Annotated in this window: 38 protein-coding genes and 1 pseudogene (1 of these 39 running past the window's edge); 23 read left to right on the top strand and 16 right to left on the bottom strand. The window is 66.2% G+C overall.

Translation table 11 applies throughout. The features are described 5' to 3' along the window. Both G3N64_RS06935 and G3N64_RS06940 read left to right on the top strand, forming a co-directional pair. Positions 1 to 2896: DUF2339 domain-containing protein (locus tag G3N64_RS06935; protein WP_205783046.1), on the top strand; the 2896-nt coding region annotated here is incomplete at its 5' end. Further along, on the top strand, positions 2893 to 4239 hold the full coding sequence (locus G3N64_RS06940) for a DUF3999 domain-containing protein (RefSeq protein WP_205783048.1): 1347 nt from the start codon (positions 2893 to 2895) through the stop codon (positions 4237 to 4239). The genes G3N64_RS06935 and G3N64_RS06940, both read left to right, overlap by 4 nt. A 265-nt stretch (positions 4240 to 4504) precedes the next feature. Here G3N64_RS06940 and G3N64_RS06945 read toward each other — a convergent pair whose 3' ends face one another. Further along, positions 4505 to 5302 (bottom strand): GNAT family N-acetyltransferase, encoded by a 798-nt coding sequence (locus G3N64_RS06945; protein ID WP_205783050.1) that lies wholly within the window; start codon positions 5300 to 5302, stop codon positions 4505 to 4507. A gap of 281 nt (positions 5303 to 5583) precedes the next feature. Between G3N64_RS06945 and G3N64_RS06950 the strand changes: the two genes are divergently transcribed. The 9 genes from G3N64_RS06950 to G3N64_RS06990 all read left to right on the top strand — a co-directional run bounded on the left by G3N64_RS06950 (position 5584) and on the right by G3N64_RS06990 (position 24157). After that, positions 5584 to 5889 (top strand): NIPSNAP family protein, encoded by a 306-nt coding sequence (locus tag G3N64_RS06950; RefSeq protein ID WP_021157098.1) that lies wholly within the window; start codon positions 5584 to 5586, stop codon positions 5887 to 5889. A gap of 310 nt (positions 5890 to 6199) precedes the next feature. Next, a complete protein-coding gene (locus G3N64_RS06955) occupies positions 6200 to 6850 on the top strand; it encodes an NAD(P)H-dependent oxidoreductase (protein ID WP_205783052.1) in 651 nt (216 codons plus the stop codon). A gap of 237 nt (positions 6851 to 7087) precedes the next feature. Further along, entirely contained in the window at positions 7088 to 7306 is a 219-nt protein-coding gene (locus G3N64_RS06960) for a hypothetical protein (protein ID WP_006480563.1), read from the top strand. 94 nt (positions 7307 to 7400) lie between these two features. Then, positions 7401 to 8303, top strand: coding sequence for a ferritin-like domain-containing protein (locus G3N64_RS06965; protein WP_205783054.1), 903 nt, complete (start codon positions 7401 to 7403; stop codon positions 8301 to 8303). 1238 nt (positions 8304 to 9541) lie between these two features. After that, complete coding sequence (locus tag G3N64_RS06970) at positions 9542 to 19366, top strand: ESPR-type extended signal peptide-containing protein (RefSeq protein WP_205783160.1); 9825 nt, start codon at positions 9542 to 9544, stop codon at positions 19364 to 19366. A gap of 125 nt (positions 19367 to 19491) precedes the next feature. Further along, entirely contained in the window at positions 19492 to 20154 is a 663-nt protein-coding gene (locus G3N64_RS06975; protein ID WP_205783056.1) for an OmpA family protein, read from the top strand. Between the two features lie 403 nt (positions 20155 to 20557). Next, positions 20558 to 21703 carry a DUF2827 domain-containing protein gene (locus G3N64_RS06980; RefSeq protein ID WP_205783058.1) on the top strand — a complete coding sequence of 382 codons (1146 nt, stop codon included), beginning with the start codon at positions 20558 to 20560 and terminating at the stop codon, positions 21701 to 21703. 14 nt (positions 21704 to 21717) lie between these two features. Beyond that, the gene (locus G3N64_RS06985) at positions 21718 to 22872 is read left to right on the top strand and encodes a DUF2827 domain-containing protein (RefSeq protein WP_205783059.1); all 1155 of its coding nucleotides are present in this window, start codon (positions 21718 to 21720) and stop codon (positions 22870 to 22872) included. 148 nt (positions 22873 to 23020) lie between these two features. After that, the gene (locus G3N64_RS06990; RefSeq protein WP_205783060.1) at positions 23021 to 24157 is read left to right on the top strand and encodes a DUF2827 family protein; all 1137 of its coding nucleotides are present in this window, start codon (positions 23021 to 23023) and stop codon (positions 24155 to 24157) included. Positions 24158 to 24417: 260 nt separating this feature from the next. Here G3N64_RS06990 and G3N64_RS06995 read toward each other — a convergent pair whose 3' ends face one another. From G3N64_RS06995 to G3N64_RS07005, 3 genes are all read right to left on the bottom strand, one after another. Next, positions 24418 to 24840, bottom strand: a complete 423-nt coding sequence (locus G3N64_RS06995) for a hypothetical protein (RefSeq protein WP_205783061.1) — start codon at positions 24838 to 24840, stop codon at positions 24418 to 24420. An 87-nt stretch (positions 24841 to 24927) separates the two neighbouring features. Then, a complete protein-coding gene (locus G3N64_RS07000) occupies positions 24928 to 25731 on the bottom strand; it encodes an EAL domain-containing protein (protein WP_205783062.1) in 804 nt (267 codons plus the stop codon). 761 nt (positions 25732 to 26492) lie between these two features. After that, a complete protein-coding gene (locus tag G3N64_RS07005) occupies positions 26493 to 27635 on the bottom strand; it encodes a DUF2827 domain-containing protein (RefSeq protein WP_205783063.1) in 1143 nt (380 codons plus the stop codon). Positions 27636 to 28079: 444 nt separating this feature from the next. Between G3N64_RS07005 and G3N64_RS07010 the strand changes: the two genes are divergently transcribed. Further along, complete coding sequence (locus tag G3N64_RS07010) at positions 28080 to 29402, top strand: galactosyl transferase GMA12/MNN10 domain protein (protein WP_205783064.1); 1323 nt, start codon at positions 28080 to 28082, stop codon at positions 29400 to 29402. A 226-nt stretch (positions 29403 to 29628) separates the two neighbouring features. Next, positions 29629 to 30327: a class I SAM-dependent methyltransferase gene (locus G3N64_RS07015; RefSeq protein ID WP_205783065.1), complete on the top strand. Its 699-nt coding sequence runs from the start codon at positions 29629 to 29631 to the stop codon at positions 30325 to 30327. Between the two features lie 175 nt (positions 30328 to 30502). Here G3N64_RS07015 and G3N64_RS07020 read toward each other — a convergent pair whose 3' ends face one another. The 6 genes from G3N64_RS07020 to G3N64_RS07045 form a co-directional block, all read right to left on the bottom strand. Next, complete coding sequence (locus tag G3N64_RS07020; RefSeq protein ID WP_205783070.1) at positions 30503 to 32617, bottom strand: phospholipase C, phosphocholine-specific; 2115 nt, start codon at positions 32615 to 32617, stop codon at positions 30503 to 30505. A 42-nt stretch (positions 32618 to 32659) separates the two neighbouring features. Beyond that, positions 32660 to 32863, bottom strand: a complete 204-nt coding sequence (locus G3N64_RS07025; RefSeq protein ID WP_205783072.1) for a hypothetical protein — start codon at positions 32861 to 32863, stop codon at positions 32660 to 32662. 669 nt (positions 32864 to 33532) lie between these two features. Beyond that, positions 33533 to 35530 carry an acetyl/propionyl/methylcrotonyl-CoA carboxylase subunit alpha gene (locus tag G3N64_RS07030; protein ID WP_205783078.1) on the bottom strand — a complete coding sequence of 666 codons (1998 nt, stop codon included), beginning with the start codon at positions 35528 to 35530 and terminating at the stop codon, positions 33533 to 33535. A gap of 45 nt (positions 35531 to 35575) precedes the next feature. After that, positions 35576 to 36361 (bottom strand): enoyl-CoA hydratase/isomerase family protein, encoded by a 786-nt coding sequence (locus G3N64_RS07035; protein ID WP_205783079.1) that lies wholly within the window; start codon positions 36359 to 36361, stop codon positions 35576 to 35578. A gap of 19 nt (positions 36362 to 36380) precedes the next feature. Beyond that, on the bottom strand, positions 36381 to 37988 hold the full coding sequence (locus G3N64_RS07040; protein ID WP_205783080.1) for a carboxyl transferase domain-containing protein: 1608 nt from the start codon (positions 37986 to 37988) through the stop codon (positions 36381 to 36383). A 31-nt stretch (positions 37989 to 38019) separates the two neighbouring features. Continuing rightward, entirely contained in the window at positions 38020 to 39201 is a 1182-nt protein-coding gene (locus G3N64_RS07045) for an isovaleryl-CoA dehydrogenase (protein ID WP_205783081.1), read from the bottom strand. Positions 39202 to 39371: 170 nt separating this feature from the next. Between G3N64_RS07045 and G3N64_RS07050 the strand changes: the two genes are divergently transcribed. Beyond that, a complete protein-coding gene (locus G3N64_RS07050) occupies positions 39372 to 40118 on the top strand; it encodes a TetR/AcrR family transcriptional regulator (protein ID WP_205783082.1) in 747 nt (248 codons plus the stop codon). 66 nt (positions 40119 to 40184) lie between these two features. On the opposite strand, the gene G3N64_RS07055 is transcribed toward G3N64_RS07050, so the two are convergent. After that, positions 40185 to 40673, bottom strand: coding sequence for a MarR family winged helix-turn-helix transcriptional regulator (locus G3N64_RS07055; protein WP_205783084.1), 489 nt, complete (start codon positions 40671 to 40673; stop codon positions 40185 to 40187). Between the two features lie 199 nt (positions 40674 to 40872). Here G3N64_RS07055 and G3N64_RS07060 point away from each other — a divergent pair, with 199 nt between their 5' ends. The 5 genes from G3N64_RS07060 (at position 40873) to G3N64_RS07080 (ending at position 46720) form a co-directional block, all read left to right on the top strand. Continuing rightward, positions 40873 to 41952, top strand: coding sequence for an aromatic ring-hydroxylating dioxygenase subunit alpha (locus G3N64_RS07060; RefSeq protein ID WP_205783161.1), 1080 nt, complete (start codon positions 40873 to 40875; stop codon positions 41950 to 41952). Continuing rightward, positions 41949 to 42914: a PDR/VanB family oxidoreductase gene (locus G3N64_RS07065; protein WP_205783086.1), complete on the top strand. Its 966-nt coding sequence runs from the start codon at positions 41949 to 41951 to the stop codon at positions 42912 to 42914. Before G3N64_RS07060 ends, G3N64_RS07065 begins: the two co-directional genes overlap by 4 nt. Before the next feature lie 48 nt (positions 42915 to 42962). Beyond that, a complete protein-coding gene (locus tag G3N64_RS07070; protein WP_205783088.1) occupies positions 42963 to 44024 on the top strand; it encodes an aromatic ring-hydroxylating dioxygenase subunit alpha in 1062 nt (353 codons plus the stop codon). Positions 44025 to 44180: 156 nt separating this feature from the next. Further along, positions 44181 to 45524, top strand: coding sequence for an MFS transporter (locus G3N64_RS07075; RefSeq protein ID WP_205783090.1), 1344 nt, complete (start codon positions 44181 to 44183; stop codon positions 45522 to 45524). 101 nt (positions 45525 to 45625) lie between these two features. Further along, complete coding sequence (locus G3N64_RS07080) at positions 45626 to 46720, top strand: porin (RefSeq protein ID WP_205783092.1); 1095 nt, start codon at positions 45626 to 45628, stop codon at positions 46718 to 46720. Between the two features lie 25 nt (positions 46721 to 46745). Here G3N64_RS07080 and G3N64_RS07085 read toward each other — a convergent pair whose 3' ends face one another. Further along, positions 46746 to 47192 carry a hypothetical protein gene (locus G3N64_RS07085; protein ID WP_205783094.1) on the bottom strand — a complete coding sequence of 149 codons (447 nt, stop codon included), beginning with the start codon at positions 47190 to 47192 and terminating at the stop codon, positions 46746 to 46748. A 416-nt stretch (positions 47193 to 47608) separates the two neighbouring features. On the opposite strand from G3N64_RS07085, the gene G3N64_RS07090 reads away from it, so the two are divergent. Together G3N64_RS07090 and G3N64_RS07095 are read left to right on the top strand one after the other, a co-directional pair. Next, complete coding sequence (locus G3N64_RS07090) at positions 47609 to 49792, top strand: TonB-dependent siderophore receptor (RefSeq protein ID WP_205783096.1); 2184 nt, start codon at positions 47609 to 47611, stop codon at positions 49790 to 49792. Between the two features lie 479 nt (positions 49793 to 50271). After that, a complete protein-coding gene (locus G3N64_RS07095; protein WP_241020825.1) occupies positions 50272 to 51546 on the top strand; it encodes a multidrug effflux MFS transporter in 1275 nt (424 codons plus the stop codon). Here G3N64_RS07095 and G3N64_RS07100 read toward each other — a convergent pair. Further along, complete coding sequence (locus tag G3N64_RS07100) at positions 51506 to 52381, bottom strand: LysR family transcriptional regulator (RefSeq protein WP_205783100.1); 876 nt, start codon at positions 52379 to 52381, stop codon at positions 51506 to 51508. The two genes, G3N64_RS07095 and G3N64_RS07100, sit on opposite strands and share 41 nt — an antisense overlap. Positions 52382 to 52553: 172 nt before the next feature. Between G3N64_RS07100 and G3N64_RS39660 the strand changes: the two are divergent. Continuing rightward, positions 52554 to 52676 (top strand): annotated as a pseudogene (locus tag G3N64_RS39660) (cytochrome C); the annotation flags it as partial. A 52-nt stretch (positions 52677 to 52728) separates the two neighbouring features. Here the strand turns inward: G3N64_RS39660 and G3N64_RS07105 are convergent. From G3N64_RS07105 to G3N64_RS07115, 3 genes are all read right to left on the bottom strand, one after another. Next, positions 52729 to 54651: an SMP-30/gluconolactonase/LRE family protein gene (locus tag G3N64_RS07105; protein WP_205783101.1), complete on the bottom strand. Its 1923-nt coding sequence runs from the start codon at positions 54649 to 54651 to the stop codon at positions 52729 to 52731. Positions 54652 to 55115: 464 nt separating this feature from the next. After that, a complete protein-coding gene (locus G3N64_RS07110) occupies positions 55116 to 55547 on the bottom strand; it encodes a GFA family protein (protein WP_205783107.1) in 432 nt (143 codons plus the stop codon). Between the two features lie 100 nt (positions 55548 to 55647). Next, positions 55648 to 56841 (bottom strand): porin, encoded by a 1194-nt coding sequence (locus tag G3N64_RS07115; RefSeq protein WP_205783108.1) that lies wholly within the window; start codon positions 56839 to 56841, stop codon positions 55648 to 55650. Positions 56842 to 57145: 304 nt separating this feature from the next. Between G3N64_RS07115 and G3N64_RS07120 the strand changes: the two genes are divergently transcribed. Continuing rightward, positions 57146 to 57671: the 5' portion of a LysE family translocator gene (locus G3N64_RS07120; RefSeq protein WP_205783112.1), read on the top strand. The gene runs 107 nt beyond the window's last position; 526 of the gene's 633 nt are visible here — the first part of the coding sequence; it begins with the start codon at positions 57146 to 57148; the stop codon falls past the right edge of the window.

Genomic DNA, 57671 nt, shown 5'->3' on the forward strand with positions numbered 1-57671 from the left:
CCCCCGCACGAGCGAAACGCCTGCCGCTCCGGCCCCCGCGCCGTCGATCCCCCCCGCACCGCCCAAACCGCGCGAGCCCGGCATCGCCGAGCGTGCATTCCGCGCCGCACGCGACTGGCTGCTCGGTGGCAACACGGTCGTGCGCGTCGGGATCATCGTGCTGTTCTTCGGTGTCGCGTTCCTGCTCAAGTACGCGGCCGACAACAGCATGTTGCCGATCGAATTCCGCCTCGCGGGCACCGCGCTCGCCGCGGCCGCGCTGCTCGCAATCGGCTGGCGCGTGCGTGCGCGCCGCGCGACATACGGGCTCGTGCTCCAGGGCGGTGGCGTCGGCATCCTGTACCTGACGATCTTCGCCGCGACCAAGCTTTACGCGCTGCTGCCCGTCGGCGCCGCGTTCCCGCTGATGGTCGCGGTATGCGCGCTGAGCGCGTTCCTCGCGGTGCGGCAGAACGCATTGCCGCTCGCGTTCATGGGCAGCGCGGGCGGCTTTCTCGCGCCGGTGCTGCTGTCGACCGGCCAGGGCAACCATGTCGCGCTGTTCAGCTACTACGCACTACTGAACGCAGGCATCTTCGCGATCGCATGGTTCAAGGCCTGGCGTCCGCTGAACCTGCTCGGCTTCGTGTTCACGTTCACGATCGGCTCGGCGTGGGGCGTCACGGCCTACCGCCCGGCGCTGTTCGCGAGCACCGAGCCGTTCCTCATCCTGTTCTTCCTGATGTATGTCGGCATCGCGCTGCTGTATGCGGTGAAACGCGAGCTCGCGCTGCGGCACTACGTGGACGGCACGCTCGTGTTCGGCACGCCGATCGTCGCGACCGCGCTGCAGGCATCGCTCGTGAAGGACATGCCGTTCGGGCTCGCGTGGAGCGCCGTCGCGCTGTCGGCGTTCTACGTCGCGGTCACCGCGTGGCTCGCGCGGCGCCGCGACCGCCTCGCGCTGCTGTTCGAATCCACGCTTGCGCTCGCGGTGATCTTCGCGACGCTGGCGGTACCGCTCGCGTTCTCGGGCCCGACGACCAGCGCCGCGTGGGCGATCGAAGGCGCGGCCGTCGTCTGGCTCGGCGTGCGCGAGAAGCGCATGCTGCGGTTCGGCTTCGGGCTGCTGATGCAGGTTGCCGCGGCCGGCGCGTTCTTCACGAGCCTGCTCGGGCCGGCCGACGCCACCGCGCTGCCCGTGCTCAACGGCCCGACCATCGCGATGCTGCTGATCGCGCTCGCCGGCCTGTTCACCGGCTGGTGGCTGCACGGGCGCGGCGAAGCGCGCGCCTGGCACGCGTGGATGCCCGAGATCGGTGCCGCGGCAGCCGCGTGGGGGCTGCTGTGGTGGGTCAGCGGCGGGCTGCACGAGATCCTCGTCTACGCGAGCCGTCACGTCGACCTGCATGCCGACCGCTTCGTCGTCGATACGACCGCGCTGTTCGCAGCCGGCACCGCGTGGCTCGCGCATGTCGCGCGCCGCCGCCTTGCATGGCCGCTCGCCGAATGGCCCGCGCTCGCATTGACGCCTGTGCTGGCGCTGCTCGCGCTGCGTGCGTTCGATGCGCACGAAGCGCCGCTGTCGGGGATGGGCGCGTTCGCGTGGCCCGTCGCCGTCGGCGCAGGCCTTGCGCTGCTGTGGCGCCAGTCGCGCGGCGCGGCAGGCGTCGAGCCCGCGAACGGCCCAGCGCCCGGCCTCGTGCAAGCCATCGCCGCAGGTATCGTCGCGCCGCTGCATACGCTGATGTTCTGGACCCTGTGCGGGCTGCTGTCGCTCGAAGGCTTCTGGCGCCTGCGCGCGTTCGTGCCCGAAGGCGCGTGGAGCTGGAGCGCATGGGCCTATGGTTTCGGCGCTCTGCTCCTGCTGGTGTCGGGCCCCGGTTCGCGCCTGCGCTGGCCCGTCGCGGCATTCCCGCGTGCGTACCAGGTGTGGGGCGCGGCGCCGCTCGCCGCGCTGCTGTGGCTGTGGAGCATCGCCAGCGTGATCAGCGACGGCAACGCGGCGCCGCTCTTCTGGCTGCCGCTGCTCAACCCGCTCGACGTCGCACAGTTCCTGGTGTTCGTTGCGTTCGCCGTGTGGCTGCGCCGACTGCGGACGCTCGGCGTCGCGTGGCATCCGCGCGTCGCCGACTACGTGGCCATCGCAACCGTGTTCCTGTGGTTCAACGCGCTGATGCTGCGCACGCTGCATCAACGCTTCCACATGGCGTACGACATCGACACCGTGCTGTCGTCGTTCGGCATCCAGCAGGTGTTCATGGTCGGCTGGAGCCTGTTCGCGTTCGCCGGAATGTGGCTGACGCGCCGCGACGGCATCGCCCGCGTGTGCGCGTTCGCGTCGCTGCCGCTGATCGTCGCGATGTGGGTGTGGACCTTCTACGCGAACTTCACGCAGGACGGCGGAAGCTGGGCGCGCGTGCCGCTCCTCAACCCGCTCGACCTCGTGCTCGCGGTCGTCTATGCGCTCGCCGCGTCGTGGTTCGTGCGTGCACGCAAGCTCGGCTGGGCGTTCGGCACCTATCGCGTCGAGCTGCTGAGTGCGGCCGGTGCGACCGCGTTCCTGTGGCTGAACGCGATCCTGCTGCGCACGCTGCATCACTGGGCCGGCGTGCCGTACGCACTCGGCGCGATGGCGGAATCGACGCTCGTGCAGGCGTCGGTGTCCGTGTACTGGACGCTCTGCGCGCTCGCGATCACGATCTGGGCCACGCGCCGCGGGCTGCGTCCGCTGTGGTTCGTCGGCGCCGCGCTGCTCGCGCTCACGGTCGTCAAGCTGTTCCTGTTCGACCTGTCGCACGTGACCGGCATCGAGCGCATCGTGTCGTTCATCGGCATCGGCGTGCTGCTGCTGTTGATCGGCTATTTCTCGCCGCTGCCGCCGAAGGCCGCCACGCAACAGGACGACCAGCCATGAAACGACTCGCCGCCCTGCTCGGACTGAGCCTGCTCGCGTCGTTCGCGGCGGCCGACGGCACGCCGGGTGCCGGGCGCGTCGCGCAGCGCTTCTCGCTCGACCTGGACGGCGCCGCCGCGTATTACCAGCTCACCGTGCCGCAGCCCGTCTATGCGGCGAGCCGGCGCGACGATCTCGGCGACGTGCGGATCTTCAACGGCGCGGGCGAGCCGGTGCCGTATTCGCTCGACGCGCCCGCCGCGGCCGCCGTACCGCCAGAGCGCACGCCGGTGCACTGGTTTCCGCTGCCGCCCGCCCGCGCCGACAACGGCAACGCGCCGCTCGGCGTGACGGTCGGCCCGGACGGCACGCTGCGCGCGGGCGTCGCCGCACCGGTGCGCGCGAAGCACGGCGCGGATCTCGTCGACCTGTCGCATGCGGACGGCGACATCGACGCGTTGCTCGTACACGTCGGCGACGACAGCTACCAGGGGCGTGTCGCCGTCGAAGCCAGCGACGACCTGCGCAGCTGGCGGCTGCTCGGCAGCACACAGTTGCTGAAGGTCGGCCACGGCGACGACATGCTGGTGCAGGAACGCATCGCGCTCGAAGGCGCCGCGCCGCGCTACCTGCGGCTCGACTGGCTCGACGGCACACCCGCGATCGCGTCGATCGATGTCGAGACGCATCCGCGCAACGCACGCGGGACCGACACCGCGTCCGTGCCGCGCCAATGGCGCGACGCCGTGCGCGTGCGGGCCGGCGGCACGCCCGGCGAGTATCTGTTCGACACCGACGGCACGTATCCGGTCGACCGCGTACGCATCGACCTGCCACAGCCGAACACCGTCGCGCGTGCGGCGTTGCAGAGCCGCGCCGACGCGCAGGCGCCGTGGCGCGACGTCGCGGGCGCCGTGCTGTTCCGGCTGCAGGGCAAGGCCGGCGAGCAGCGCAATCCGCCGCTCGAGTTCGCGGCGAACACGGATCGCGCGTGGCGGATCGTCGTCGACATGCGCAACGGCGGATTCGGTGGGGGCCAGCCGGCCGTCGCGATCGGCTGGCATCCGGCCGCACTGACGTTCGTCGCGCGCGGCACGCCGCCGTTTACGCTCGGTGTCGGCGACGCATCGCTCGTGTCGTCGGCCGTGAACCGCGACACATTGCTGGTCGGCATGGCGCCCGAAGTGCGGCCTGCGCGCGTCGGCGCAGCGTTGCCGGTATCGGCGGTCGCGCCGGCCGCCGATACGGACGCGACACGCCGCTACGTGCTGTGGGGCGCGCTGGTCGTCGCGGTCGGCATGCTCGGCACGATTGCATGGCGCCTCGCGAAAGGCAGCGGCGATACGCGCGGCCGCGACGATTAACGCCGCGCGGGCGCTTCGACCTGGCCGCGCAGCGCGGCGATCCACTGGATCGTGGCATGCGGCTTCCGTTTCCACGCAACGATCTTATGAAGGTTCGCGTGAAGATCGCGGCAAACGATCGCGTCGGGGCATAAAAAGCGCGTAAACGTCGGTTTCGCCGCAGCGCGGCGGGGGTGTCTCAAGGGCCGTACACGAGCGGGAGCGCCACACTCCGCTCACATGGCGTTTACGCGGCAAAACAGGAAAAGCAACTTGGGCGCGGCGTTCAGCCGAACGTGTAGCGCCCGTGCTGACGCGGGCGCCACGGCGACGAGCGACAGCTCGCGGCGCCAGCCGCGCGTCGCGCCGCCCAACCTGCGCCACGTCGCACACGCAGGTCGCACAGGTCGCGCCGGGCCAGCGTGGCCACGCGCGACGGCAACGCATGAGCAAGACGCCGCACTGCCGCCACGCGCGCGGCCATGCGCGACGCAGGCGACACGCGGCGCGCGACCTGCGCGACGGGCCGCTTGCAGAGGATCGCGCTGTCGTAGCGCTTGCCGTCGAAGCGCATCACGTCGACGACGTCGAAACCCTGCGCGCCGTAGAACGCCAACAGGTGCGAAGCGGGATGCGGCGTATCGAGTGCGAGCAGCGTATAGCCGCGCGACGCGGCCCACTGCTCGGCGAACGACAGCAACAGCGCGCCGATCCCGCGGCTCTGGCAATCCGGGTCCACCGCCACCTGCCGCACGCTCGCGACACCTTCGCGCCGGTACAGCGAGCACGCCGACGACGGATCGGTCGCATACAGCGTGGCCGTGCCGATCACGCGCCCGCCGCATACGGCGACGTAGCACTCGCCCGCTTCCGCGCGGCGGCGCGTGACGTCCTCGCTCTGGTCGACGCACGTGCAGTTGAGTCCCATCGCACCGAGCCGCGCGAACGCGCGATGCAGCATCGGCGTGAGTTGCGCATAGCTGTCGAAGGCCGGATCGAAACGCCGCACGATCACCCGATCGGCGCACACGACGGGCGGCGCGGCAGGCGTGTGTTCGGCGATCGCGTTCCAGGGTATCGACATTGCCATGCTCCGTGGTTGGGATGCCCGAAGTCTATGAGCGCGCCGGTAGCCCTCGCAAGAAAAAATGTCGTAAAAGTTTGGGGGAAACGCGTGTGGAGAGACGGCGACACCGATGCGTGCCGCGGCTCTGTTTACGTCGTTACCGATGCGTGAAACCGGGCCGATCGTTGTGCGCGCAAGCAATGCCGTTCGCGACGGTATCGCATGCCGACACGCGTGTCGTTGACACATGCGGCGACGCCCTCCAGACTCGCCGGATCCTCCCCGCACCGAGCGCGCTCATGATCACCTGCTTCCTTCGCTACGTCATCGATCCGTACAAGCTCGACCAGTTCGAAACCTACGGCAAGATGTGGATTCCGCTCGTCGAACAGTTCGGCGGCACGCATCACGGCTACTTCCTGCCGTCCGAAGGGGCGAACAACATCGCGCTTGCGATGTTCTCGTTCCCGAGCCTCGCCGAATACGAGCGCTACCGCGAACGCTCGATGGACGATCCGGCCTGCCAGGCCGCGTTCCGCTATGCCGAGGAAACGCGCTGCATCGTCAGCTACGAGCGCAGCTTCTTCCGGCCGGTGTTCGAGTAACGGGCAAGGCCCGGCGCATCGCGCCCCTTTTTTCCGACCGGGACGAAAAAAAGCCCCGCCTGCATCCGCGCGGCGGGGCCAACCCATGTCAGTAGAGACATCAAGGAGGAGACGGGCCCATCTTATCGACCACGGCCCGCCGTCCCAACCAAGCATTTCTGCTATCGATCTGGGCGGCCGCGCACACGATTGCCCCTGCCGCGCGGCATATCGATAGAACGAAAAGTCGTTTTCAGAGTGGCGGCGGGGTCGTTACCATCTGGTTTTAAGCCTGTGCTTAGCCGGGCAAGCCATCCCCAAGGAGCGCCCCTTGACTGCATTCGATCAACACCGCCGCCCGTTCGTCGTCGGCATTGGCGGTACCACCCGGGCAGCGTCGTCGACCGAACGCGCGCTGTCGTTCGCGTTGCGCGGTGCGCAGGCGGCCGGCGCACGCACGCGCCTGTTCGACGGCCCGTTCCTGCATACGCTGCCGCACTACGCGCCCGAACACAAAACGCTCACCGACGCGCAGCGCGAACTGATCGACGCCGTGCGCCAGGCCGACGCAATCATCATCGCGACGCCCGGCTATCACGGCGGCGTCTCCGGCCTCGTGAAGAACGCGCTCGACACGCTCGAGGAACTGCGCGCGGACGATCGCCCGTATCTCGACGGGCGTGCGGTCGGCCTGATCGTCACCGCCTACGGCTGGCAGGCGGCCGGCACCGTGCTGACGTCGCTGCGTTCGATCGTGCATGCGCTGCGCGGCTGGCCGACGCCGTTCGGCGCGACCGTGAATACGCTCGAAACGCGCTTCGAGAGCGCCGACAGCTGCTCGGATCCGAAGGTCGTCGCCCAGCTCGAGACGGTCGGCACGCAAGCGGCCGAGTTCGCGCTCGCGTTCGCATCGCACCGTGCGACCTCGCATGCGGCATCGGTCGACGCGCTCGCGCCCGTGCTGAAGATCGCCAACCAGTAATCTCCCCGCCTTCCGCCGCCCGCGCCCGGCCGACCCTGTTCGCCGGCGCGGGCGGCGCACATTCGGACGAGCGGCCACGCGCCGTGCACGCCGATCCCTCTTCCCGGTTGCCGCTTCCCCGCCTCCCCGCGCCGATAACGATTCGGCCCGCCGCGTGATTTGCATTGGCCGAAAGATTGGTTCACGTAACCGGCAGGTTTTCGTACGCTGAAAGTCCGAACTTTCTCCGTGCACGCCATGAACCGTACGATCCGCTACAAGGGCTATGAAGTCGCTCCCGCCGCCGCCCGGTTGCCGAACGGGCTGTTCGCCGCCAACCTGACGATCGAACGGGCGAGCGGCGGGCCGTCGCCGCGCTCCGTGTCGTTCGACGCGATCGACTTCTTCTTCGAGGAAGAGCACGCGCTTGCCTACGCGTCGCGCTGGGGCCGCCTCTGGGTCGACACGAACGCGTGACCCCACCTGGCCGGCGCGCCCATGGCCGCTTGAAAATACGCGATTACGGAAGCTATGCAAGAATCTTTCGATCCGCAATCGCATAACAACAGCCATGAGTGACACGCTGCAGGAAGAGCACGCAGCCGCAGATCACGCAATGCGCAACTGGACCTTCGAGACGCAAGGTCCGGTCCGGATCGGTTCCGATGCGCACAAGCAGATGTTCTGTCGCATGCTGCTCGACACACACAACCCGTACAAGCCGGCCGTGATCGACTGGCCCGCCCTCAAGCCCGCCGAACTCAAACGGCTCACGTCGCTGCCGATCTGGGACATCGCGGTGCAGACCGAAGGCCGCGCATCGATCCGCGTGGCAACCTATGCGGCGACGATCGGCGATCCGCTGCTGCGCAGCGCGCTCGAGATGGACGGCGGCGAGGAAGCGCGCCACAAGGTCGTGCTGTCGAAGCTCGTCGAGGCATACGGCATCCGGCTCGCCCCCGAGCCGCCCTACCCCGCGCCGAAAGATCCCGAGTGGTCATGGATGGTCACGGGCTTCAGCGAATGCATCGACAGCTTCTTCGCGTTCGGCCTGTTCCGTTCCGCGCAGCGCTCCGGCTACTTCCCGCCCGAACTCGTCGACACCTTCGAGCCCGTGATCCAGGAAGAAGGCCGTCATATCCTGTTCTTCGTGAACTGGTACGCGTGGTACTGGCGCAGTCTGCCGTGGTGGCGCCGGCCCTGGTTCTTCGCGCGGGTCGCGGCCGTGTGGGTGCATCTGATCCGGGAACGCATCGGCATCGCGCGCGGCATCGACTCCGACGGCGTCGCGCGTGACGCGAACTTCCCCGCGACCGGCACCGCCGACATCGGCGACGCACTGAACCCGCGCGAACTGATCGAACTGTGTCTCGCCGAGAACGATCGGCGGATGGCCGGCTACGACACGCGCCTGCTGCGCCCGATGTTCGTGCCGCGCATGGCGCGGCTCGCGCTGCGGTTTCTCAAGAAATAAGGAAGCCGTTCCGGGTAAAGGCCCGGTTGCCCGGTTGTCACGTCGGGCGACCGGGCATTGCCCCTCGACGATCGAAACGCCAGGGGAAGCCGAATTCCGCCCGGATCCGGCCGCGGGCAATCACATCGTCCGCATCCGGGTGCGCAGCAGCGCGATACGCAGCGATCGACGCATCCGTTCCGTACCGCGCGCCCCGTGCCCCGCGTCCCGCGTCCCGTTCGAACCTCGATGCGCGTTCGTCGCACTTGCACGGCGAACCGCATCACTTGGACAGTCCTGCCCACCGCCCGCTCGAAGTCGCCCGTTCGCATACGGTGAGGGACCTCACCGACCCGCATCCGCCTGCCGGATGTGGCGCATCCGACACATTTATTCCCGCCCTTTTTTCTTCGGCGCTTCGGCACGTGCGGACAAATTGTCACACCCAGGATTTGACGATTCATGAACGTCGCCGCCGACGTCCGCCGGCCTCTTCAACAACCTGTCGCCAGCAGACGTGCAGGTGAAGCAGGTCACGCCTCCCTGACGGATTCGCCCCTCTTCGAATCTCGCTCTATTGTCACAATTAACGAAATAGTCAATAGGACAAATTCGAAAGAAGAATGATGACGGCCCAGCCCACCGCCCCGTAGCACTTTTTTACAAATTCGACGAGCCAACCGGCCCGGAACGCCCGTCGCGCGGGCCCTCGCAGCGAACGAGATGCGCAAATCAGCATAGCCCGATGTTCGTAATTTCAAATTAAATCGACTTTAAGATAATCAAACAAAAAAGCACAAAATCCAAATACAAATCATGAATTAACAAGTTAACAAGATAGTGACCATATTATCAATCAGCGCACCAAAAATCATTACATAATTGTAAGAAACACTCATCTCGCAAACGTTTGCTATTTCATTTGTCTTACCATTTGGCCACTTTCGTGTGTAATCCTCCGCACAAAACAAACGCAGCTCGTTGATTTTTATACACAAAATAGCCAATCAACACGCAGGCCGGAATCATACATTAAGCATTCTTTCACCTTTCAAACATATTCTTATTCGACGCGTCAAAACACCATCCATTAACCATCCTTTAACTTTACAAACCCGCTATTTATCACTTTTTGTCAATCTAGAAAATCCCCCTCCAATAAACTCCGCCCATCAATTTTGAGATTCGCGCGAGCGCACGGAGTATTCCTCTAACAAAAGAGACCGGTGTGTGGCGTGCACATTTGGAGGCAGTAGGACATGAATCGCACATACCGCTCGATCTGGAACGAAGCCCTTGGCGCGTGGGTCGCCGCGTCGGAACACGATTCGGCACGGGGCAAGCCGAACAAGTCGGCTGTCGTGGTCGCCGTCGCCGCGGCGCTGGCGGTCGCGATGCCTTCGCTCGCGAGCGCGGCGACCTACATACCCGGAACCGTCAACGGGTTCGGGCAATTCTCGGTGTCTAGCTGCACGTCCGTGAGCGGCAGTACCGCTGCCGGTCGAACGACGATGGGCGATACGAACGCCTATCCCACCGACGGTTCAGGCACGTGGTCGACCGTGACGGGCTGTAACGCGTCCGGCGGCAACAACCTCGCCGCGACGGTTTACGGCACGTACGCTCAGGTAACCGGCAAGGGCGGCACCGCTCAGGGCTTCCTCAGCTCAGCCGCCATGTGGGGCACCGCCGCAGGCCTCGAAACGACCGCGAGCGGTATCGGCTCGACTGCGCTGGGCTTCGGCTCAACCGCAAACGCACTGAATTCCGTCGCGATCGGTGGCGCTGGCGGCAACGGCACGACACCGCTGTCGTATGCGAATTCCACCATTGCATCCGGAGCGGGCTCGGTCGCAATCGGCAGCAATGCAACGAAGGGCGCGCAGTCGGCTGCGTCGGACGGCATCGCCATCGGCGGGCAGTCGTCCGTCGCATCGAGCGCCACGTCGGGGATCGCAGTCGGCCGCGGCGCGACCGTCAATGGCGCGTACGGCATCGCGCAAGGCGACGGTGTCACCTCCGGCGCGACGGGCCAGAACGTGGCAATCGGTTCGTCCGGCACCACCGCGAACAGCGCCACGGCAGGCGGCGGCGCGGTCGCTATCGGCCGAGGCCAGGTGGCAAACGGCGACGGCGCCGTTGCGATCGGCGATCCGAACAGCGCAACCGGCACGGGTGCGCTGGCGATCGGTGCAAACAACACGTCGAGCGGTTCCGGCGCCCTCGCGCTCGGCAACGGCAACTCGGCAACCGGTACGGGCTCCGTCGCACTGGGCAACAGCAGCACGGCGACCAACAGCTCGGTTGCAATCGGCAGCTCCGCAAACGCGACCGGCACGAACGGCGCGGTTGCAATCGGCAACTCGGCAACCGCGACGGGCATTGGCGCGATTGCGCTCGGCACCGTCGGCAGCTTCGCCGCCACCACGCGGGCGACAGGCGCGGACGCGATCGCGCTTGGCAACGGCTCGACGGCCAGCGGCGCCTCCGGTTCGGTCGCCGTCGGCTCCGCCGCCGTGGCCTCGAACAACTATGCGACGGCCTTCGGCTCGAACTCGACTGCGTCGGGTTCCGGCTCGGTCGCGTTCGCACAGAACGCCAATGCGTCGGCCTCGAATGCCATCGCCATCGGCGTCGGCTCGACCGCGAACGTCGCGAATTCGATCGCCCTCGGCAGCAGCTCGGTGACGAACAGCACCGCGTCGGCGACGACTGCCGGCAACACCGCCGTCAGCAGCACCACGATCGGTGGCCAGACGTTCGGCACCTACCAGGCCGCGACGCCGACGGGCGGCATTGTCAGCGTCGGCCAGCCGAATGCGGAACGCCGCATTCAGAACGTCGCGGCAGGCCTCGTCAGCGGGACCAGCACCGACGCCATCAACGGCAGCCAGCTCTACGCGGTTGCAAGCACGACGACGTCGAGCATCACGAGCCTGTCGACGTCGACGTCGACGGGGCTGTCGTCGGCTAACAGCTCGATCGCGTCGCTGTCCACGTCGACTTCGACCGGTATCAACTCGCTGTCCACCGGCATCAGTTCGGCCAACAGCTCGGTTGCTTCGCTCTCGACTTCCACGTCGACGGGGTTGTCGTCGGCTAATAGCTCGATCACGTCGCTGTCCACGTCGACTTCGACCGGTATCAACTCGCTGTCCACCGGCATCAGCTCGGCTAACAGCTCGGTTGCTTCGCTGTCGACTTCCACGTCGACGGGGTTGTCGTCGGCTAATAGCTCGATCACTTCGCTGTCCACGTCGACCTCGACCGGCATCAACTCGCTGTCCACTGGTATCAGTTCGGCCAACAGCTCGGTTGCTTCGCTGTCGACTTCCACGTCGACGGGGTTGTCGTCGGCTAATAGCTCGATCACGTCGTTGTCGACCTCGACCTCGACCGGCATCAATTCGCTGTCCACTGGCATCAGCTCGGCCAACAGCTCGGTTGCCTCGCTCTCGACTTCCACGTCGACGGGCCTGTCGTCGGCTAACAGCTCGATCACGTCGTTGTCCACGTCGACCTCAACCGGCATCAACTCGCTGTCCACTGGTATCAGCTCAGCCAACAGCTCGGTTGCTTCGCTCTCGACTTCCACGTCGACCGGTCTGTCGTCCGCCAATAGCTCGATCACGTCGCTGTCCACGTCGACCTCGACCGGCATCAACTCGCTGTCCACCGGCATCAGTTCGGCCAACAGCTCGGTCCTGTCGCTGTCCACGTCGACCTCGACCGGCCTCTCGTCGGCAAACAGCTCGATCGGCTCGCTGTCCACCGGCCTGAGCACGGTCACGGTCAAGACGGACAACCTCGGCACCAGCACGGCGTCGGCGCTCGGCGGCGGTTCCACGTACGATCCGACGACGGGCAAAGTCTCGGCGCCGGCGTACACCACGTACAACTCGAACGGCACGACGTCGACCGCCAACAGCGTCGGCTCGGCGATCGACAACATCAACAGCCAGGGCATCAAGTACTTCCACGCGAACTCGACCGGCGCCGACAGCACCGCGACCGGCACCGACGCCGTCGCCATCGGCATGGGCGCCATCGCCGGCACCAATAATTCCGTTGCACTCGGCGCCGGCTCGCAGACGGCCCCGGCCGTTGCCACGAGCAGCGCGACCGTCGGCGGCGTCACGTTCGGCGGATTTGCCGGCACGTCACCGGTCGGCACCGTTAGCGTCGGTAGCCACAACAACGAGCGACAAATCACCAATGTCGCCGCCGGTCAGGTAACGTCGACCAGCACCGACGCGATCAACGGCAGCCAGCTCTATTCGGTCGCCGAACAGGTTAATACAGCGACCAGCGCCATTTCGTCGCTGTCCACTTCGACGTCGACGGGCCTGTCGACGGCCAACAGCTCGATCACGTCGCTGTCGACCTCGACCTCGACCGGCCTGTCGTCGGCAAACAGCTCGATCACGTCGTTGTCCACGTCGACCTCGACCGGCCTCTCGTCCGCGAACAGCTCGATCACGTCGTTGTCGACTTCGAGCTCGACGGGTCTGTCGTCGGCTAACAGCTCGATCACGTCGTTGTCGACCTCGACGTCGACGGGCCTGTCGTCGGCAAACAGCTCGATCACGTCGTTGTCGACCTCGACCTCGACGGGCCTGTCGTCGGCAAACAGCTCGATCACGTCGTTGTCGACCTCGACGTCGACGGGTCTGTCGTCTGCGAACAGCTCGATCACGTCGTTGTCGACCTCGACGTCGACGGGTCTGTCGTCTGCGAACAGCTCGATCACGTCGTTGTCGACCTCGACGTCGACGGGTCTGTCGTCCGCGAACAGCTCGATCACGTCGCTGTCCACCTCGACCTCGACGGGCCTCTCGTCGGCGAACAGCTCGATCACCTCGTTGTCGACTTCGACTTCGACGGGCCTGTCGACGGCCAACAGCTCGATCACGTCGTTGTCGACTTCGACCTCGACGGGCCTGTCGTCGGCAAACAGCTCGATCACGTCGTTGTCGACCTCGACGTCGACCGGCCTGTCGACGGCCAACAGCTCGATCACGTCGCTGTCGACCTCAACCTCGACGGGCCTCTCTTCGGCGAACAGCTCGATCACGTCGCTGTCCACGTCGACCTCGACGGGCCTCTCGTCGGCGAACAGCTCGATCACCTCGTTGTCGACTTCGACTTCGACGGGCCTGTCGACGGCCAACAGCTCGATCACGTCGTTGTCGACTTCGACCTCGACGGGCCTGTCGTCCGCGAACAGCTCGATCACCTCGTTGTCGACTTCGACTTCGACGGGCCTGTCGACGGCCAACAGCTCGATCACGTCGCTGTCGACCTCCACGTCGACCGGCCTGTCGTCGGCCAACAGCTCGATCACCTCGTTGTCGACTTCGACCTCGACGGGTCTGTCGTCGGCCAACAGCTCGATCACGTCGCTGTCGACCTCGACGTCGACGGGTCTGTCGTCCGCAAACAGCTCGATCACATCGCTCTCGACCTCCACCTCGACGGGCCTGTCGACGGCCAACAGCTCGATCACGTCGTTGTCGACTTCGACTTCGACGGGCCTGTCGTCCGCGAACAGTTCCATCACGTCGTTGTCGACTTCGACCTCGACGGGCCTGTCGTCGGCAAACAGCTCGATCACCTCGTTGTCGACCTCGACCTCGACCGGCCTGTCGTCGGCAAACAGCTCGATCACGTCGCTGTCGACCTCGACGTCGACGGGTCTGTCGTCCGCAAACAGCTCGATCACCTCGTTGTCGACCTCGACCTCGACCGGCCTGTCCTCGGCTAACAGCTCGATTGGTTCGCTGTCGACCTCGACGTCGACCGGCATCAATTCGCTGTCCACCGGCATCAGCTCGGCCAACAGCTCGGTTGCTTCGCTCTCGACTTCCACGTCGACCGGCCTGTCGTCGGCCAATAGCTCGATCACGTCGCTGTCCACGTCGACCTCGACCGGCATCAACTCGCTGTCCACCGGTATCAGTTCGGCCAACAGCTCGGTTGCTTCGCTCTCGACCTCCACGTCGACCGGTCTGTCCTCGGCGAATAGCTCGATCACCTCGCTGTCGACTTCAACCTCGACCGGCATCAGCTCACTGTCCACCGGACTGAGCACCACGAACAGCTCGGTGACATCGCTGTCCACGTCGACCTCCACCGCGATCAACGCCGCGAAGACGCACTACTACAGCGTCAACGACAACGGCGTGCAGCAAGGCAACTACAACAACGACGGCGCAACCGGCCGCAACTCGCTCGCGGCAGGCACCAACGCAAGCGCGGGTGGCGCCCAAAGCATCGCCATCGGCGATAAGGCCACGGCCGCGACGGATGCCTCCATCAGCATCGGCGCGGCGGCCGGCCAGGGAAGCAGCGGCTCGTACAACGTCGCCGTTGGCGCGGCCACCGGTCAGAACACGGCCGGCACCGGCAACACGGCCGTCGGCAACACGGCTGGCATCTCGGTAACCGGCGATTACAACGCGGGCCTGGGCGTTGGCGCTGGCACCTATGTCAACGGTTCCTACAACACCTCGGCGGGTTACTACGCCGGAACCTCGACGACCGGCACCGGTAACTCGGCGTTCGGCACCTACGCGGGTGCGGGCACCACCGGGAACAACAACGTCGCGATGGGCAATCAGGCCGGCGCGGGAATCTCGGCCAACGATACGGTCAGCATCGGCAGCAGCGCCGTAGCGGGTGCGCAAAGCGGCGACGTCGCGCTGGGTAGCAACTCGGTCACGAAAACGGTGGTAGGCACTGCCGGTGCGACCATCAATGGCACGGCCTACAGCTTCGCGGGTACGTCGCCGACCAGCACCGTCAGCGTAGGCAACGCGGGCGCCGAGCGGACGATCACCAACGTCGCGGCAGGCCGCATCAGCGGAAGCAGCACGGACGCCATCAACGGCTCCCAGCTCTACGCGACCAATCAGGCAATCGAGGCTACCGGCTCGGGACTCGCAAGCCTGTCCACGTCCACGTCCACGGGTTTGTCGTCCGCCAACAGCTCGATCACGTCGCTGTCCACCTCGACCTCCACGGGTCTGTCGTCGGCCAACAGCTCGATCGATTCGCTCTCGACCTCGACCTCGACGGGTCTGTCGTCGGCCAATAGCTCGATCACCTCGCTGTCGACTTCGACGTCGACGGGGCTGTCGTCCGCGAATAGCTCGATCACGTCACTGTCGACCTCGACGTCGACGGGCCTCTCGTCGGCCAACAGCTCGATCACGTCGCTGTCGACCTCGACCTCGACGGGGCTGTCGTCGGCGAACAGCTCGATCACGTCGTTGTCGACTTCCACCTCGACGGGTCTGTCGTCGGCAAACAGCTCGATCGATTCGCTGTCGACCTCGACGTCGACCGGTCTCTCGTCGGCCAACAGCTCGATCACGTCGCTCTCGACCTCGACCTCGACCGGTCTGTCCTCGGCTAACAGCTCGATCACCTCGCTCTCGACCTCGACGTCGACCGGTCTGTCCTCGGCCAACAGCTCGATCACCTCGCTGTCGACTTCGACGTCGACGGGTCTGTCGTCCGCGAATAGCTCGATCACGTCACTGTCGACCTCGACGTCGACGGGGCTGTCGTCGGCGAACAGCTCGATCACCTCGCTGTCGACTTCCACCTCGACCGGCCTGTCGTCGGCCAACAGCTCGATCACCTCGCTGTCGACTTCCACCTCGACCGGCCTGTCGTCGGCCAATAGCTCGATCACGTCGCTCTCGACTTCGACGTCGACGGGTCTGTCGTCGGCCAATAGCTCGATCACCTCGCTGTCGACTTCGACATCGACGGGTCTGTCGTCCGCGAATAGCTCGATCACGTCGCTCTCGACCTCGACCTCGACCGGCCTGTCCTCGGCTAATAGCTCGATTACGTCGCTGTCCACCTCGACCTCGACCGGTCTGTCCTCGGCGAACAGCTCGATCACGTCGCTCTCGACTTCGACGTCGACGGGGCTGTCGACGGCCAACAGCTCGATCACCTCGCTCTCGACCTCGACGTCGACGGGTCTCTCGTCGGCCAATAGCTCGATCGATTCGCTGTCGACTTCGACGTCGACGGGGCTGTCGACGGCCAACAGCTCGATCACCTCGCTCTCGACCTCGACGTCGACGGGTCTCTCGTCGGCCAATAGCTCGATCGATTCGCTGTCGACTTCGACGTCGACGGGGCTGTCGTCGGCGAACAGCTCGATCACCTCGCTGTCGACTTCCACGTCGACGGGTCTGTCGTCCGCGAATAGCTCGATCACGTCGCTGTCGACTTCGACGTCGACGGGCCTCTCGTCGGCCAACAGCTCGATCACCTCGCTCTCGACCTCGACCTCGACGGGCCTGTCGTCAGCCAATAGCTCGATCACGTCGCTGTCGACTTCGACGTCGACGGGGCTGTCGTCGGCGAACAGCTCGATCACCTCGCTGTCGACTTCCACGTCGACGGGTCTGTCGTCCGCGAATAGCTCGATCACGTCACTGTCGACCTCGACGTCGACGGGGCTGTCGTCGGCGAATAGCTCGATCACCTCGCTGTCGACTTCCACCTCGACCGGCCTGTCGTCGGCCAACAGCTCGATCACCTCGCTCTCGACTTCGACGTCGACGGGTCTGTCGTCCGCGAATAGCTCGATCACGTCGCTGTCGACCTCGACCTCGACGGGGCTGTCGTCGGCCAATAGCTCGATCACCTCGCTCTCGACTTCGACGTCGACGGGTCTGTCGTCCGCGAACAGCTCGATCGATTCGCTGTCGACCTCGACGTCGACCGGTCTGTCCTCGGCCAACAGCTCAATCACCTCGCTCTCGACTTCGACGTCGACGGGTCTGTCCTCGGCCAACAGCTCGATCACCTCGCTGTCGACTTCGACCTCGACCGGTCTGTCCTCGGCCAACAGCTCGATCACCTCGCTCTCGACCTCGACGTCGACCGGTCTGTCGACGGCCAACAGCTCGATCACGTCGCTGTCGACCTCGACCTCGACTGGGCTGTCGTCGGCCAACAGCTCGATCACGTCGCTGTCGACCTCGACCTCCACGGGCCTCTCGTCGGCCAACAGCTCGATCACGTCGCTGTCGACTTCGACGTCGACGGGGCTGTCGACGGCCAACAGCTCGATCACGTCGCTGTCGACCTCGACCTCCACGGGCCTGTCGTCCGCAAACAGCTCGATCACGTCGTTGTCGACCTCGACGTCGACCGGTCTGTCGACGGCCAACAGCTCGATCGATTCGCTGTCGACCTCGACGTCGACCGGTCTGTCCTCGGCCAACAGCTCGATCACCTCGCTGTCGACTTCGACCTCGACTGGCATCGGCTCACTGTCCACCGGCCTGAGCAGCACGAACAGCACGATCCTGTCGCTGTCCACGTCGACGTCGACCGGCATCGGCTCGCTGTCCACCGGCCTGAGCAGCACGAACAGCTCGGTGACGTCGCTGTCGACCTCGACCTCGACCGCGATCAACGCCGCGAAGACGCACTACTACAGCGTCAACGACAACGGCGTGCAGCAAAGCAACTACGCCAACGACGGCGCAACGGGCACCAACGCCCTCGCGGCCGGCGTGAACGCCAGCGCAGCCGGCGCGAGCAGCGTCGCAGTCGGCGACGGCTCGAACGCGCAGTCGGCAGGCGCGGTCGCGATCGGCCAGAACGCATCGGCAACGGGCGGCAAGGCCGTGTCGATCGGCTCCGGCAACACGGCTAGCGGCGACGGCGCGGTGGCGATCGGCGACCCGAGCATCGCAACGGGTACCGGCGCGGTGGCGATGGGCGCGAACGACACGGCGACCGGCAACGGCGCAGTGGCGCTCGGCAACGCGAACACGGCAAACGGCGCCAGCGCGCTCGCCCTCGGCAGCTCGAACCAGGCCACCGCGGACAACACGATCGCGCTCGGCAACCAGGCCACGGCAAGCGCCACCGGCGCGCAAGCCTACGGCTCGGCTGCCAAGGCCACGGCCGCCGACGCGCTCGCCTTCGGCACGAACGCGCAAGCGAACGTCGCGAACTCGATCGCACTCGGCGCCAACTCGGTCACCGCCGCGGCAGTCGGCACCTCGAGCGCCACGATCGGCGGCGTCACGTACCCCTTCGCAGGCAACGCGCCGGTTGGCGTGGTCAGCGTCGGCGCACCGGGCCAGGAACGCCAGATCACGAACGTCGCCGCCGGCCGGATCTCGGCCAGCAGCACGGACGCGATCAACGGCAGCCAGTTGAACGCGACGAACAACGCGATCAACACCCTGTCGACGTCGACCGCGTCGAACGTCGCATCGCTGTCGACGGGCATCAACTCGCTGTCCACCGGCCTGAGCAGCACGAACAGCTCGGTGACGTCGCTGTCCACGTCGACCTCGACCGCGATCAACTCGCTGTCGACGGGCCTGAGCACGACGAACAGCAACGTCAACTCGCTGTCGACGTCGACGTCGACCGGTATCGGCTCGCTGTCCACCGGCCTGAGCACGACGAACAGCAACGTGGCCTCGCTGTCAACCGGCGTGAACAACATCAACAACACGTTGAACTCGCTGTCGACGACGATCAACAACAACACGACGCGCGCCGTCAACAACAACGGCGTCGCCGCCGACCTGAACGGCAAGGGCAACGATCTTCCGATCGTCACCGCAGGTTCGAACTCGGTGGCGATCGGCGCAGGCTCCAACGACGGCGGCCGCTCGAACGTGGTGTCGGTCGGCAGCGACCAGCAGCAGCGCCAGATCACGAACGTCGCGCCGGGTACGCAAGGCACCGACGCGGTGAACGTGAACCAGCTGACGCAGGTGCAGACGACGCTGTCGACGGCACTGTCGGGCCAGCAGGCGCAGATCAACTCGCTGGGCTCGCAGTTGCAGCAGACCGACCAGATGGCGAAGCAGGGTATTGCGGCCGTCGGCGCGATGGCGTCGATCCCGCAGCTCGATCGCGACGCCAACTTCGGGATGGGTATCGGCACGTCGACCTTCCTCGGCCAGAAGGCGATGGCGGTCAACATGCAGGCCCGCATCACGGAGAACCTGAAGGCGTCGATCAACGGCGGCTTCAGCGGCGGTCAGAAGGTGATCGGCGCCGGCATGCTGTACCAGTGGAAGTAACGCGTCGCGCCGCCAGCGCCGCCCGGCTCGCCAGCCGGACGGCCCGCGGCGGCCCCGACGGCCGGACGAGCCCGCCGCGCCACCCGTGGCGGGCTTCAGTCAACCCAAGCTTTGAGGATGTAACCGTGAACAAACTCGCTCTTGCGCTCGCGCTTTCCGCAACGGCTCTCGCCGCGTGCTCGACCGCATCCGGCCCGACCTTCAGCGCCTCCGAACTGCAGCCGCGCGACGGCGTGCGCACCTTCCAGGTGGACTGCCACGGCCTGCTGTCGGGCCCGCAGACCTGCATGAAGGCCGCCCGCAAGATTTGCGGCGAAGCGCCCGTGCGCGCCGTCGACTCGGCCCGCGCGCTGCGCGACAAATCCGATCCCGCGACGCTCGTGTTCCAGTGCGGCGCCGCACCGGCCGAAGCAGCGTCGGCCGAAGCGCCGGCGGCGGCCGTCGTCGAACAGGTGAACCTGTCGGGCGACGCGCTGTTCGCGACCGACCACGCGACGCTCGCCCCGACCGCGCGCGAATCGCTCGACCGGTTGCTGAGCGAGCGCGCAGACCACGCGTACTCGCAGGTGAGCGTCACCGGCTTTACGGATTCGGTGGGCAGCGACGACTACAACCTCGCGCTGTCGAAGCGCCGCGCCGAATCCGTCGCGGCGTACCTGAAGGCGCACGGCCTGAAGACCGACTCGCTGACGGTCACGGGCCGCGGCAAGGCCGATCCGGTCGCGTCCAACGCAACGCCCGAAGGCCGCGCCAGCAACCGCCGCGTCGAAATCCGCCTGCAGCACTGAGCGGGCCGCCGCCGCGCGCGGCGCCCCGATCCGGCAGGCCGCCAGCGCCGCGCCGAGCCCGCACCCGACCTCCGCCGGACAACCCGGGCGCCGCTTCGCCGGCGCCCCGCTCACGTTGGCCGGTGGCTATGTCAAAGTTCGTCACGTCCCGCCAAAACCGGCGGTTTCCATGCCACAATCGCCGCAGACAGTCGCCGGGGCAACCTGCCCGCATCGCGCGCCGTGCCAGGCGTGCCCGATGACATGCCGGAAACCGGCCGCCGCCCTCGCGAACCAGGCCGCCCGATTCGCCCGCCGCGGCGCACCGGCGCAACTGCAACCATGACAATCCACGGCGCGCCGCTTCCAGGCCCGACGCTCGACGCGATGCCCGGACGCACGACGCCGCAGAGGAAACCAACCGGTGACGGACATCAATGAAGCCGCCTCGGGCGGCACCCGCAAGCAACGGCCGGCTGTCGGCATCTCGCTGTTTGCGCGCGACGGCCAGGCGATCTGGGAAAACGGCATACACCAGAACATCGCGTTCCTCGCGATGATGCTCAAGCGCTCGGATCGCGTCGGCCCCGTCTACTTCCTGAACGGCGGCGACGCCAACGCACTGCCGGCCGGCCTCGAACTCGACGGCCTCGACATCCCGCTCGTGAAGCCCGCCGACGTCACGCACGAACTCGACGTCGTGATCGAAATGGGCGCGCAGCTGCCGGTGGAATGGCTCAGGCACATGAAGGCGCTCGGCAAGAAAATCGCCGCGTTCTTCTGCGGGCACGTATATGCCGGCCTGTGCGAAACCCCGATCTTCGGCAAACCGTCGGGGCACGTCTTCAACGGCGCGCCGTTCGACGAAGTGTGGCTGCTGCCGCAATACGACAAGACCGCGGCACCGATGCTGCAGACCATCCTGCGCGCGCCGGTACACCTGATGCCGCACATCTGGTCGCCGTACTTCCTCGAGCGCCGCATCGCCGCGCTCGCAGGAGAAGGCGCATCGTTCGGCTATCGGCCAGGCCAGCGCCCGTGGCGCCTCGCGATGCTCGAACCGAACATCTCGGTCGCCAAGTCCTGCCACTACCCGATGCTCGCGTGCGACGCGTTCTACCGTGCGCGCCCGGACGCGGTGCAACACATGTTCGTCGTGAACGCGTTGCACATGAAGGAGCATCCGACCTTCGTGCACTTCGCGAACAGCCTCGATCTCGTGCGCCAGCACAAGGCGACCTTCGAGCCGCGCCTCGACCTGCCGGGCTTCATGGCGCGCCACGCGGATGCGGTCGTATCGCACCACTGGGAAAACGGGCAGAACTACCTGTATTACGACGTGCTGTACGGCGGCTATCCGCTGATCCACAACTCGACGCTGATCGGCGACGCCGGCTATTACTACCCGGACTTCGATTCCGCCGCGGGCGGCCGCGCGCTGCTCGAAGCGTGGCTGCACCACGACGAACGCCTCGACGACTACCGCGCGAAGGCCGGCCGGCTGCTGCAGTCGGTCTCGATCGACAACCCCGCGAACCTCGACGCGTTCATCTCGCGTCTGGTCGCCTGAACCGGAGCATACGCATGTCGGACTCCAATGCCCGTCAAGCGCCCGGCGAGGGCAAGCGTCTCGTCGTCGGCGTATCGCTGTTCGTGCGCGGCGCCGGCCAGTCGCTGTGGGAAAACGGCATCTTCCAGAACTGCCTGCTGCTGATCCTGCTGCTGCGCCAGTCGCCGCTCGTCGCGGAAGCCGTGATGGTGAACGGCGGCGAACAGGTCGCCGATCCGCAGATGATGCTCGGCGAATGGGATGTGCCGCTGCTGTCGATGGACGAAGCGCTGCAGCGCTGCGACGTGCTGATCGAAATGAGCGCGCAGTTCGGCGCGGACTACCTGCATGCGTTCCGCGAGCGCGGCGGCAAGGTCGTCACGATGCGGGTCGGCAACGACTACGTGATCGACATCGAACGCGCGATGTTCAACAAGCCATCGGGTTTCCTGTTCTCGGGCGCGCCGTACGATGCCGTATGGACGATCCCCGAATTCGAGCGCTCGTGCCTGCACTATTACCAGACGGGCCTGCGCGCGCCCGTCACGATCGTCCCGCACATCTGGCATCCGATGCTGTTCGACAAGGCGCGTGCGACGCTCGGCGCCGGGCTGTCGTTCGGCTATGAGCCCGGCAAGCCGCGCTGGCGCGTGACGATGTTCGAACCGAACATCTGCATGGTGAAGACGAGCGTCATCCCGATGCTGGTGGCCGAGGAAGCGTATCGGGCCAAGCCTGATTTCCTCGAGTTCGTGCGCGTGTGCAACACGCTGCACCTGAAGGAACATGCGACGTTCGTCCATTTCGCGAAGAGCCTCGACATCGTGAACCACGGGATCACGACGTTCGAGAGCCGCTATGCGGTGTACGAGTTCATGGCCGCGTACGGCGATGCGGTGGTGTCGCACACGTGGGAAAACGCGCAGAACTACCTGTACTACGAGCTGCTGTACGGCGACTACCCGCTGATCCACAACTCGCCGTTCCTCGGCAAGGCCGGTTATTTCTATCCGGACTTCGACTGCCAGGCCGGCGGCCGCGCGCTGCTGCAGGCGTTCGCCGAGCACGACGCGAACCTGGAAGCGTACCGCGAGCAGTCGAAGCACGTGCTCAGCTCCGTGAGCATCTACAACCCCGAGAACGTCGCCGCCTATACGGACGCGATCGCCACCCTCTATCGCGACGCGTGACGCGCCGCCCGCCCCGGAACCCGACGACATGAGTGCAACACTCGCCCCTCGGCCGCGCAACCCGTGGCGCCTGACCGGCTATGTGCCGCGCCAGTCGCAAAACTACGCGCGGTAAGCCGCGCGTCGCCCGCCCCTTCCCGGAGCCGCCATGAAACTCAATGTCGCGATAACGATGAACGTGCAGCGCGACGCGACGCAGTCGATCTGGTACAACGGCGCGAACCAGCACTGCGTATACCTGTACATGCTGCTGAAGCAGTCGCCGCTGATCGGCGAAGTCTGGCTCGCGCACGACGACGGCATCACCGACTATCCGCAGGCGCTGATGATGGACGCGTTCGGCGACGCGCTGCGGCCGCTGTCGGCCGTCGTCCACCAGACCGACCTGCTGATCGAGATGAACGCGTTCATCGATCCGACCCACACGGAGGCCGTGCGCCGGCGCGGCGGCAAGTGCGTGTCGTACCGCTTCGGCAACGACTACGTGATCGCCGTCGAGACGATCAACTTCGAGAAGAACCCGTGGCGGCCGAACCCGAACCGCGTGCAGTTCGACGAGATCTGGACCAATCCGCAGCACATGCACACGTGCGCCGCGTATTTCCAGGCCGTCTATCGCGCACCGGTGATCGAGCTGCCGCACATCTGGTCGCCGTATTTCATCGAGCGCAGCCTCGACGCCGATCCTGAACTGAAAGCGCGCTTCGGCTATCGCAACCACGGCACCGCGAAGCGCATCGCGTTTTTCGAGCCGAACCTGAACGTCGTGAAAAGTTCGATCGTGCCGATGCTCGCCGCGAACGCGTGCTACGTCGAGCATCCGGAGCTCGTCGAGCACGTGTACATGACCAACACGTTCGACAAGAAGGAAAACGTCGCCTTCAAGCATCTCGCGCTCGGGCTCGAGATGGTGCGCGACGGCAAGGCAACCGCCGACGTGCGCGCGCCATTTGTCGCGTGGGCCGCGCACCACACCGACATCGTCGTGTCCCACCACTGGGAAAACGGCCTCAACTATCTGCTGTACGACGCGCTGTACGGCAACTACCCGCTCGTGCACAACTCGCCGTTCCTGCGCGACGTCGGCTACTACTACCCGGACTTCGAGATCTTCGACGCGGCGCGCGCGATCGCGACCGCAGCGCAAACGCACGACGGGCGGCTCGACGATTACGCAGTCGCGGCCCGCCGCTGCCTGCACCAGGTCGACACGCTCGCCGACCACAACGTGCACGCGTATTCCGCGCAGATCCGGCAGCTGTTCGCCGACCGTACGCTCGGCTGACCGCATTCAGCTCACGCCACCGCCGATGAATCGAACCGTCCGCCATTTCGTCGTGATCGATTCGATCCACGGTCCGTTCGTCATCAACCGGCGCTGCGCGTCATGGAACGACGCAGTCGTCCGCGCGATGGCGTTCGTGCTCGGCGGATTCGGGAAGGATCGATCGATTTGCCGCGGTCGGGGCCGCTGCGCGCGGATGATGTCGACGCGGCCCGCGCGCCTCGCTCCGCGCCAGGGCTCGCTACCGGCGCGAACAGGCGCTAGACCAGCACCCGATCGCCGCTCTGTGCGGCGAACACACGGCCATGCCGCCGCCCCGTGCGCGCGAGCACGGCAAAGCAACGCGCCGCCGGCCGGCTGGCGCCGCCGGATTGCTTGACGAGGCTGTCGGATACGCCACGTGCGATCGCCGAATCGTCGCCGCACGCGCCCGCGATGACACCCGCGTAATAGTGCCGCGCTGCCAGCTCACGGCTGCCGGCGTCGAGCGAGCTCATCCGCTGAATGCGACGCGCAATCGCCTTCAGGCCGTCGAGATACGGCGCGACGTCGATCGGCACATCGGTCGATTCGGCGCCCAGCTGCCACAGCATGTCGGCCAGCTCGGCGATCGCGACGAGGTCGCGCGCACCGGCCGCCTGCGTGCCCGTTCCGCTTCCGGCCTTCGTCTCCGCCATGCCCATGCCCCTTTGCGTTTCGTCCCGGCCACGCGCCGGCCACGCCCTACACCGGCGTGCATCATGCACGCCACTTCGCCTGTTCCCGCGCCGTCACGCGGCGGCCGGCGACCGCCATGAAAAACGGATGCCCTGCGCCCAGGTAACGCCGGCATCCACGATGATCTGCCGGTCGACCTCGCTCTCCACGCCTTCGACGACGACGTGCCGCGCACCTTCATGCGCGAACGCGATCAGCCGGCGGAACTGGTAACGCCCGATCGCGTTGCGCTTGATCATCGACAGAACCGACCGGTCGAGCTTCACGATATCGGGATTGCCGACCACCAGGTTGTTCAATGCGCTGAAGCCGACACCGAAATCGTCGATCGCGATGCGGCACCCGGCCTGCCGGAAGCGGTTCACGAACGAACGACCCGCGACGGGATTCAGCGGCCCCGTCTCCGTAATCTCGACCACCAGCCGCGCCGCGACCGACGGCTCGCGCTCGAGCCGCCTGAAGATGGCGAGCCACGCGTCGTCGACCACCGCGCTCGCTGCCGCGACATTGCAACCGTAGACGGCAACCGGATCGGCGCGCAGCGCGTCGATCATCCGGCCGACCACGAGCCGGTCGAACCACCGCATCAGCCCGAGCGCCTCGAGGCGAGGCAGGAACGCGACCGGCGGCAGCACATCGCGCTCGCCCCACCGCAATCGCGCCAGGCATTCCCGGTACAGCACACCGCCCGACAGGTCGGCCCGGCACACGGGCTCTTGCGCGAACCCGAGCCGGCTTTCCACGAAACTGCGTACCGACGCGAGGTCGGGATGATCGTCGGGGGCGCCGAACACGAAATCGATTTCGTCGCGATTCGCTTCCCGATTCGCCTCCAGGCGAGCTTCGACCGCATTCATCCGGCGCTCCGGCAAATGGCGAGCCGCCGATCGCGGCTCGACCTCAAGAAACATGCGGAGCAAGCCGACCCTGACGCGCTCCGCCGCCTACCCGGCCTATCCTGTTATGTCGATCTTTTCCGGGAGCGTACTTTTCGCTTCGGCGCGCCGTCAAATTCGATATTTTTCAACGATATTCGATTACTTGAAATACACCACGCATGCACGATACCGACTGTGCGGCAGGTCACACTAACGCAAATTGCGATACCCCGATCCGGATGCCGTTTATTCTTCTCATCCAGACAACCTTGCCCGAATCAATTTTCCCGAAACTTGCGTGCCTCGCAAATCAGGAGTTTCTTCAATTGATCAGATAAATACCGGCCCATGAAGCATCGCCCTCGGTCGCTGCCGCTGCCAAGCCCGCCGCAGCGCGGACGTCGTCCGTCATTCGATCATCGCAGCATCCAATTTTTCCGTTTCAAACAAATTATTAAATTTATAAACGGAATCAAACTACCTTGAACCAATAATATCAAGTTAAATCATATGATGATTATCGATTGAACTATGTTTAACAATCTTAAAGACTTGTTAACCTCTAAAATAATTTCTGACGGACTTCCCTCGGAGCCGTCAAATTCGTGCCTTCAAAAACCGTCGAGCCGATCAGGTTCGGCGGTTTCTTTTTTAACGGCGTTATTTCGTCAGACATTAGAGCGGGACAATCCCGATGGCGGGCCGCGGCGCAACGGTGTTCACCGCGCGAAAATCGGGCCTTAAGCGGCCGATGCGCCGACCAGGTTCGCGAGCAGCGCGTCGTATTCAGCGACGAGCGCCGGATTCGCCGACGTATAGCGGCCGAGGATCTCGCGCTGGCGCCGCGTGTACGCTTCCCAGTCGTCATCGTGCGTATGCAGCGCGCGCAACAGCGCATCGGCGCCCTGCTGCACGTCGTTGTCCGGGTAGTAGTAGCCGAGATCGGGGGCGAGGCTCGCGTTGTGCACGAGCGGATAGCCCTGCCAGCACACGTCGAAATAGAAATAGTTGAGCGGGTTCGACCACTGGTGCGACACGACGATATCGGTCAGGTCGGCCAGGAACAGCGGCGTATCGAAGCGCCCGACGAAGCTCGCCTTGCCTGCCTGCACGATATCCAGGTAGTTCATCAGCATCACGAATTCGGGGCTGTCGTGCGCGAGACGGTCCGCGTTCGTCACGTGCGTGAAGCAGATCGCGTCGGGGTCGCGGCGATACGCTTCATCGATGATCAGCATCGGATACACGCAGAACTTCACGACGTTGTGATTCGGCTCCATCACGGTCAGACGCTTGCCGGGCTCGCTGCGCGGCCGGTATTCGCCGTGCCCGGGCAGCGACGCGGCGCGCGCGCTCAGGAACATCGGATCCCACACGAACGGCACGACCCGCCCCGGGCAGCGGCGCAGCGACTGCAGGAACGGCAGCGACGACGGCGCGATCTGCGGAATCGCCCACACCTCGTCGTAGCCGCGGTTGATGAACAGCGAATCCCACAGCCGGCGGCCGAACAGCATCGATTCCATCGCGTTGATGTACTCGACGCCGCAGCAGTAGCTGACGAGCTTCGCGCCGCGCGCCTTCAGGTAGGCCGTCTGCTCGCCGTCGACCTGCCCGCCGAGCTCGATCACCACGTCGAGCGAATCCTTCATGTCGGCGAACGCGCGCGTGTCGTACACGTTGCGGTCCCACGGCAGCGCGTCGGTGAGCGGTACATCGGTGGTGTTGACCAGCGTCACGCGGTAGCCGTGCGGCGACGCCATCAGCAGCTTCGCGAGAAACAGCGCGTTCTGCTTGATGCCGTTGATCCACAGGCTTTCGTCGGGGGCACGCAGGCCGATCGTGATACCGATGCGCAGGCCGTTCAGGACAGGGGACGTCATCGTCGGCGGGATGGAAGGTTGGATGGGGGTGGAATGGACGCAGTGTAGCGCGCGAAGCGCCGCTCGCGTCAAGCGGCGCACGCCGGCGGCAACCCGGCATTCTAGCGGAGCGCCGGCCGCATACTGTCAGGGATGGTCAGCGCGCGGCCCGCGCATGCAAATCCGCGAGACGGTTGTGCGATACTCCGGCGACCAGCCGCGCTACCGGGTTGCCGGGGAGGGCCGGGCGGTATCGGCATCCAGCGCGGGCAGAACACGACCTCGCAGCAACGCTGCTGAAAAAATGGCTGACAGAATGGAACGCGACGCCGCGCAAGTCTTCCGGGCAATCCATCACGAACAGGGGTGGCACGCGCGGCAAAGCGTGCCCGGCCGCGATGCCGCACCGGAACTCGCCGCGCCGGCCACCCGCCGTCACCCGCTGCGCGGCCTTCGGAGCGCGCGATGATCGTCCTCAGCCATTTCAGTCACGATGCGCCCGCCAGCCTCGAGAATCACCGGCTGTATGCGCAAGCGCACGGGTATCGCCACGAAATCGTCGACGCGTCCGCGATGCCGCAGGCGCTGCCGTTGCGGCCGCTGTATCGCTACGAATCGCTGCTCCATGTGCTGCGCGGCGCGCAGCCCGACGAACTCGTGCTGCTGCTCAGCGAAGACGCGGCGATCATCGAGCCCGTCGCACTCGATCGCCTGATGAGCGGCCGCGACATGCTGTTCGTCGACGCGTTCGCGCCCCCGCTGCCGCAGGTCGACGTGCAGATCTGGCGCAACACGGCGGCCGTGCGGGCGATCGTGATGCGGCTCGTGCAGCGCTGCAAGCTCGGCAGCGAGCCGCGGCTGACATCGGAGGCCGCGCTGTTCACGGAGCTCGACACGCATCCCTACATGACGCCGATCGACGGGCTGTATCCGGTCATGCCGACCAGCCCCGACCTCGATCCGATGTGGAGCCGCGAACCGACGTTCGCGATCAGCATCGACGACACGCCGCACGATCCCGAACGGAAAGGCACGACGGCCCGCTTCCGCGACACGCTCGTCGCGTATGTGAATCGATCCCGTGCCGCCGGCCGGCCGATGTTCTCGTTCGCTCACGACGCCGCCAACACGCCGGACGAAGCCGCCGAGCGCAGCACCTACAATCCGGGCCGCCCGATTGCGTTGATGACGCTCTACACGCCGAACATCGGCAGCTATGCACGCGTCGCCGAACGGAATTTCCGGCGCTACTGCGACGCACACGGCTACACGCTCTACGTGCATCGCGACATTCCCGCCGAGATCGGCCTGAACGCGACCGGCAACTGGTTCAAGCCGTGGCTGCTGCATGCGTACCTGCAGCATCATGAATGGGTCGTGTGGCTCGATGCCGATGTGCTGATCGCCGACCAGCAGAAGGCGCTGGCGCCGTTGCTCGAAGGCCGCGACTGGCTGCTCGCGCACGACATCGGCCAGTGGGCGTTCAACTCGGGCGTGATGGCGTTCCGGCGCACCGGGCGCAACGACGCGATGCTGCACGACATGATGGCGACGATCGCCGCGCTGCACGACCGGTCGAGCGTCTACGCGAGCGACGGCGACCAGTTGCATTTCATTCGCGCGATGGAGCACGACGGGCAATTGCACGGCGAAGGCGTGGCCGATCTCGTCAGCGTCAACACGCCCTGGCTGTTTCGCCGCGCGGACAGCTACATCGTGCATTACTACGGGATGTGGTCCGCGATGCGGGCGCTGATGATGGCGCATGACGACGGCGTGCTGCGCTGATGCCCTCGTCGGGCGCGGCCGACCCTGCTGGACGATTGTTCTGCCCGGCCGTACGGTTCGCGGGATGTCGGGACGACAGGCAAGCGATGCGTTGTAATGGGTCCTCGAGCCGTTGATCGCGGCGTCTGCGCCGTCACCCTTCAAGTGCGGGCGACGACGCACGAATGCGGGAATCCGTTACCTAACTACGATCAATTTCTCAAACCAGCCTTGACGGGAGGTCAAATTGGAACAGATCGGGTATTCGTGGCCAACGTTTGATCAACTCACTCAGCATCTGGTCAAGTCGATCAACCCGAACAGAATCCTGGATATCGGGGCCGGGGGCGGGAAATACGGGCGCTTGCTCAAGAAGGTCGTGCCGGATTGCCGATTTACGGCACTGGAATGCGACGAGGAGACCCATCCGTTCCTGATCGAGAACGGGTACGACGACATCATTTCCGGCGTCAGCGACACGCTTTATGAACGATCCGGCGACTCGTACGACACGGTCATTCTGGGCGATGTCATTGAACACATGCGCCACTCTCACGGTCGCGATTTACTGGAATTCCTCAACTATCGGTCGCGATACATCATCATCTCGACCCCCGAGTGCATGCCGATGAGCGGCGCCTCGTACTTCGAGAGCCACAACTCCGTCTGGCGGCCCGATTCGTTCACGTGGCATGACTTCTGGGCGCACCAGCAATGCGGGATCATGCACTTTTACCTGCTCAGAGGGCACCTCGACTGGAACGCGATGCGTCTCGATTCTCTCGTGAACTCGGCAAACGGTTCGAATCTGTTCAATACGCGCGCCAACAGCGAACCGGAGGCCGCCAACGAAAAGTTGCTTCAGCCAGTCAACCTGACGCTCCATGACTCCCGGTACATGGAAAAAATCGATGGCGACCAATATGCCGTATTTCGCCCGATCTGATTTCGCGGGCGTGATTGGATCCCCAGTCCATGCATCCTGCTTGCGCGATGAATGAAAAAGGCGCAATGTGGCGCCTTTTTCACGATCGACGAACGCTCGCGGAGCCGGAAGCCGGCGCGGCCCCGCGAAGGCCCTCGTCGCTTGCCGGCGCATGGCCGGCTCACACGGATGACCGTCAGATCGCCGCGATCGTCGGCGCCACGGCGGCCGGGTCGGTGAGGCTGGGCTTGCCGGTTTCGACGTGCCCCGCGATGCGGCGCATCCAGCCCGCGTTCCCCGCCACCGCGAACTGCAGGTCGTACCAGTGGCTGCTGCACGACAGATCCCAGTGCGCTTCCACGCGCTGCCCCGCCGGAACCGTGAGCGTGCGCGCTGCCCCGCCGTACGCGACATCGGTTGCCGTGACCGTGAGCGCGCCGGTGCCCGCGTTGGCGATCGTCACGTACACGTCGCCGTTGGCGGTGTCGTAGCACGGCGTGATTTCGGGCTTCGCGCCGGCATCCGCAGCGGCCGATCCCGCGAAGCGCCGGAAATAGCCGTTCGGCCCCCACACGCTCACCAGGTAGTTGCCGTTCGCATCGAGCGCCCATGTATCGGTCAGCTGCTTGCCCGCTTCGACCGTGTAGCGGCGCGGCATCGCGGTCGCGTCGCCCGTATAGACCCAGAAGTGCGCGCCCTGCGTACCGGTGTTCGCGAACGTCAGCGCATAACCTTGCGCCTGGAGCTGGCCGGTCACATGCAGTTCGTACGGCAGCGCGCGCGCCGGCCGCGTGCCGGGCTCCTGCGCGGTCACGACCTGCTGCGCGGTGCTGGCCGGCGCAGTCTGCGACGACGCGCGCGAGCACTGCAGGTCCGCCTGCGCGACATACGCCTGCGTGCTCGGCAGGGTCGGCAGCGTGGCATCCGATTTCGAGAAGTCGAGCGCCGACGTCAGGTCGCCGCAGATCGCGCGGCGCCACGGCGAGATGTTCGTTTCCATCACGCCGAAACGCGCCTCGATGAATTGCAGCACCGACGTGTGATCGAAGACCTGCGAGCAGACGAAGCCGCCCTTCGACCACGGCGAGACCACGAACATCGGCACGCGCGGGCCGAGGCCGTACGGCAGGTTGTCGGCCGTATACGTGCCGGTCTGCGTCGACGTCACGACGTTGTGCCGCTCGAGCGAGACATCCACGGTGCTCATGCCGGAGCCCGGCAGCGTCGGTGCCGACGGCGGCACGACGTGATCGAAGAAGCCGTCGTTCTCGTCGTACATGACGAGCAGGACGGTCTTGCTCCATACCTCCGGATTCGACGTCAGCGCATCGAGGATCGTCGACAGGTAGTACGCGCCGTACAGCGGCGTGAACTTCGGATGCTCCGAATACGCGGCGGGCGGCAGCAGCCACGACACCTGCGGCAGCGCGTTCGCCTGCACGTCGGCCTTCAGCTGCGTGATCGGGCGCGTGCTCATCCCGCGCGTCTGCAGCGACGAGCCGGCCGGCGCATTCACGAAGTTGTTGAAGCACGCGAGCATGTTCGTGCCGTAGTTGCCGGTGAAGTTGTCGAACCCGGTGCCCTGCTGGTAGATCTGCCACGAGATGCCCGCCTTCTCGAGGCGTTCCGGATAGGTCGTCCAGCTGAAGGGCGGCAACTGGATCTTGTCGAACGGGTTGTCGATGTAGTCGGTGTTGTCGAGCAGCGGGCCGCCGCCCGTGCCGAGCGGATCGACCATGCCCGTCATCAGGTACATGCGGTTCGGGTGCGTGTTGCCCGGAATCGAGCAGAAGTAGTTGTCGCACACGGTGAACGCATCCGCGAGCGCGTAATGGAACGGAATGTCGTCGCGGACGTGGTAGCCCATCGTCATGTTCGACTTCTGCACCGCCCACTGGTCCGCGCGGCCGTTGTCGATCGCGCCGTGCGTCGTCGCCCACGTATGCGGCAGGCCGCCGATACATTGCGCGTTGACGCCCGGATTGGTCGTGTCGTAGCGGAACGGCGCGATCACGCTCGCCTTGTCCTCCTGCCGCGGCTGGAACCACACCGGCTTGCCGTTCGGCAGCGTGACCGGGAAGCGGTCGTTGTAGCCGCGCACGCCGCTCAGGTGACCGAGGTAGTGGTCGAACGAGCGGTTTTCCTGCATGAACACGACGATGTGCTGGACATCCTGGATCGTGCCCGTCACGGTATTCGGCTCGATCGCCAGCGCCTTGCGGATCGATTCGGGAAGCAGTGCGGTGGCGGCGGTCGCGCCGGCGAGGCCGGCGGAGAACTTCAGAAAATCGCGTCGCGAATGGGTGGCCATGCGGGTTGCTCTTGATTGGATTGCTGGTGGAAACAGCCGGGATCAGGAAGCGGGCGAGGAAGCAGGCGCGGTGAAACCGGGCGGGCAACGCATCTGCGCGGTGGCGACCACGCCGCCGCCGCAGGCGGCCTTCTGCTGCGCGCCGGGGGCGGCGGGGGCGGTCAGGTCGTCGTTGCAGGCGCCGAGGACGGCGGTCAACGCGATCAGACCGACGACCGCGAAAGGCCGTAGGGCCGACGTTCGCATAACGATTCTCCGTGAGGATGATGACGTGACGCGGACGCGAACCCGCGCCGGTCATATCGACGCCGAGATGCTATGTTCGACTTGTTACACGACGGTGTCGAGTGGAGGGAAGATCGACGTGCGCGCAGCGCGCGCCATGCGGGGATGTGGCAAGAACGACGATGACCGTAAGTCGTTCGAAAGATGCTCGTTGGCCAAGCGTACTGCTTCTGCTTCGTGTGCGCTCGATATCGAAGCCGCGCTGTCACGACAACGGGGTCCGCGGCAATCACGCAGCGCTTTCTTGCAGGCGGGCCCGTGTAGTGCGCATCGCAACGCACACCGGGAAAAGTTCGTTTTGGCGAAGAGGTTCGGGCGGGGCCGGTTTCGATCTTTGAACCACTGTTGCAACACGCAAGCCGGTGCAAGGCAACACGACAGCGCGAGTCGAGCGCACCGGTCACCGGCGAGCATCCCGGGATGATCCAAAGATCTTGAAGACGCGACGCGCAGATTATTGGCTTTTTTAAACGCGACGAGAACGACGGTCACCACGCAAGAATGCGATCTCGTCCCGATGCACGCACATCAGGTATTCGCAGCCGGGTAGCGTCGGGAACGCTCCGGTAACACGGGGGCATGATGGCCCGTGCGCGAGAGCCGGCAACGGCCCTCACGCGTATGCAACGCTCAGCCTTCCGCCATCATCAGCAACTGCGCGCCATCCGAAACCTGGTCGCCGACGCCGTACAACACTTCCGCGACGACGCCCGCATTCGGTGCACCGATCGTGTGCTCCATCTTCATCGCTTCCATCACGATCAGCGGCGTGCCCGCCTCGACCTTCTGGCCGGGCTCGACCAGCACCGCGATCACCTTGCCGGGCATCGGCGCGGTCAGGCGGCCGCCGCCCTGCTCCGCGTCGCCCGCGTGTGCGAGCAGGTTGCGCCATTCGAACGTCTCGGCCGTGCCCTGCGTGAACACGTGGAAGTTGTCGCCGTCCGCATACACGCGGCCGCTGCTGCGCACGCCGCCGAGCGTCACGTCGAAATCGAGCGGCGTGGCGCCACGCGTCCACGCGAACGGTTGCGCAGCTGCGTCGCCGGTCGCGACGCGCGCACCGGCGCCGTCATCTTCGTACGTGACCGTTACGTCGGCTTCGCGCTCGGCCGCATGCCATTCGAGCGTGCGGCGATAGCCGCCGTTCAGCCGCCAGTCCGGCAGCGCGCCCCACGGCGACGAACCCTGCGCGGCCGCGCCGCGTTCGCGTGCGAGCAGCGCCGCGCACGCGAACGCAAGCATCGCGCGCGGCGGCTCTTGCGGCGCGAACAGCGCGTCGTGGTTGCGCTCGATCAGGCCCGTGTCCAGATCGGCCGTCGCGAACGGTTCGCACGCAACGATCCGCTGCAGGAACGCGGCGTTCGTGTGCAGGCCGACCACCTCGCATGCACGCAGCGCGCGCAGCATCAGGCCCAGCGCTTCCGCGCGGTCCGCGCCATGGACGATCAGCTTCGCGATCATCGGATCGTAGAACGGCGTGATCGCATCGCCTTCGCGCACGCCGCTGTCGACGCGCACCGATGCACCGATCGCGAACTCGACACCTTCCGGCAGCCGCAGATGCTTCAGCGTGCCCGTCGACGGCAGGAAGCCGCGCGCCGGGTGCTCCGCATAGAGGCGCGCCTCGAGTGCATGACCCTGCACGCGCAGTTCGTCCTGCTTCAGCGGCAGCGGCTCGCCGGATGCGACGCGCAGTTGCCATTCGACGAGATCGAGCCCCGTGACCATCTCGGTGACCGGATGCTCGACCTGCAGGCGCGTGTTCATTTCCATGAAGTAGAACGCGTCGCCCGTCATGATGAATTCGACGGTGCCCGCGCCGACATAGCCGACCGCACGCGCGGCCGCAACGGCCGCTTCGCCCATCGCGCGGCGCACGTCGCCGGGCAGGCCCGGCGCCGGCGCTTCCTCGAGCACCTTCTGGTGACGACGCTGCACCGAGCAGTCGCGGTCGAACAGGTACACGGTATTGCCGTGCGTGTCGCCGAACACCTGCACCTCGACGTGGCGCGGGCGCATCAGGTATTTCTCGATCAGCACGCGATCGTTGCCGAAGCTGCTCGCGGCTTCGCGCTGGCACGACGCGAGCGCCGCCGGGAAATCGTCGGAGCGCTCGACCACGCGCATCCCCTTGCCGCCACCGCCCGCGCTGGCCTTCAGCAGCACCGGATAGCCGATCGCGTCGGCTTCGCGATGCAGGTTGGCCGCGTCCTGGTCGTCGCCGTGATAGCCGGGCACGAGCGGCACGGCGGCCGCGTGCATCAGCGCCTTCGCGGCGGCCTTCGAACCCATCGCCGCGATCGCGTCGACCGGCGGCCCGATGAAGACGATGCCGGCCGCCTCGCACGCGTGCGCGAAATCTTCGTTCTCCGACAGAAAGCCGTAGCCGGGGTGGATCGCCTGCGCGCCGGTGGCGCGCGCGGCTTCGATGATGCGCTCGATGCGCAGGTAGCTGTCGACCGCGGCCGAGCCGCCGATGTGCACGGCTTCGTCGCACGCGGCCACGTGCTTCGCGTTCGCGTCCGCGTCGGAATAGACGGCGACGCTCGCGATCCCGAGACGTTTGCACGTCGCGGCGACGCGGCACGCGATTTCACCGCGGTTGGCGATCAGAATCTTGTCGAACATGGCTTCGGTGTCGTCCGGAAAGAGTGGGTCACGCGCGCTGCGCGATCATTCACGCCACGACGGCGTGCGCTTTTCGAGGAAGGACGCAATCCCTTCGCGCGCTTCCACGCCGGCACGGGTTCGCGCGATCCAGTCGGCGGTCTGCTCGATCAGCGTCGCGTCGAGCGGGCGGCCGGCCACATCGGCGACGAGCCGCTTGCACGCCTTCACCGCGTCGGGGCCGTTCGCGACGAGCGTCGCGGCCAGCTTCGCGACCGTGTCGTCGAGCGCCTCGGCGGGCACCGCGTCGTGAATGAAGCCGAGCGACGCCGCACGCGCGCTGTCGAACACCTCGGCCGTCGTGAAGTAGCGGCGCGCCGCGCGCTCGCCCATCGCACGCACCACGTACGGCGCGATCGTCGCGGGGATCAGCCCGAGCCGCGCTTCCGACAGGCAGAACTTCACGCCGTCGGCGGCGATTGCGATGTCGGCCGCCGCCACCAGCCCCACGCCGCCCGCATACGCGTCGCCATGCACGCGTGCGATCACCGGCTTGCCGCAGCGATGGATCGCCTCGAGCATCCGCGCGAGCTTGCGCGCATCGGCACGGTTCTCGTCGTCCGAGTAACCGGCCATCTTCTTCATCCAGTTCAGGTCCGCACCCGCGCAGAACGCCGCGCCTTCCGCGGCGAGCACGATCGCACGCACGCCTTCGTGCGCGTCGAGCCATTCGAACGCGGTGGTCAGCTCGGCGATCGTCGTCTCGTTGAACGCGTTGCGCACGTCGGGACGCGCGAGCGTGACGGTCGCCACGCGGCTGGCTTCACGGACCTTGATCGTTTCGTATCGCATCGTTCAGCCCTCCCGGCCGTTACATGCGGAACACGCCGAAGCGCGTCTCGTCGATCGGCGCGTTCATCGACGCAGCGAGGCCGAGGCCCAGCACGTCGCGCGTCTGCGCGGGATCGATCACGCCGTCGTCCCACAACCGTGCGCTCGCGTAGTACGGATGGCCCTGGCGCTCGTACTGGTCGCGGATCGGCTGCTTGAACGCTTCTTCCTCGTCGGCCGACCACGAACCGCCCTTCGCCTCGATGCCGTCGCGGCGCACCGTCGCGAGCACCGATGCGGCCTGCTCGCCGCCCATCACCGAGATCCGCGCGTTCGGCCACATCCACAGGAAGCGCGGCGCGAAGGCGCGGCCGCACATCCCGTAGTTGCCGGCGCCGAACGAGCCGCCGATGATCACCGTGAACTTGGGCACCTTCGCGTTCGACACGGCCGTCACCATCTTCGCGCCGTGCCGCGCGATGCCTTCGTTCTCGTACTTGCGCCCGACCATGAAGCCCGTGATGTTCTGCAGGAACACGAGCGGAATCTTGCGCTGGCAGCACAGCTCGATGAAATGCGCGCCCTTCACCGCCGATTCCGAGAACAGGATGCCGTTGTTCGCGACGATCCCGACCGGGTGGCCCCAGATGTGCGCGAAGCCCGTGACGAGCGTCGTGCCGTAGCGCGCCTTGAATTCGTCGAATTCGGAATCGTCGACGATGCGTGCGATCACTTCGCGCACGTCGAACGGCTTGCGCGTATCGACCGGAATCACGCCGTACAGGCTCTTCGCGTCGTAGCGCGGCGGCTTCGGCTCGCGCAGCGCCACCGGCGACGCGATCTTCGGCGCGAGATGATCGACGATGTTGCGCGCGATCGACAGCGCATGCGCGTCGTTCTGCGCGAGATGGTCGGCCACGCCCGACAGGCGCGTATGCACGTCGCCGCCGCCGAGATCCTCGGCGCTCACTTCCTCGCCGGTCGCGGCCTTCACGAGCGGCGGCCCGCCGAGGAAAATCGTGCCCTGCTCCTTCACGATGATCGACTCGTCGCTCATCGCGGGCACGTACGCGCCGCCCGCCGTGCACGAGCCCATCACGACGGCGATCTGCGCGATCCCCGCGGCCGACATCGTCGCCTGGTTGAAGAAGATGCGGCCGAAGTGGTCGCGATCGGGAAACACGTCGTCCTGGTTCGGCAGGTTCGCGCCGCCCGAATCGACGAGGTACACGCACGGCAGCCGGTTTTCCGCGGCGATCTCCTGCGCGCGCACGTGCTTCTTCACCGTGATCGGGTAGTAGGTGCCGCCCTTGACCGTCGCGTCGTTGCACACGATCACGCACTCGCGGCCGGCGATCCGGCCGATCCCGGTGATGACGCCCGAGCCCGGCGCTTCGTCGTTGTACATGCCGTTCGCCGCGAGCTGCGAGAACTCGAGGAACGGCGCGCCCGGATCGAGCAGTTGCGCGATGCGGTCGCGCGGCAGCAGCTTGCCGCGCGACAGGTGCTTGTCGCGCGCGGCCTGGCCGCCGCCCTGCGCGAGCTGTTCGATCTTCGCGCGCAGGTCGGCGACGACCGCCTCGAGCGCGGCGGCATTCGCGCGGAAGTCTTCCGAGCGCGGGTTCAGTTTCGATTCGATGATCGGCATCGACGGGGCTCCGTTCGCGTGACGTGAGGCGTTACATCGTTTCCGCGAACAGCTCGCGGCCGATCAGCATCCGGCGGATCTCGCTCGTGCCGGCGCCGATCTCGTACAGCTTCGCATCGCGCCACAGGCGCCCGACGGGGTATTCGTTGATGTAGCCGTTGCCGCCGAGGATCTGGATCGCCTCGCCGGCCATCCACGTCGCCTTCTCGGCCGTATAGAGGATCACGCCCGCGCAGTCCTTGCGCACCTGCCGGATGTGGTCGCTGCCCGCCGAATCCAGGTGGCGGCCCACCGCGTACAGGTACGCGCGGCACGCCTGGAACGTGGTGTACATGTCGGCGACCTTGCCCTGGATCAGCTGGAATTCGCCGATCGCCTGGCCGAACTGCTTGCGGTCGTGGATATACGGCACCACCGCGTCGAGGCACGCGGCCATGATGCCCGTCGGGCCGCCCGACAGCACCGCGCGTTCGTAGTCGAGGCCGCTCATCAGCACCTTCACGCCGCCGTTGAGCTGGCCGAGGATGTTCTCCTCCGGCACTTCGACGTCCTGGAACACCAGCTCGCCCGTGTGCGAGCCGCGCATGCCGAGCTTGTCGAGCTTCTGCGCGACCGAGAAGCCCTTCATGCCCTTCTCGACGATGAACGCGGTGATGCCGCGCGAGTTGGCTTCGACGTCCGTCTTCGCGTAGACGACGAGCGTGTCGCAATCGGGGCCGTTGGTGATCCACATCTTCGTGCCGTTCAGCACGTAGCGATCGCCGCGCTTGTCGGCGCGCAGCTTCATGCTGACGACGTCGGAACCGGCGTTCGGCTCGCTCATTGCGAGCGCGCCGATGTGTTCGCCCGACACGAGCTTCGGCAGGTATTTCTGCTTCTGCGCGTCGGTGCCGTTGCGGTGGATCTGGTTCACGCACAGGTTCGAGTGCGCGCCGTACGACAGGCCGATCGATGCCGATGCGCGCGAGATCTCTTCCATCGCGACCATGTGCGCGGTGTAGCCCATGTTCGCGCCGCCGTATTCCTCGGCCACCGTCATGCCGAGCACGCCGAGATCGCCGAACTTCTTCCACAGATCCATCGGAAACTGGTCGGTGCGGTCGACCTCCGCCGCGCGCGGCGTGATTTCCTTCGCCGCGAACGCCGCGACGGCGTCGCGCAGCATCTCGATGTCTTCACCGAGCATGAATTGCACACCGGGCAGGTTGATCATGTCTCCTCCGTCTCCAGAAAATGTGTGGCATCCACCGATTTCTGAGTTTCGCTCAAATCGAATGAATGCTCATATTCATTGACCAATACAGCGTAAATTTTGCACATTTTCGCGCCTCGTCCGGTTCGGCGTCAATAGTTTTTTGAGTGACACTCAGCTATCATGACCGGATGACAGCCGCTACTGCCGACACCATGACCGCCACCGTCAAAGCCGACCGCGCCGACCCGCCGCGCGCGCCCGCCGGGCGCAAATCCCAGCAACGCGTGCAGGACATTCTGCGCGCCGGCCGGGAAGTGTTCGCCGAAAAAGGTTACGAGCATGCGACGGCCGCCGAGATCGCGCAGCGCGTGGGCGTCTCGGAGGCGACGGTGTTCAGCTACTTCCGCGGCAAGCGCGAGCTGTGCGCGCGGGTCATCGCGGATTGGTATGACGAAAACATCGCCGCGTTCGAACGCGGGGTGCCGCAGGACGCGTCGGTGCAGCAGCAGTTCGCGTTCATCGTGCGCACCCACCTGCGGCTGATGCTGGTGAACGGCACGGGCCTGTGCGCGCTGGTGCTGTCGGAAGGCCGCGCAAAGCAGCATGCGCTGAGCGACGAGCTCACCGCGCTGCAGCGCCGCTACACCGCGCCGCTGATGGACGTGCTTGCGCGCGGCCAGGCGGCCGGGCAGGTGCGTACCGACCTGCCGCTGAGCCTGCTGCGCTCGATGGTGTTCGGGCCGATCGAGCACGTGCTGTGGGATGCGATCCTCGGGCACCGCAAGCTCGACACGGAAACGACGGCCACGCAGCTCGTCGACATGCTGTGGGCCGCCGTGCAGCCGCCGGCGCCGGAGCAGGCGGCGCTCGTGCGCTTCAGGAACGAAGTGGCGGAAGCCGTGCGGCGGCTGGAAGGCGAAAGCGCGCGCAGGTGACGCGCGGGCGGGCAGCGCGCCCGCCGCCTCATCGCCGCTTCCCCGCCGTCGCGGGGTGCGGGGCCGCTACGACTCTTCGCTGACACGCAGCGGCGCGCGGCTCTGCTCGTTGTTCAAATGGACGAACTTGCGCAACAGGCGCACCAGTTCCTGCGAATCGTCCTCTCCCATCCCGTCGAACAGGCCCGCACGCAGCTCCTTCACCGACGGAATCAGATGCGTGAGCAGTTCGACGCCCGCCGGCGTCAGCAACAAGCGGCGCTGACGCCGCGGCAGCACTTCGCGCACGATCAATCCCTTCGCCTCGAGCCGGACCGCGAGATCCGCAGTCGTCGACGTGTCGAGCGCCACCCGCTGCGCGAGCGTCACCTGATCGAGCCCCGGGCACTCGTAGAGCATCCGCAGAACCGCGTACTGCACCGGCGTCACGTCCCGGCCCAGCTTCTCGTAGAACATCGCCACCGCGATCTGGTGTGCGCGCCGGATCAGGTGCCCGGGTTCGTCGTACAGGTCGAGCGGGAAAGCCGGCGCGTCGGCGGGATTCGTTTTCTTCATGAATGAGTCGATGACATAAGCGGCGCGAGCCGGTTGCGCGCGCCGACGGCATGACGCTGCCTCGCGCCATTTCCCGGGAAAACCAGTATACCGCTCGCCTTGATCCAGCCAATGACGATGAGTACACTGAATGTCATTCAGTACACGGAATGACGAGATGCCGCGTACCGGCGGCACCGCCCTGAAGGAGACGATGAACGTGTTTCTCAAGAACGCTTGGTATGTGGCATGCACGCCCGATGAAATCGACGGCAAGCCGCTGGGCCGCAAGATCTGCAACGAATCGATGGTGTTTTACCGGGCGGCGGACGGCCAGGTCGCCGCGCTCGAGGACTTCTGCCCGCACCGCGGCGCGCCGCTGTCGCTCGGATTCGTGCGCGACGGCGTGCTCGTGTGCGGCTACCACGGGCTGGAAATGGGCTGCAACGGCAAGGTGGCCGGCATGCCGGGCCAGCGCGTCGGCGGCTTCCCGCCGATTCGCAGCTTCCCGGCGGTCGAGCGGTACGGATTCATCTGGGTCTGGCCGGGCGATGCGGCGGCAGCCGATCCCGCCAGACTGCCCGCGCTGGCGTGGGCGGAGGATCCGGCCTGGGCCCACGGCGGCGGCCTGTATCACATCCGTTGCGACTACCGGCTGATGATCGACAACCTGATGGATCTCACGCACGAAACGTACGTGCATGCGACGAGCATCGGCCAGAAGGAAATCGACGAAGCGCCGCCGAAGACGACCAGCCACGGCGACGAAATCGTCACGAGCCGTTTCATGGAAAACGTGATGCCGCCGCCGTTCTGGCAGATGGCGCTGCGCGGCAACGGGCTGGCCGACGACGTGCCGGTCGATCGCTGGCAGATCTGCCGCTTCACGCCGCCGAGCCACGTGATGATCGAAGTGGGCGTCGCGCATGCGGGCCACGGCAGCTACGACGCGCCGGCCGACCTGAAGGCATCGTCGATCGTGGTCGACTTCATCACGCCCGAGACGGACACGTCGATCTGGTACTTCTGGGGAATGGCGCGCAACTTCCGGCCCGACGATCACGCGCTGACGGCCGAGATCCGCGAAGGCCAGGGCAAGATCTTCGCCGAGGATCTCGAGATGCTCGAGCGCCAGCAGCGCAACCTCGAGCAGTGGCCGGACCGCAAGCTGCTCAAGCTCAACATCGACGCCGGCGGCGTGCTGTCGCGCAAGGTGATCGAGCGGCTGCTCGCCGACGAGAACGCGTCGAGCCCGTCGCGGCCCGTCATTCCGGTCGCGCAGATCAGGGAGGCATCATGAGCACCGCGACGCTGACGGTCCGGGTCGCCCGCAAGTGGCAGGAAGCACGCGACATCTGCGGCTTCGAATTCGTCAGCGATGACGGTTCGCCGTTACCGCGCTTCGACGCCGGCGCCCATATCGACGTGCATTTGCCGGGCGGCCTCGTGCGCCAGTATTCGCTGTGCAATCACCCGGCGCACGGCGACCGCTATCAGATCGCGGTGCTGCGCGATGCCGACGGTCGCGGCGGGTCGCGCGCCATTCACGACGAAGTCCGGCAAGGCGATACCGTGCGGATCGGCATCCCGCGCAATCAGTTTCCGCTCGCCCCCGACGCACCGCACCACCTGCTGCTCGCGGGCGGGATCGGCGTCACGCCGATCCTCAGCATGGCGGAACGGCTGTTCTCCTCCAGCATGCCGTTCGACATGCACTACTGCGCGCGCTCGACCGACCGTATGGCGTTCGTCGAGCGGATCAATGCAGCCGGGTTCCATGACCGCGCCCGCTTCCACGTCGACGACGGCGACCCCGCGCAACGCTTCGACCTGGCCGCCGTGCTCGCCGCGGCGCCCGACGGCACACACCTGTACGTATGCGGGCCGCGCGGCTTCATGGATGCGGTGCTGAACGCCGCGCGCGAGCGCAACTGGGCCGAAACGCGACTGCACTACGAATTCTTCGGCGGCGCGGTTGCGTCGACCGGCTCGGACCGTGCGTTCCAGGTCCGGCTCGCGAGCAGCCGCAAGGTGATCGACGTGCCGGCCGAATGCACGGTCATCGCAGCGCTGGCGGCGAACGGCGTCGACGTGCTGACGTCGTGCGAGCAAGGCGTATGCGGCACCTGCGTGACGCGTGTGCTGCAAGGTGAGCCCGATCATCGCGATTCGTATCTGACGGAAGCGGAACAAGCGGCCGGCGACCAGTTCATGCCGTGCTGTTCGCGATCGCGAAGCGACCTGCTGGTACTCGATCTGTAGACGGACCGCCCGCCCCGCGGCGGCCAACCACAATACTGGAGACGATCAATGGAGCACCATGCCCGACCACCGATCAATACGACTCGATTCCCGATCGACCGATGGTGGGTCGCCGCGCTGTCGTCCGAGCTGACGGACAAACCCATCGCCCGCACGCTGCTTGGCCGCCCGGTCGTCCTGTTCCGGTTGCCGTCCGGGGAAGTCGGTGCACTGGAGGATCGCTGCTGCCACAAGTCGCTGCCGCTGTCGTGCGGCTCGCTCGAAGCGCGCGGCCTGCGCTGTGGTTATCACGGCCTGCTGTACGATCGCGGCGGCGCCTGCGTGGAGATTCCCGGGCAGGACCGGATTCCGGCCAAGGCATGCGTATCGTCGTATCCGGTGCAGGAGCAGGACGCGATCGTGTGGATCTGGATCGGCGCCGACGCGCACGCGCAACCGACCTGCGCGCCGCCGCGCTACGCGTTTCACACGGATCCGCAATACCGGTTCGGCGGCGGCAACTACCATTACGACGCGCCGTATCAACTGATTCACGACAACCTGATGGACCTGAGCCATCTCGGCTATGTCCATCTGAAAACGATCGGCGGCAACGCGCCGCTGCACATGGGCGCGGAAACCCGCGTCAGCAGCGACGGCGACACGGTGACGCTGGTCCGCCGGATGCCGGATTCCGTCCCGCCGCCGACCTACACCGCCGCATGGCCGTTCGCGGGCCGCGTCGATCGCTGGCAGGAAATCGAGTTCCACGTGTCGCACATCCGGATCTGGACCGGCGCGATGGACGCCGGCACCGGCGACCTGCACGATCCGGCGCGCGGCGGCTTTCACATGCGCGGCTTCCACGGCATCACGCCCGAAACGGAAACGACGACGCACTACTTCTGGACCGTCGCGACCAATCCGCAGCACGACGTCGAGCGCGTCGCGCAAACGGTCATCGAGCAATCCGCGGCGACGTTCGACGAGGACAAGACCGTGATCGAAGCGCAATACCGGAATCAGCTGCGGTTTCCGGACGGTCGCCAGATCGACATTCACGTCGATGCAGGCCCCAATCGCGCGCGGCGCGTGATCGAGCGGCTGCTGCCGCAACCCGAACCCGCGTAAGCATCGCGCCGGCGCGCAAGCGACGCCTGCCGGTTGCGTCGGGCGTTTCCCCGGAAGACCGGTCAGCCCACGCATTCGCTTTTGCCCTATCCGCTAACGCCGGCTGCGATTCCATCCCATTTGATTAGTCATACTATTTTTTAAAGGGTCTTTGACGTGAGCGCAAATATCCGCAATACGCTCGACGAATCCCCGATGAGCGCGTTCCAGACGATGGCTGTCGCAGCCTGTGTCGTGCTGAACATGCTCGATGGCTTCGACGTGCTGGCCATCGCGTTTGCCGCGCCGCACCTGGCGGCCGAATGGAAACTGAGCGGCAAGGAAATCGGCCTGCTGTTGAGCGCCGGGCTGGCCGGCATGGGCGTCGGCTCGGTGCTGATCGCGCCGCTGGCCGACCGCGTCGGCCGCCGCCGCATCATCCTGCTCTGCCTCGCCGTGATCTCGACCGGGATGCTCGCCTGCGCAGCCACGCACAGCACGCTGCAACTCGCGGTCGCGCGTGCGTACACGGGGCTCGGCATCGGCGGCATGCTGGCGAGCCTGACCGTGATCAGCGGCGAGTACGCCTCGAACAAATGGCGCAGCGCCGCGATCGGCATGCAGTCGGCCGGCTACGCGATCGGCGCCACCGCCGGCGGTGTCATTGCCGGCTACCTGCTGTCGACGTGGGGATGGCGCAGCGTGTTCGCGTTCGGCGGCATCCTGACCTTGCTGTCGATCCCGATGGTGCTCGCGCTGCTGCCGGAATCGCTCGATTTCCTGCTCGCGAGGCGTCCGGACAACGCGCTGCAGAAAATCAACCGCATCCTCGCGAGAATGAAGCGCGCACCGATCGACACGCTGCCGAGCGCGACCTCGTCCATCGACACGGCGAGCCCCGCGTCGAACTGGACAGCCGTGCTGCGCGCACCGCTCGCGCGCCGCACGATCGCGTTGTGGATCGCGTTCTTCCTCGTGATGGGCAGCTTCTACTTCGTCGTGAGCTGGACGCCGAAGCTGCTGGTCCAGGCAGGGCTGTCGGCATCTCAGGGCGTAACCGGCGGCGTACTGCTCAACCTCGGCGGCATTGCGGGCGCGTCGCTCTTCAGCCTGCTGTCGACCCGGTTCGGCCTGCGCAACCTTTTGGGCGCGACGCTGCTGCTCGGCGGCGCGCTGATGGTCCTATTCGGCGCGAACACCGGCTCGCTCGGCATCGGAATGACCGTCGCGGTGTTCCTCGGCGCCGTGATCAATGCGTGCGTAGCCGGCATGTATGCGCTGTCGCCGACGCCGTACCCCGCCGAAATCCGCACGACCGGCATCGGTCTCGCGGTCGGCATCGGCCGCCTCGGCGCGATCCTGTCGCCGATGACGGTCGGTGCGCTGCTGGACGACGGCTGGTCGGTGTCCCATCTCTATCTCGCGTTCCTCGTGCCGATGGCCGGCGCGGCAATCGCCGTCGCCGTGGCGGGCTCGCGTGCCGCGGCACCGCGCCGGCAACGCGACCCGGCGATGTCGTAACACGCAACGCCCGCAGTCCTGCCGATACCCGCCGGCATTCCGGATACGTCCGGTTCATTAAAAAAATCGATAAGCATATCTACATACTGTTTGGAGACAGCATGAAAACGAAACTGGGCGTCGCACTCGCGACGGCGATGGCGCTGGCCGGACCGGCCTGCGCGCAAAGCAGCGTCACGCTGTACGGCATCATCGATACCGGCGTGTCCTACTACAACAACGCCGCGCGCGGCGGATCGTTCACGGGCATGCCGACGCTGACCGGCGAGGTGCCGTCACGGTGGGGGCTGAGAGGCACGGAGGATCTCGGCGGCGGCTACCAGGCCTTCTTCGTGCTCGAAAACGGCTTCCAGCCCGGCACCGGCGCACTGAACTACGGCGGGCGCCTGTTCGGGCGACAGGCGAACGTAGGCGTGAACAGTCCGTTCGGCGCGCTGACCCTCGGCCGGCAGATGAACATGTCGATGATCGTGCTGGCCAATGCCGACGTGATCGGCCCGTCGATTCACTCGATGGCGGATTTCGACTCCTATCTGCCGAACGCGCGCAGCGACAATGCGATCGGCTACAAGGGCACGTTCCACGGCGTGACGCTCGGCGCCACCTACAGCTTCGGCCGCGACGCGGCCGGGCCGGCAGGGCCGTCGGCGACGGGCTGCGCCGGACAGGTGCCCGGCGACATCGTCGCCTGCCGCCAATACACGGCGATGCTCGCGTATGACGCGAGCAATTTCGGGCTCGCCGCGTCGCACGACGTGATGCGCGGCGGCGGTGGCGCGCTCGCGCCGCTGAACAATCCGGCGTACACCGACACGCGCGACATCGTCGCCGGCTACGTGAAGATCGGCCCCGCGAAACTGGGCGCCGGATGGATCCGCCGCAACCTCGCGGCGGCGGAACACCTGCAGGCCGATATCGTGTTTGCCGGCGGCACGTACTATGCGACGCCCTACCTCGCGCTCGACCTTCAGGGCGTACGCTACCTGCAACGCCGCGAAAGCCGCGAAGGCGGCACGAACGCCACGCTGCTCGTCGGCCGCGCGAACTATTTCCTGTCGAAGCGGACGACCGTCTATACGTCGGTGGGCTACATGTTCAACAGCACGCTGGCTGCGAACGCGGTCGCCGCCGGCGGGACGGTCGGTACCGGGATGAACCAGCTCGGCGTGATGGCCGGCATCCAGCAGAAGTTCTGAACACCGGGCGCCGCGCCGGGCATCCTCAATTCGCGAGCCGGCAGTGCGAGAGCTTCAACCCCGGCAGCACCGGCGCATCGATATAGCCTTCGTTCACGCAACTGAAGCGGAAGGCCGCCGACGTGACGAACGGCTTGATCTCGCCGCCGGGGAATTTCGGCTTCAGTGCATCCTGGTCCGCCACGTCGAAATGCGTGTCGAACTGGTCGCCGTCCGCCGTCAGCGCGCCGAAATAGGTGCCGCCCGGATCGCTGCCCATCCGGATCACGGCACCGACGAACGCGAGGCGCTTGCCGTCGTACTTCGTCTTCGCGGCGGCCATGTCCTGCGTATAGGCCTCGATCACGGCGCCGTAATGCGCGTCGATCGCGGGCTCGGTGTCCGGCGCGGCACAGGCGGTCTGGTGAACGCCCGCCAGCATCGTGCACGCCGCAAGCGCGGCCGCCGCGAACGGCGCGGAAATTTTCTTCATGGGTGGTCTCCCGTCAAGCGTGGTGGTTGAAGTGATTGAAGGCGGCGCTGCGCCGGCTGCCCGGCGCAACGCCCGATGAATTCGCTTCCGTTGCTTTAATCGTTCGAATGGCGGAACACGGCTGCGATCACTTCAGCACCCGCATGGTCGTGTGCGGTGCGCAGCGTCGCGCTGAACGCGACGTGACAGGAAGATGACATGGTGCGGCCCCCGGCTCTCTCATTGAATTTCACTGCGTCTGATTTTGGTCGCTACGGTAGCAGACGGCCGACAGCGCGGCAACCAAGGGCGGCGTGCCGCCGATCATCTCATTACAATTGCAAACGATTCTCATTACATGTATTATCCGCACCTTGGCTGCGGCGAGACGCTGCGGCCCGCGACACGATCCTTAGCACTCCCTCCTGCATCGATTCATGCCATCCCGTCGAACGCCCCGCCGTGCCCGGACCCTGCGTCCGTGGCGCACGAGCCTGCCTGCCCTGATTACTCTTTGCGTCGCGAGCGGCACGCATGCGTCCGCCGCCGAACGCGCCGGCGCCGAGCCCGCCGCTTCCGCCTCCACGCCCGCGGCACCGCCCGCGCGCGAACTCCCGGCCATCAGCGTCAGCGCATCGGCAGCCGTCGATCCGACGGTCGGCTATCAGCCGCGCACCACGAGCATCGCGGGCGGCGACAACCGTTCGATCAAGGAGATTCCGCAATCGGTCGCGGTGGTCAGCAGCAGCGTGATGCAGGACCAGCAGGCGCGCTCGCTCGACGACGTGCTCGGCAACATCAGCGGCGTCACGCAGACCAACACGCTTGGCGGCACACGCGACGCGTTCATCAAGCGCGGCTTCGGGTCGAACAACGACGGCTCCGTGCTCGTCGACGGCGTGCGCACGCCGGTGCTGCACAGCTATCTCGCGACGATCGACCGCGTCGAAGTGCTGAAGGGCCCGGCGTCGCTGCTCTACGGAATGCAGGATCCGGGCGGCGTGATCAACCTCGTCACGCGCAAGCCGGAAGACACGTTCGGCGGCTCGATTTCCGCCTCGCGTACGAGTCACGGCGGCAGCAGCGCGACGTTCGATCTCACGGGCCCGCTCGGCAAGCCGGGCCAGGTCGCGGGCGGCACGCTCGCGTTCCGGCTGACCGGCCAGTACGACACGAGCCGCTACTGGCGCAGCTTCGGCCGCCAGCGCGACGCGCTGATCGCGCCCGCGCTGTCGTGGCACGACGCGAACACGTCGATCGACGTCAGCTACCAGTACGTCGACTACACGACGCCGTTCGATCGCGGCACCGTGCTCGTGAACGGCCAGCTCGACGACGCGCTGCGCTATCGCCGCTATGAGGAAGCGTGGTCGCAGAGCAACGGCATCCAGGAAACGCTGCGCGCGCGCATCGAGCACCGCTTCTCCGATGCGTGGCGCGTGCGCGCGACTTACGGCTGGGGCCGCGATCGCTACGACCAATACATCACCCGCGCCACCGCGTTCAACAGCACGACCGGCGCACTGACGCGCTCGTCCGATGCAAACCTCGGGCGCAACGATTCCGACCAGATCGCGACGCTCGGCCTGCTCGGCAACGTGACGCTCGCCGGGATGCACCACGCGCTCTACATCGGCAGCGAATACGAGCGACAGCGCAGCTTCCGCGGCGATACGATCCGCGGCAAGGCGACCAAGGGCTTCAACCTGTACGACCCCGTGTACGACCTGCTCGCGCCGGGCGGCACGCCGAACCCGAAGCAAAGCGATTCGCGTTCGGTGGTGCATGCGTATTCGATGGTCGTGCAGGACTCGGTGAAGCTCACCGACCGCCTCACCGCGGCGGGCGGATTGCGCTGGGAAAACTGGCAGCAGGAATCGGGGATGGGGCGGCCGTTCGCGTTCGCCGACCGCTCGCGCGGCAACGTGTGGCTGCCGCAGTTCGGGCTCGCGTATGCGCTCACGCCGGCACTGACCGCGTATGCAAACGTGAGCCGCTCGTTCAAGCCGAACGTCGCCACGAACGTCGCGGCGCCGCTCGCGCCGGAATACGGCCGCGTGCTCGAGGCCGGGCTGAAATTCAGCCTGAAGCCGGCGATCACCGGCACGCTCGCGGTCTACCAGATCGACAAGCGCAACGTCGCGGTCACGGTCGGCGATCTCACGTCGACGATCGGCACCGCGCGCTCGCGCGGGATCGAGCTCGACGTCGCGGGGCAGATCACGCGCCACCTGAGCGTGATCGGCAGCTACGCTTATACGAACGCGAACGATCGCGACAGCAACACGCCGCTCGTCAACGTCGCGCGCCACACGGGCAGCCTGTTCGCGGTGTACGACACGGCGATCGCGAACCTGCCCGGCCGCTGGCGCTTCGGCGGCGGCGCACGTCTTGTCGGTGCACGCTCCGGCGACACCGCGAACAGCTTCACGCTGCCCGGCTACGTGACCGTCGACGCATTCGCGGCCTATGAAACGACGATCGGCAAGTTCCCGACGCGCTTCCAGCTCAACGTGAAGAACCTGCTCGACAAGACCTACTACCCGTCGAGCAACACCAACCTGATCGTCGCGGTCGGCGAGCCGCGGCTCGTCACGCTGACGACGACGGTGTCGTTCTGATGGTCTGATGTCCCGATGCGTGCGTGGGCCGGCTGGCAAGTAGCGGCCCACACGCAAGATCCGTTTTAGCGGTCGCTCATCAATTGCAGCGGCCCGCCCCTCTCCTCGGCGCAACATCCAGGCCGCTTCGCGATCGGTCGCGGCCAATCCGCGCGCGATGCCGGACAACAACGCGCCGACAAAGCACTGCTCGATCATCCGGCGAAACAAGAACGACCGCGAAGCGCCTCGTTGCTCGCCGCCAACACCCGCACCGGATGCCTCTTGACCGGCATCCCGCGCGACACCTGACGCCCTCCTCCACACGCCTTCCCGGCACCCGCTTCGCCGCCCGCGAAAATGCATCCGAGCGATGCAATTCCGCCGGCTCCCGAACCGCATCGCACGCCGTATGATCGCCCCGGCCTTTTCCCGAGGCTATCCAAAGCACGTCGTCATCTCCGTCCGGTCACGCGCTCCGCCCCAACCACCCAGCGAACATGTCCAACTTCTCACTCATCCTCGTCGTCTCCATGTTGAGCGCCTTTGGCCTGATCGCGTCCGACGTCTACCTGCCCGCAATGCCGTCGATGGCCCATGAGTTTTCGATCGGCGCATGGCAGATGCCGCAGACGGTATCGGCGTACCTGATCGCGCTCGCCTGCGCGCAACTGTTCTACGGCCCCCTCTCCGATCGATGGGGGCGCAAACCGGTGCTCACGGCCGGCATCCTCCTGTACATCCTGGGCTCGATCGGCTGCGCAAGCGCAGGCGGCTTCGCGAGCTTCCTCGGATGGCGCGTCCTCGAAGCGCTCGGCGCGGCGTCCGGCCTCGTCATCGGTCGCGCGATCATCGCCGATACCTGCGACAAGAACGCATCCGCGAAGGTCTACAGCATCGTGTATCCGCTCGTGTCGCTGTCTCCCGCGATCGCCCCCGCGATCGGCGGATATCTGGCCGCGTGGTTCGGGTGGCGAAGCGATTTCATTTTCGTCGCCGGGTTTGGCGTCGTCGCGCTCGTGCTCGTTCAGCTTCTTCTGAAGGAAACGCGGCCGCCCGTCGCGCCGGCGCAATCTCGCATCGTGCCGCTGGCCGGCTTCGCCGACGTGCTCGGGGACCAGGCGTTCATCCGATACATGCTCGTCGTCTGTGCGATCTATTGCGCGTGGTTCGTCTACCTGACGCAGTCGCCGTTCATCTTCTCCAGCCTCGGCCTGTCGGAACGACAAAGCGGCTGGCTCTATCTGCCGCTGACCGCCGGCATCGTTTCCGCCAACCTGATCGCGCGCCGCATGCTCGACCGGATGTCCTACGACGCGATCGTCGTGGCCGGCGTGGGCTGCTTCGTGGCCGGCGGCATCGCGTTCGCCCTGTGCGAGTCGTGGCACGTCAAGAGCATCATCGCGATCGTGATGCCGATGTTTCTTGTCAGCCTGTCGAACGGATCGTCGTTGTCGCTCGCCGTGTCGGGCGCCATCGCGAGCGAACACGGGCGCGCGGCCACGGCGTCCGGGCTCGTCGGCTTCTTCCAGATCGGCAGTGCATCGCTCGCGGCCACCGTGTCCAGCGGCCTGCTCGGTACCGGCAGCCACGTGCTGGCGACGGCTATTCCTTTCTTCGCGATCGTCGCGGCGGTCGCGATCGTGCCTCGCTGGTATGCCGCGCGACGCACGTTCTCGATGCGCGAGACCCGGCCCGCTGAGCGCCCGGCCCGCACCGGCGAGATCCCGGCCGCTATCGATAGCGGTCGAACGAAGCGGCGATCTCGGCGGTGACGGCCCGAACGCGAGCCGTCCGGTTCAGGTCCGTATGCGACGCGAGCCAGACCTGATACGGCGCGGCTCGCGTCCTGTCGGGCCAGATTCGCACGAGCGAATCGTGTTCCTGTGCCATATACACCGGAAGTTCGCCGATGCCGATGCCCGACCGGATCGCGGTCGCCAGCATCAGGCTCGAACTCACTTGCGCAGCGATGCGCCCGCGTTCCATCGGCTCGCCGCACAGCGTGTCGCCCTGGTTGGACGTGATGGCGGGCTGGTAGACGACCAGGTCATGCCCTTCGAAAGCGGACCCGATTGCGGGCGCGCCATGTGCATCCAGATACTCGCGACTCGCGAACAGCCCGACCTCCCACTCGGCCAGCTTCCGGCGCACGAGATCGGGATTTTCCGGCATCACGGTTCGAATCGCGAGATCGGCATCGCGTCGCGTCAGGTTGAGCACCTGCACGGACGTCGTCAGGATCACGTGTATCGCGGGGCATGTCCGTCGGAGCGACCGGATCGCGGGCACGACGAAATCCATCGCCAGCGAATCGGTCGTCGTCACCCGGACCTCGCCTTCGAGGCGGTCGTCCGAGCCATGGACGCGACGCTCGAAGTCGCACGCCGCCCGCTCCATCGCTTCCGCGGCCTGCAGCGAATGCTCGCCGATCTGCGTCACGACGTAGCCGGACGACGTCTTGAGAAACAGCTTCGCGCTCAGCGCCTTCTCCAGCGCCGTCAGGCGTCGCCCGACGGTGGCCTGATCGACATCGAGCACGGCCGCGGCTTCGCGCAGCGTTCCCGTGCGATGAACGGCCAGAAAAACGCGGGCATCGTCCCAGTTCATGGATAACGTTCTCTCTCGGTAAAGCATGGGTGCATTCGTTGGGGGAAATTATACAAGTCGATCTTCCACGCCCCAGCGCATACAATCAGTTATCCATATAAAAATTAATATCACCATGGTCGCGCAGCCATGGCTTACGCTTTCATACTGATGTCTCTGAGAATAATTCCCCCACGAACGTCCGCAGGCCCCGCGCTTCGCGGGCTCGGTGCAGAGCACGCGCGCGAAGTTCCACGATTCGCCCGATTCGACGTACGGGCTCAGCGTGAACGGGCGCGTGCTCGGCGCGCCTTGACGCGGGCGCCGAGCAGGCCAAACGGCCCGTGCGGCCCGCACGCCCTGCGCGTTCACGGATGCCAGCGATACACGATCATGCTCGTGCCGTTGTAGTTGTCCTTCGTGATCACGTATTCGCCGGTCGAGCGCAGGTACGCGCGGATCCCGTACATCGAGTCGACGTCGTTGCCGACGTCCATCGCCGACGTGTTCGAGTTGGTCAGCGTCGTCACGAGTGCACCCGTGTTGAGATCGAACACGTCGACGTTCGGCACGGTGTGCACGTAGCCGACGAACAGGTAGTGGCCGGCCGCCGCGATCGATTTCGGGTTCGCGCTCGTCAGGTTGATCACCGGGTTCGGCGCGCTCGTGTTGCCGTTCTTCCAGCCGCGATAGACCTCGATGTGCCCGTTCATCGCGGTCCAGTCCCAATTGTTCGCGAGGCCTTGCGCGAGGATCATCGTGTCGCTGTCCGCCTGGTAGATGATGCGCGTAGTCGGCGCCACGGTGCTCGGCACCGGCGTCGTCACCGGCTTGCCCCATGACGGCTTGCCGGTCGCGTCGAAGCCCGTCATCGGGTAACGGGTAATCACGTTGGAGCCGTTCAGCCCGGCCCACACGTCGCCGTTGCCGTCGATGTCGAAACCGGTCGTGACCTGCAGCGTCGTGTTGAACGGCTTGCCCGGCAGCGAGCCGGCCGGATTCGCGATATAGCCGGTCGCCGGCGTGAAGTAATAGAAATTGAAGTTGCCGGGATTCTGGCCCGACGCGACGAGAATCCGGTTGCCGCCGACCGTCACGAGCTGGCCGAAGTGCTGGCCGCGCTGGTAGTCGTTCATGTCGAGGCGCGGGTCCTTCGGGTAGGTGTACGGATCGACCGTGTTCGCGACGAACGTGCCGCCCGCCGAGCCCGTATACACGTTGTTGCCGCTGTAGAAGAACGCGCCGTCGGTCGCCGGGTCGGGCGCGGCGACCGCCTCGAAGTTCAGCGCCTGCAGCTTCCATTGCAGCGCGCCCGTCGGGCTGTATGAATGCAGGTCGGTGCTGCCGTTGCGCCCGAGATCCCAGCCGCCGCCCCACGCGTTGTTGAGCACGTACAGGTTGCCGCCCGCATCCTTGCCGATGCCGACCACGCGCGTGAAGCGCTTGTCGCCGACCTGGCCCTTGATGCCCGACGTCGTGTCGAGATAGCCGCCCTGCACGCCGAACGTGCCGATCTGCTGCGGCACCCCGGCGAGGCTGTAGATCTTGATGTTCATGTCGCGGCCCTGGTCGCCCACCAGCAACTGCCCCGTCGACGCGTCGAAATACAGCGCCGACGGCCGCGCGCCGGCCGCCATCTGGATCGTGTTCATCAGCGTGCCGGTCGCGCTGTATTGCACGACCACGCCCGCGCTCATGCGCGCCACCCACAGGTTGCCCGCCGCATCGAGCGCCAGCGCACCGGGCCCGGTCACGCCGATGTCGCGCTGCCACACGCCGTCGGTCGTATAGACACGCACGCGGTTGCCGTAGAAATCGCTCGCGTACAGCAGGTTGCCGGCCGTCGCGAGGCCGGTGATCACGTCCGGGTTCGGGAGGCCCGTCCACGTGCTGACCGGAATACGCAGGTCGCGCTTGTTCGTGCTGCGATCGTAGCGGCCCACCGAGCCGCTGCCGAAGGTGCGGTTGTAGCCGAGCGCGACGAACAGCGATGTCGCATTGCCGGTAATCGCGCCGCCCTGGAATTCGTCGTGGATGCCGATCGTGCCCATCGGCTGGCCGTTCTGGTAGAGCGCGACGCCGCCCGCGTTCTCGTCCCAGCGCGATGCCGTGTAGATCACGCCCTCGGGCGCGACCCACATCGAGCGCGCCGCGTTGCCGACGTGCTGGGCCAGTGTGCCGTACGTATTCGCGAGCCAGTCGGTCGAGTATTGCGCCTGCGCGTGACTCGCGGGCGCCAGCATCGCCATGCCCATTCCCAGCAACGCCGCCCGAATTTGTTTCATTGACATGAATAATTCTCCCGAACGTTCAATTGTCGACACTGTAAATCCCGGCGCATGAAATATTGGTGATTCCGGCTAAAGCACATTCGCCGTCACCCCCGAATTATTCACTCCGTTCTTTTTGCCGTCCGGCGCTTTTCCGTCAACGATGGTCAAACCCGCTCACCGCGCCGCAGCAGCTTGCCGGCTACACGATTTCGGTGCTTTTTCTCCGGCATTTTCTTCCGGGTCACTCAATGCGAATGCGTCATTTTTTCTGAAATATCCGCATTGCCTTTTTCACTCCCCGGAGATGAGCTCGATGATTACAAATCGAAATTGAAATGAAAGGGAAAAAATATTATCCGGCGCAATCGTCTTGTCGCGATTCAGCGCGGCGGCAGGCGGCGGAAGAAAGGGAGGGAAAAGCGGGAGACGGCGAAGCAAACCGGAACCGCACGCCGGCCATGCCGGCACGCGGCCGCGATCGTTCAGCTCGCGTTGTCGAGCGTCGGGCCGTCCCAGCCGTCGACGAATTTCGGCAGCACGTCGACGACGTCGATCACGCGCTGCCGGTAGAACAGGTGCATCGTCGGCTGCAGGTTGCCGGGCAACTGCCCGCCGTGCGCACGCGCGGCCAGGCTGTTCGGCACGACGCGCAGGCCGAGCCGGTTGGTGCCGCACACGATCTCGCCGCACGATGCGCAGTACGTGCGCGACATCGACTTCGCCGGATGCGGGAACGTCGCGTGGCCGCCTTCGACGGCCACCTGCTCCGGCGGCCACGCGGTCGCGGACAGCACCGGCGTGCCGTAGAAATCGCGGCAGGTCGCGCAATGGCAGTTCGCGCGCGCCGCCGGCTCGCCGCGCAGCGTCACGGTGACGGTACCGCACAGGCAACTCGCGGAATGCGTTCGGGTCATGTCGTCTCCTCGAAGAAAGGTCGCGACAGTATAGGAGCATGCGTGCAACGTTACCGGCATCGACCGCGGGCAACGTTGCAGCCGCAACGATCGCTGCGCGTCAGAACTTCTGGCGCAGGCCGAGGCTGACGATGGCCTGCGAGCGCGAATCGGACGAGTGGCCGTTCGCCTTGTCGGACACCGACGCGGTCGCGGCCACCGGCCGGCCGAGCGCGTCGAGCGTCATGCCCGATGCATGCTGATACGCGCCGAGCAGGTACACGCTGGTGCGCTTCGACAGGTCGTAGACGGCGCCGAGCGTGACGTTGTGATACTGCGCGCGGTCGTCCACGCCGTCGACATCGCTGCCGCGCGTGTAGCTGTAGCCCGCGAAGAGTTGCGTCTGCGGCTGCACGTTCCAGCGCGTGAACACGCCCGCGACGTTGAACGTCGCATGACCGGTGAACAGCGACTGGCCGCCGCTGCGGTACTGCACGTTGCTGTAGTTCACGCCGACGACGGCAGGGCCGAAGTCGTAGGTCGCTCCGGTCGCGATGATCTGCTGCGATTGCGCGCTCGCATAGCCTTCGTTGATCGACGAGTTGAACAGCCCGTCGTCGGTGCTCTGCCACTTGCCTGCCGTCGGGTCGGTCGCGCCCGTCTTGCTGTTGTCCGACCGCTCGTAGCCGACGCCGACGCGCAGCGGGCCCGCCGCGTACGCCGCGCCGACGCTCCACGTGTTGCGCTGCTTCATGCTGCCCGGCTGGCTGCCGAAGCCGTACAGCGCGCCGAACGTGAAGCCCGCGTAGTTGGCGCTCGTGTACTTGATCGAGCTGTCGACACGCGCGGTCTGGTCGAGGTCGTCGATGTCGCCCGGGTGTGCGCCGAAGCCGCCGATGTACGACGACGGGCCGACCGGGCTCACGAAGTCGTCGAGCGACGTGTACTGGCGGCCGAGCGTGACCGTGCCGTAGCGATCGCTGCCGAGGCCGACGAACGCCTGGCGGCCGAACTGGCGGCCACCCTGCCCCGACGTGCCGTTCGTGATGTCGAAGCCGTTCTCGAGGACGAACAGCGCGCGCATCCCGCCGCCGAGATCCTCGGAACCCTTGATCCCCCAGCGGCTGCCGGACAGGTTGCCGGTCGTGAGCCCGACGCTCGAATGGCCGGTGTACGCGCCCGCGGAGCCGACCCGCTCGTTGCTGCGATAGGTCACGCCCGCATCGACGATGCCGTACAGCGTGACGGAGCTTTGCGCGGCGGCGATGCCCGCGAGCGAGAGCAGCAGCGGGGCTGCGATCAGTTGCTTGTTCATGATTGTCGTGTCTCCGGGCGGTGAACCCGTTGTTCTGGCTGTCGGTTGCGAGTAGCGCGCGGGCGGCGAGATCCGCCGGCGGTGCGAGGCCGGCGTCGTCCGCGCGCGACGACGCGGCGGGCATGCCCGCTGCGGCCGCCATGGTAGATGGAACCGGTTCCGATCGAAAGCGGAATAATGAAAACAGTTTCTTGCCAAAATCGAGATAGTCGAACGGGCGGGCGTGTGCGCGGCGCGCCGCACCTGTACAGCCCGGGCAGGCACAGCCGATAATCGAACGCCGCCGTCCATCGGGAGTGCCTTCATGCATGAAACGACCCTGCTGATCTTCGCCGCCGTCGCCTTCGTCGGCATCGCGACACCCGGCCCGACCGTGCTGCTCGCGCTGACCAACGGCTCGCGCTACGGCGTGCGCCGCGCGGCCTACGGCTTCGCGGGCGCGATGGTGTCCGACTTCGTGCTGATCGTCGCGGTCGCGCTCGGCCTCGGCACGCTGCTGATGGCGTCGGCGTTCTGGTTCTCGGTGGTGAAGTGGCTCGGCGCCGCGTATCTCGCGTATGTCGGCATCCGGCTGCTGATGTCGAAGGGATCGCTCGACGTCGCCGCCGCGCACGACGGCGCGGCATCCGGGCGCAACGCGTCGATCTTCGCGAAGAGTTTTCTCACGGCGGTGACGAACCCGAAGGGCTATCTGTTCTTCTCCGCATTCCTGCCCCAGTTCCTCGATCCGTCCGCGCCGCTCGCGCCGCAATACGTCGCGCTCGCGGTCACGTTCGCGCTGCTCGACGGCGCGGTGATGTTCGGTTACGCGCTGCTCGGCGCACGCGCGG

Origin of the sequence: Burkholderia sp. Ac-20344 (assembly GCF_017104975.1) — a bacterium.
GTDB lineage: Bacteria > Pseudomonadota > Gammaproteobacteria > Burkholderiales > Burkholderiaceae > Burkholderia.

Excerpts from the sequence above, each read along its gene's own strand:
- G3N64_RS06940 (WP_205783048.1), top strand. The coding sequence starts at position 2,893 with ATGAAACGACTCGCCGCCCTGCTCGGACTGAGCCTGCTCGCGTCGTTC.
- G3N64_RS06945 (WP_205783050.1), bottom strand. The coding sequence starts at position 5,302 with ATGTCGATACCCTGGAACGCGATCGCCGAACACACGCCTGCCGCGCCG.
- G3N64_RS06950 (WP_021157098.1), top strand. The coding sequence starts at position 5,584 with ATGATCACCTGCTTCCTTCGCTACGTCATCGATCCGTACAAGCTCGAC.
- G3N64_RS06960 (WP_006480563.1), top strand. The coding sequence starts at position 7,088 with ATGAACCGTACGATCCGCTACAAGGGCTATGAAGTCGCTCCCGCCGCC.
- G3N64_RS06965 (WP_205783054.1), top strand. The coding sequence starts at position 7,401 with ATGAGTGACACGCTGCAGGAAGAGCACGCAGCCGCAGATCACGCAATG.
- G3N64_RS06970 (WP_205783160.1), top strand. The coding sequence starts at position 9,542 with ATGAATCGCACATACCGCTCGATCTGGAACGAAGCCCTTGGCGCGTGG.
- G3N64_RS06985 (WP_205783059.1), top strand. The coding sequence starts at position 21,718 with ATGTCGGACTCCAATGCCCGTCAAGCGCCCGGCGAGGGCAAGCGTCTC.
- G3N64_RS06990 (WP_205783060.1), top strand. The coding sequence starts at position 23,021 with ATGAAACTCAATGTCGCGATAACGATGAACGTGCAGCGCGACGCGACG.
- G3N64_RS06995 (WP_205783061.1), bottom strand. The coding sequence starts at position 24,840 with ATGGGCATGGCGGAGACGAAGGCCGGAAGCGGAACGGGCACGCAGGCG.
- G3N64_RS07000 (WP_205783062.1), bottom strand. The coding sequence starts at position 25,731 with ATGAATGCGGTCGAAGCTCGCCTGGAGGCGAATCGGGAAGCGAATCGC.
- G3N64_RS07005 (WP_205783063.1), bottom strand. The coding sequence starts at position 27,635 with ATGACGTCCCCTGTCCTGAACGGCCTGCGCATCGGTATCACGATCGGC.
- G3N64_RS07010 (WP_205783064.1), top strand. The coding sequence starts at position 28,080 with ATGATCGTCCTCAGCCATTTCAGTCACGATGCGCCCGCCAGCCTCGAG.
- G3N64_RS07020 (WP_205783070.1), bottom strand. The coding sequence starts at position 32,617 with ATGGCCACCCATTCGCGACGCGATTTTCTGAAGTTCTCCGCCGGCCTC.
- G3N64_RS07025 (WP_205783072.1), bottom strand. The coding sequence starts at position 32,863 with ATGCGAACGTCGGCCCTACGGCCTTTCGCGGTCGTCGGTCTGATCGCG.
- G3N64_RS07030 (WP_205783078.1), bottom strand. The coding sequence starts at position 35,530 with ATGTTCGACAAGATTCTGATCGCCAACCGCGGTGAAATCGCGTGCCGC.
- G3N64_RS07035 (WP_205783079.1), bottom strand. The coding sequence starts at position 36,361 with ATGCGATACGAAACGATCAAGGTCCGTGAAGCCAGCCGCGTGGCGACC.
- G3N64_RS07040 (WP_205783080.1), bottom strand. The coding sequence starts at position 37,988 with ATGCCGATCATCGAATCGAAACTGAACCCGCGCTCGGAAGACTTCCGC.
- G3N64_RS07045 (WP_205783081.1), bottom strand. The coding sequence starts at position 39,201 with ATGATCAACCTGCCCGGTGTGCAATTCATGCTCGGTGAAGACATCGAG.
- G3N64_RS07050 (WP_205783082.1), top strand. The coding sequence starts at position 39,372 with ATGACAGCCGCTACTGCCGACACCATGACCGCCACCGTCAAAGCCGAC.
- G3N64_RS07055 (WP_205783084.1), bottom strand. The coding sequence starts at position 40,673 with ATGAAGAAAACGAATCCCGCCGACGCGCCGGCTTTCCCGCTCGACCTG.
- G3N64_RS07065 (WP_205783086.1), top strand. The coding sequence starts at position 41,949 with ATGAGCACCGCGACGCTGACGGTCCGGGTCGCCCGCAAGTGGCAGGAA.
- G3N64_RS07070 (WP_205783088.1), top strand. The coding sequence starts at position 42,963 with ATGGAGCACCATGCCCGACCACCGATCAATACGACTCGATTCCCGATC.
- G3N64_RS07080 (WP_205783092.1), top strand. The coding sequence starts at position 45,626 with ATGAAAACGAAACTGGGCGTCGCACTCGCGACGGCGATGGCGCTGGCC.
- G3N64_RS07085 (WP_205783094.1), bottom strand. The coding sequence starts at position 47,192 with ATGAAGAAAATTTCCGCGCCGTTCGCGGCGGCCGCGCTTGCGGCGTGC.
- G3N64_RS07090 (WP_205783096.1), top strand. The coding sequence starts at position 47,609 with ATGCCATCCCGTCGAACGCCCCGCCGTGCCCGGACCCTGCGTCCGTGG.
- G3N64_RS07095 (WP_241020825.1), top strand. The coding sequence starts at position 50,272 with ATGTCCAACTTCTCACTCATCCTCGTCGTCTCCATGTTGAGCGCCTTT.
- G3N64_RS07100 (WP_205783100.1), bottom strand. The coding sequence starts at position 52,381 with ATGAACTGGGACGATGCCCGCGTTTTTCTGGCCGTTCATCGCACGGGA.
- G3N64_RS07105 (WP_205783101.1), bottom strand. The coding sequence starts at position 54,651 with ATGTCAATGAAACAAATTCGGGCGGCGTTGCTGGGAATGGGCATGGCG.
- G3N64_RS07110 (WP_205783107.1), bottom strand. The coding sequence starts at position 55,547 with ATGACCCGAACGCATTCCGCGAGTTGCCTGTGCGGTACCGTCACCGTG.
- G3N64_RS07115 (WP_205783108.1), bottom strand. The coding sequence starts at position 56,841 with ATGAACAAGCAACTGATCGCAGCCCCGCTGCTGCTCTCGCTCGCGGGC.